Source organism: Microcoleus sp. MON2_D5 (assembly GCF_036701905.1).
Lineage (GTDB): Bacteria > Cyanobacteriota > Cyanobacteriia > Cyanobacteriales > Microcoleaceae > Microcoleus.
In genome coordinates this window covers 103,422-158,126 of record NZ_JAUBRM010000004.1, presented here as the reverse complement: position 1 = coordinate 158,126, position 54,705 = coordinate 103,422, and the positions used below count along the sequence as shown (strand labels likewise).

The following is a 54,705-nucleotide window of genomic DNA, read 5'->3' as shown; positions in this document are numbered from 1 at the left end:
GCCGCTTTTATCAACAAGGTATGCGGGCTGCAACCCTTATCCAGTCTATTTCATAGACCTCTTTGTCACCCTCCCAGTGTAGATAGATGTCCAAGATCTTTTCTGAGACCAGAGAGGTTCAAACCCTTGTCCTACAAGCCATACAGCCGAAAGATTTGACCCCCTCAAAAAAACACCTACCCATTCACGGAAATTTTAGGAACCAGAAAGCGATTAAACACTCGCGACTGCTTCGAGTTCCGCCGCCTCTTTCTCGTTCATCTCGTCGAGTTTTTGCCACACTTGCTGCATCAATTCATCCAATCCAACTCTACTAACGGCGGAAATCAACAAAACAGGAGCGCCGCTAATTTCTTTAAGTCGGCTGATTAAATTACCGATTTCTTCGCTTTCAAGGTCGATCGCATCTACTTTATTAAAAGCCAAAATCTGCGGTTTCTCAGCTAAACCACGCCTGTAAGCCTTCAATTCTTCCTGAATTGTGACGTAATTGGCGATCGGATCTTCATCCGTAACATCGATCAAATGCAGCAACAACCGAGTCCGCTCAATGTGCCGCAAAAACTCGTAACCCAAACCAGCACCTTCGTGCGCTCCTTCAATCAATCCCGGAATGTCTGCAAACACCGTACCGTCGCCAGTCGGTTTTTTGACTACGCCCAAATTCGGGACTAAAGTTGTAAACGGATAATCTGCTATCTTGGGGCGAGCCGCAGACAAAGCAGAAATTAAAGTGGATTTGCCAGCATTCGGCAGCCCGAGAATTCCCACCTCAGCTAATAGCTTCAATTCCAAACGCAAAAATTTGTGTTCACCTTCTTTTCCCGGCATCGCATAATCTGGAGCGCGGTTAGAATTGGTCAGAAAACACTTATTCCCCAAACCGCCTTTGCCGCCTTGGGCAACGCAAAAAGTCTGTCCGGGCGTTACTAAATCTGCTAAGATTGCCTGAGTTTCCGCGTCGTAAACAACTGTACCGCAGGGAACTTCGATCGTGCGATCTTCCCCGGAAGCCCCCGTCATATTCTTCGGCGCGCCGCGCTTCCCGTCTTCGGCTTTAAAAATCCGGTTGTACTGAAAATCTAGCAGCGTTTGCAGACTTTCCACCGCTACCATAAACACAGAACCGCCCCGCCCGCCGGTGCCGCCACTCGGCCCGCCCGCGGGTACATACTTTTCTCTGCGAAAAGCTACCATACCGTCGCCGCCTTTGCCTGCTGCGACTTGAATATCTGCTCGATCGATAAATTGCATAATTTAGTCAGTAGTCAATAGTCAGTGTCAATAGTCATTACTTATTATTATACCAGATGCAAGTACCATATCCCCCTTTTCCTTTAGTCCGCGTCGGCGGACGACAGCCAAGTTTAGTCGCGATTTACAATTGCCGGAAAAATATAATTATACCAATTCTGAAAAGTAGTGCAGAGTGAGAGATGGTACGCGAGCATCTGTAGGGAAACGGCACTGCCGTGTCCGGCTCCGAAATCTTTTAATAATCTGTATAAAAAGTTGAGGATAATACCAAGACTTTTGTTGAATTAGTATTATCAAAGCAGATTTGATATTAGCAGGAATCACGCACGAAAACAGAATAAACTGGGTTTTTATAGCAATTATTGCAGGAGTCGTAAATTGTTTACCCCATCTCAACCCTCGCCGAACCCGCTCGATCGGGAGTAAGAAATTCACAAAAGATGCGAGGATTGCTCTATCATAGACGAATACCTGTAAAAATATTTTTTGTGCCAAAAATAGGTTTCTAAATCATCGAAAATACTCTACTGAAAATTAGTAATTGCTAATTACACGAGTTCTGCCAATACTGATTTAACGTGCTAATTATAGCGGTAAGGTGCTTATGGGCGCATCCTGCAGATAGAGGTTTTGCGCCCCGGAATGAATTACCAATTAGCAATTACCCATTCCTATTAACAATAGGACGATACATCTTCCTTACATTCATCTGCCAAATAGCAGAGAGCTCGAAAGCGCATCCCCACCAACTGTTCGTAAAGCGGGTTAATCTTGCACATCGCCGGAATGTGCACGATTTTGCGTCCGAATAAGACGACATCTCGCTCAAACGGACACTGCGGCGGAATCATTTTGCAGACAAAGTGTGCCAGCTTGGGGTCGTGAATTTCCCAGCCGTCAAGCCAGTCTTTGACGGGTTGCAGGACATTTTTGTGGTGAGGTTTAGGTAGCCGAGATGAAAGGGGTGTTCCGGCGACGGGGGCGACATTCGCATCAAAGACGATTTGGCTGCTGGGCCCCTGCGGATCATCGCACTTGCTGTCTTCGATGGTGTGTCGCAGAGCTTCGAGCGCTTCTACATTGTGTCCCAAAGCTGTGCAAAACTTATAGATTACCTCGTCTTCGCTGAGCGAGTAGGTACCGTCTGCCAAGGCTACCATGACTGCTGTCCTCAAAAAATCCTCGCCTTTGGCGGTGTCTTCCCCTAACACAGCAGCTAATTCCTCTGGGGCAATCGGTTCAAAACCCGCCTCAAAAGATACCGGGTGGAGTTCATCCTCAGTTAGATTTGCAATCATTTTTTGCTCGTCTTCGTCAAAGTTGCCGTCTGCCCAAGCAATTGTCAGCAATCCCCGCAGCCAAGCAGTAATCTCTTCATTGGTGCAGGAAGATTTAGCGTTACTCATTAGCATTTCCACTTGGATGTACCAGTCAATTTGTTCGTTTACAGCGGGCTCAATATTCCCCTCCCAATAATTTTTACTGGTTTTTTGGTCGATGGATGATCTATTTGTGGAAGGTTGGTGCCCGAAGATTGCTCCAAACGCTTGTAGTGGATGTGTTAAAAGCATATTTGTTTCTCAGCAGCATCGCTGACTAGCGAGCTAATCTATTGGGTAATCCTATTCCCTAAAAAGTCATCTATCGCGAGGAATAGGTTTGTTGAATTCATCTTAACTCTAGTTGCACCCATCGAGATGGCGATCGAATTTTATTCAAACCCGATTGCCATTAGCCACCCAATTTTTCGCAACAAATAAAAGGTTGGCAAGGGTTCGATCTAATCAGACACTGGGTTTGTCGCCCAGGGGCGATCGAACTTCGCTCTGTTTACATTTTAATATATATTTTTGTAACTTTTTATGTGCAGGCTGCACAATATTAACAGCGAGTTGGCTTTAAGCTGTTGAAATAAAAATATCTGAGGAAACTGTTACTGCCGGTTAACAGTTGTGATTGCTGTGTCCGCCTACAAATGACAAGTTTTTTTAACTTCGGCGGCACAAAATCCAGCGCAATTCCATGGGCGGGCGTGCGTTTGCCATTGGGAAGACATCTCGACCGGTGGCCCAACTGGGAAACCAGGGCGTCGGTGGCCAGGCTCCTTCCGGCAGGTGGTGGCGTTCGTACTCAAACACCAATTCATCGGATATTTGGACTAAGGGCAACCCTTCCATTGCGGTGGCGAGTTCTTGGGGCGTAAATAAAGTAGACCAGGAGAGTTGGGCAACTTGTCGCACGAGGGCATCTGGCTGGTAGTCGCCGACGGTTAAAAACGTGCTGAACAGCAACAGGCCTCCGGGACACAGGGAATCGCACATTTTAGCTAGGAAAAGCCGTACTTGATCGCTGTCTCGAAAATGTGAGATGACTTCGGCGGCAACTGCCAACTGGTAGCGGGCTGGTTTCATCCGCATTAAGGGATCGAGCACATCGCCTTCAGTCACTGTCACGGGAAGGTTTTCGGCTGTTACGGCAGCTTTCAATTGTTCTGCAAAAGCTGGAGTTAGTTCGATCGCATCCACAGAATAGCCCAATCTCGCCAGGGGCAACGTATTGCGGCCGGTACCAGCCCCCACGTCTAAAATCCGCACTCGATCGGGTGTGCCCAATTTAGCAGCCGTTGCCATCAATTTTGCATCTGGATGAGAGCCGAAAAGCGGAGGTTCTCTGGTGTCTACCCAGCTTTTGTACTGTTCTCCAACTGTTGAGGTAGTAACAATGACTTTGCAAGCTAAACCGGTTTGTGGCGGCTGCACTGACTCGTATTGCAGAATCAGCATCGATGCTGTGGAGGTGCGGTAGCCTTGTTCTAACTTGGTGGCTAAAAGCTTGCTGAGTTCGTCTCTGCGGTCTTCGGGCAGGGGTCTGTCGAGAGTGCTAAATAGCTTTTCTATCGACTTGAGATAGTGGCTTAGCATTCCCGGTACGCAGGGGAAAATTAATTCTCCGCGAGCGTTTATGCGAGTATTAATTTTGTAGAGGATAGCTTGCTGGAGAATGTCGGGATTTACTACCAGCGGTAGCTGTTCGGTCTGGTCGATCGTACTTTCGGCGCCCATAAATTCCGCGAAGAAGTCATTAGTTATCAGTCATTAGTCATTAGTCAGAGGGAAGGCTGTTGAGAGCTGACTGTACAATTCAAGAGTATAAAAAAGCCGATTTTAGATTTATTTGGTTTGGTTGCTTAGTCTTTTTAGACTCTATAAAATTAGATTTGAGAGCTTTATTTTGGATAAATCTCAAATCTCAAATCTCAAATCGACCAAGCCCAAAACCCGAGTAGGTTCCAAAATCGGAGTTAGTATCAATATAAGCTGTAGCGCATTTAAATTGTATGTTTCACGGCGAGGTGGAAAAAGCGTCAAATCCTCTCGCCTTCTCCCCTCTCTCCTTCCCCTCGTCAGCCATAACAGGCAATGTATATGGGTAGCAAATTAAAGCTGGGCTTAGTTGCTGCCGGTAAAAGTCACTTGGGGGAATCTTGACTGAGCTTCAGTCATCGGGCGCCGTCTGCCTTCCTCTTGCCAGTAGTTGATTACTTCTGTCGCTTGGTTGAGGATTTCGACGCGATCGTTATCAGCAATCCAGTGTTTGGCTTCGAGTTCGTTTTTGAGGTCTTCCCACGCATCTTTGCGAGGCCAGAAAAAGTAGGATGTCAGCGGGCTAGTTCCTTTGCCGACAACTTGGTCAACGGCGAGGGCAACATTCTCTTCTAGCCAGAGAACTTTTAAGATGAACTTGGACAAGCAAACCTCCAGGGTTCCGATCGAACTTGTTAAAAATTTCTACAATCGCTAAGCGTAGCACACTCTGTTCGATAATTAATCATCGGCCATGAAAAGTTTTGTGGCGCGGCTGGTTTTAGCGCCACTCAGGGGCTGGGAACAGATAAAATTTGGGTTCTCACCCGCCCTAGGTACAAGGATGGTTAAGTTGTGAACAGAGTTATTGTAGTCTTCGACATTGACGGTGTGGTGCGGGATGTGTCCGGTTCTTATCGGCGGGCGATCGCCGATGCGGTGGAGCATTTCACGGCGGGTGCTTTTCGCCCGAATTCTCTCGATATCGACTCTCTGAAGTCTGAGGGAGTGTGGAATAATGACTGGCAGGCGTCTTTCGAGTTAGTTTGCCGTTATTTTGAGGGGATTGGGCGATCGAGAAACGAACTCGCTCTCAACTATGACGAATTAGTGGCTTTTTTCCAAAGTCGCTATCGCGGGCCTGATGAGAAAAATTGGACTGGTTACATTTGTACCGAACCGCTGTTGTTAAGTCCGGCTTACCTGGAAAATTTAACAGTTGGGGGCATTTTTTGGGGCTTTTTTAGCGGGGCGATGCGGGATGAAGCTGCTTATGTTTTGTCAGGGAAACTGAGTTTAAATTCCCCCGTGTTGGTGGCGATGGAAGATGCACCGGGAAAACCAGATCCGGCTGGACTTTTCGCGGCAATTGAACAGTTGGAAAACCTGCACGGTTTAGAAAAAAATTTGCCCGTAATTTACGCGGGAGATACTGTTGCCGATATTTACACGGTTGTGAATGCGCGGGAAGTGCAACCAAATCGGGTTTGGCTGGGGACTGGAATTTTGCCACCTCATGTTTTGGATGATTCGGTGCGCTGCGAGGCTTATGCTGCAGCGCTGAAAACTGCTGGTGCAGCAGCGGTTTTCAGGAATGTCGAAGAGTTGACGGCTGCGCGGATTCGAGAATTAGTCAATTGTTAGTTGTTAGTTGTTAGTTGTCAATTGTCAGTAGTTAGTTGTCGAAATAACAAATAACCAATGATATCGTTTCCGGTTGTATCGGAATAATAAAATCGAGTCAACAGTTAACACTCAAACATTCAGTTTTTCGACCCCGAGTCAACAGTCAACAGTCAACTTTCCCTTTGAGATTATTGCAAGTGCAAGAATTTGTCTAATGCACTGACTGCAACTGGCGGCCAGCGCCGCGTATGGGCAACCCAATCGATGTCTTTGTAGCGGGAATCGAGGCCGACTGCTGCTACCCAATTGCTCTCAGCTTCGCCGCGCTTCCCGGCTTCCCAAAGACAGGCGGTGAGGGCGGCTCTCATGTCGGCAAATTGGGGGTATCTGCGGACGATGTTTTTCATGTTGCGAATTGCTTCTTTAGTTTGCCCGTTTTGATAAAGTGCGAGGGCGTGGTTGGCGCGGGCAAAGGCGTATTCGGGGGCTAATTCAAAGGCTTTGCGGTAGTCGGCAATTGCTTGTTCCCATTTTCCTAAACCTGCTTCGGCGTTGCCTCGGTTGTTGTAGGCTGCTGGATCTTTGGGGTCTAATTCTAGCACGTGATTGTAGTCGGCGATCGCTTCTTCCCAGCGTCCTAAACCTTCTAAGGCTGTGCCGCGGTTTAGGTATGGATCGGGGGCATCGGGAGCTAGTTCGATCGCTCTTTCGTAGTCGGAAATTGCTGCTTGCAGCTTGTTTTGGCTGACTCTAGAATTGCCTCGGTTGCTCCAAGCGGGGGCTTGTGAGGGAAATTTGTCAATGATTTGAGTCCAAAAAGTTTCAGCGGCGGGAAATTTGCCTTCATTTGTAGCTTCAAAAGCTTTTTGAACGAGTTCTCCCAGTTCCTGTTCGGGAGTGGCGATATCTGTTGGTTGTACTTGTGCGGTAGCGGGCGCGATATTTCCCAACCAAACTAACCCGGTTACAATTAATACTGTAAAAAATGTCAAAAGTGAGCGAATCATCGTTGTTGGCAGTTTAAACTTTACTAAACATATTATTAACCGAAATTGCGGGCGTTGCTTGGATAGTACCAGTTTCAAAAAAGGATGTGACTGTAGGCAACCTCCGAACCCTTATTTCATCAGTCATTTACAAATCTAAAATCTAAAATCTAAAATCTCAATAAGTTAGGGAGAATTTGGTGAAAAAACGGTTGCTAATTTTAGGCGGAACGGGGGATGCTGCGGAACTGGCGGTAAGAGCGTCTCAAATTGCTGAAATTGAGGTCGTATCTTCGCTAGCAGGACGCACTCAACAGCCTTTTACCCCCAAAACGGGTACGGTGCGAATTGGGGGGTTTGGTGGGGCGGCTGGACTGGCAGCGTTTTTGCTCGATCGCCCGATCGACTTGTTAATTGATGCTACTCATCCGTTTGCGGCTCAGATTTCTGCCAATGCTGCTATTGCTGCTGCTGAATGTAATGTGCCCTATTTAATGCTGGTGCGTCCAGCTTGGGAGAGGGTGGAGGGCGATCGCTGGATTGAAGTTGCCAGCCACTCGGAGGCTGCAAAAGCTTTATTAGGGCAGTCTCAGCGGGTGTTTCTCACCATTGGTAGGCAGGAATTGGCGGAGTTTGCGGGTTTGGATGCTATTTGGTTTTTGATGCGGGCGATCGATCCTCCTGCACTAAATACTCCTGTTCCTAACGGTAAATTGTTATTAGCAAGGGGGCCTTTTTCATTGGAAGACGAGCGGAAATTACTATTAGAATATCAGATTGATACAATTGTTAGCAAAAACAGCGGGGGCGGTGCTACTTATGCCAAAATTGTCGCGGCTAGGGAACTGGGCCTTCCCGTGGTGATGGTGCAGCGGCCGCAGATTCCCGATGTTGAGCAGGTTGCTGATGTTGAAGGGGGGATCGCTTGGCTGAGGGAGCAATTAAATTAATTTAATCTTACTAACATCTTGCATCAATTTTAGTAACAGGCAAGATGCCTGTTTCACAAGACATAATTTTTTTTGTGGGGTGGGCATCTTGCCCGCCCCCAAAGGTTACTAACACGCAAGATGCCTGTTTCACAAAACATAAACTTCCTTCCAGCCTCTGCCTGGGAATACAAATTGATCGGCTGTGCCTCGAATACCCAATTACTTAGATTTTTTTGGACTCTCCAAAGAGTTAAGATGATTGTTCATATCCTGCAAATATTTTGATAAAACCGGATACTGTGAAGTTGCTAGTAGTGCATCTTTTTTCTGGCTGACAGTTGTTTCTAAGGGCAAAACGCGATAGTTCGTTTTATTGTTCTGAGTATAGCGGTGTACCCAAGTTGGAAAGGTTTTGATGCTGGTAATTTCTGTAGTTTTTTCGGGAAATGTTTTGCGAATATTTACTTGCAAAATTACGCCTAAGTCTGTATATTTTTTATTCTGACCGGAAATGAAGTTTCCCATTGAATAAATTGCTACAGCTTTGCGAGTTTTGCCATTTTTTCCGGGAAAGTTAAAAATTTTGTAAGGTTGGACGACGTGGGGATGGCTGCCGAGAATGATGTCTGCACCAGCTTTTAATAGGTTTTCAACTAATTGTTTTTGTTGGGTGTTTGGCTGCCGCTGATATTCGTCGCCAAAATGCAGGGAAATTGCGATAATATCTGCTCCTTGTTGGCGGGCTTTGGCAATGTCTTTGACTATCTTTTTTTGGTCTATTAGCGAAACTAAGTAGTCTTTGCCTTTGGGTATGGGAATGCCGTTTGTGCCGTAGGTGTAGGCTAGCAGGGCTAGTGAAATGTTGTTTTTGGTGCTGATTAAAGTGCGTGAAGCCTCGGCGGCTGATGTGGCTGTTCCTGTGAACGCAATTTGCCGATCGCTCAGATTGGCGATCGTCCTAATTACCCCTTTTTCTCCACGGTCTAAAGCATGATTGTTGGCGGTTGTCAATATATTAAATCCGGCTTTTTTAGTCGCATCCGCTAATTGAGCCGGTGCGTTAAATAGCGGATATCCCGTATATCCGCCCGCATCTTCGCCCGCTAAAGGTGTTTCGAGATTTCCGATGACCCAATCGCCTGTTGACAGGATACTTTTAACTGGTGCGAAGAAATTGTCAAAATTGTATGTTTTCTTTTTTGCGTCGTAGCCCGATCGCGTTTGGGTACTGTGCATCATGATGTCGCCGACAGCAATTAGTTTCGCTTCTTTGATCTCAGACTGTGGTTTGGGGGGAACAGGAGTTGCTATTGGCGATCGACTTTCTGTAGGCTGTGTGTTGGTTTGTGGCGTTTGGATATTGCAGCCTGCGATCGAAAGCATGGCAATTACCGAGAGCAACCGACGAAAATTCATGATTTTTGATAGTGATTTGTCGGCTTATATGGTATCATAAATAATTTACCTACTGCTAAAAAAATGAAAAAAAACTATCTAATTCTTGCCTTAATTGTTTTTGTAGCAATTACGGGTTTTGGGGTTTTAACTTACGCTCAAACTTCGGGTGATAGACCTTTTGAATTTGCCTTAATTGGCGATTTGCCCTACAGTGCCGAACAAGAAGCAAAATTTCCGAGTTTAATTGCAGATATCAATCGATCGCCCGCAGCGTTTGTCGTCCACGACGGCGACATTAAAAACGGTTCTAGTGTCTGCGATGATGCAACTTTTGTGAGTCGCAAGCAGTTATTTGATAATTTTAAAATTCCATTTATTCTAGTTTATGGTGACAACGAATGGACGGATTGCCACCGTTCAAATAACGGCAGTTACGATCCAGTAGAAAGACTCGCTAAACTGCGGGAGATTTTCAACCAAGGTAATCAAAGTTTGGGAAAGCGCACCTTAACTCTCACCCGTCAAAGCGAAAACCCGCAGTTTGCTAAATTCCGCGAAAATGTTCGCTGGATTTATCATGGAGTTGTGTTTGTGGCGATTAATATGCCGGGAAGCAACAACAATTTTGGTCGCACTCCCAAAGCAGATGCAGAATATGCCGATCGCAATTCAGCTAACTTAGCGTGGATCAAAGAATGTTTTGCTTTAGCCAAACGCAGCAACAGCAAAGGAATTATGTTAGTTGCACAGGCAAATCCGGGATTTGAACTCGATCCGACGGACAAAAGAAGAAGTGGCTACAACGATTTTATCTCAACTCTGGAAACAGAAACAGGCAATTTCCCAGGACAAGTTGTATTCGTCCACGGCGATACTCACTATTTCCGCATCGATAAACCTTTACCCTATTTTACCGATGAGACTCAACTACCGAGAATGAAAAATTTTACTAGAGTTGAAACTTTTGGTTCTCCCAACGTGCATTGGTTGCGGGCTTTTTATGACCCTACCAATCCTAATTTGTTTGAATTTAAACAGCAGATTGTTCCGGAAAATTAGGCGATATTACACCAGTTTCATGCAAGATAACTATTTTTTGGTTTACACTGAAGATAGGTAGCATTGAGGAATTTATTTATGACGATCGCAACTGAGCGCCTTACTCTTGAACAATTTCTGAAACTGCCAGAAACTAAACCTGCCAGCGAATACATTGAGGGGGAGGTTCTCCAAAAACCTATGCCGAAAACAAAGCACAGTCTATTGCAATTAATAACCTGCAACGAAATTAATCAGGTGACGCAAACTCCCAAGATAGCTTATGCTTTTCCAGAGTTGCGGTGCACCTTTGGCGGTCGATCGATTGTTCCAGATATTGCGGTACTATTGTGGGAACAAATTCAATTTGATGAGAGCGGTGAACCATTGGATGATGTGCTAATTGCACCGTATTGGGCGATCGAAATTCTCTCGCCACAACAAAGCTCAAATCGCGTAACTAAAAAAATCATTCACTGTCTGCAACATAATTGTCAGTTGGGGTGGCTAATCGATCCAGACGATCGATCGATTTTAGCCTTTTTGCCCAACCAACAACCGCAATTCTGCGAAGGTAGCGATGTCCTTCCTGTTCCCGAAATGATTCCCCTGAATATCACCGCCGAACAGGTGTTTAGCTGGTTGAGAATGCAACAATGAATCAGGGCGATCGTCTTTTTTGTACCACTTTAAAAAATCTTCCGGTGTGGTTTGTAGTGAAAACTTTAGCTTTCATCTCAACTAAGGACTGAAATCCTTACTACAAACCAAATCCCCTATTGCCGCCACCTGTCAAATTGGTCTTCGGAACAGCCATTAATAAATTGATTGTTCACCCAACCGTCAAGGATTGTCAAAGTTTCATTAGGAGGATTACCCGAAAATCTGGCCGCAATTTTCACCCACTTACCTTGTCTGCTGACAGCCCTAACTCCGTCTCCCCTTTTCAATTTAGCAACAACCGGGTACTGATTGCCGGGGCCTTTGCGAATGTTAACAGCGCCACCTTCACCTGTAATAAACGAGCATTGAGTTTGCTTTTTTAAAGCTTCTGCTTTTGCGGGTGAAAGACTTTGCTGCTTGCCGAAAACAGGAAAGCTGTAAAGTGAGAAGCTAAGACTTGCAACTACCGCTGCAATAAAAAAGGCTTTTGATTGAGTAAAAATTAGCATTATTTCATTTCCTTGGATTGACCGAACTGAAGTCCTGACTATGATTTTTGGTAGAAGGACTTCAGTCCTTACTACTAACTGTTATTTGACAGAGGAAAACCATTCGGTAACACCTTGGGCGATCGCCTCGGCTAACTTCTTCTGTTCTGTTGGATTCACAATCCATTCAAACTCTTCAGGATTTATGAGAAATCCCAATTCCATTAAAACAGATGGAGCAACGGCAGGACGAGTCATGGCTAAGTTGTTCCAGAATACACCATAGCTCGGACGGTTCAACTTGGCAACTAAATAATTGTGCAAAAACATTGCCAAACTGTGGGATTGCGGGTGAAACCAGAAAGCGCCGACGCCTTTAGTCTTAATCGCGTCGCCGTTATCCGGCAAAGCATTGTAGTGTATCGAAAGTGCGATCGCAGGTTCTTCTTTTTGAATCATTTCCACCCTTGGTGGCAAATCCAAATCGACATCTTCTACCCGCGTCATTAGCACATTCGCGCCCCGATTTACCAATTCTTCTCGCACCAATTTCGACACAGTTAAAGCTACTGTTTTTTCTCTAATCCCCACTGGACTCACAGCACCTCCATCCTCCGGCCCGCCGTGTCCCGGATCGATCAGAATCTTAATTCCCGACAGCGGCTTTGCTTGCGAATTGGGCACCGCGCTTGTATTCGCAGGCGGGTGTTTTAAAGACAACACTAAAGTTGTGCCGTCGTATCTCAACTTGTAACCCCACTGTTGGGCGGATTTGAGATTAAAAGTGTATTGTACTTGCAGCGGCGATATTTGTTGCCATTCCAAACGCGAAATTACGGGGTCATCCTGGATGCGAATAATGTCAGTTTGAGCGGTAGTATTGTACAGAGTTAAAGTGAAAGTGCGTTCTCCTTCTTGCACAGTGACTGGGACGGGTATTTCTAAGGGAAATAAGACCTCTGTCCAGCCGGAAACTTGACGCGAACTGGCGCTGCGAATAATCGATCGCGGAGGCACTGCATCCTTGACAATTTGCACTTCTGATGCTTTAATCCAAGCACCGTAATCGAGTCTGAGCCATTCTCCCTCGCGCCCGATAACTGTTGCTCGCGTTCCCTTCGGCAGCGGTGTCATCCGAGAAAAATCTGTACTCGCGCCGGTTCGGGCAACGCCAGGATCTGCTGTTACTTCGGCTATTTCTAAGTCAGCCGGAGAAAGAATAGAAATCTTGCCAGTACCCTGCTGGCTGATAGTTTGATTATTCATTGTTAGCTCAAATACAGGCACTCCTAAATCCACTTTTTCCGTTTTTGGTAGCGAGGAGTTAGACTCATTTTCCGCCCTGACCAAGGAAGCATTAGACTCATTGCCTCCCCTTAGCAAGGGGGGGTTGGGGGGGGTTTGAGCGCAGCCTTGATACTGTTCGCTGCCGCTTTTTTTGATCGGGGAGTTTTCACCTAACAGTACAGATTTGTTGTCGGGTAGTTCGACTTGCGATCGCGCTTTTAAAGGAATAGTAACGCCCGCCAATTTTACTGAAACTTGAGCATTCGCAGGTGCGATCGCCCCAAAGCAAATATATTCCCCCGGCAAACTCGCCACATCGACTTTCGGCGTCAGGGAATCTTTAGCAAAAGCCAATCCTACAGGGACTTCCGGCTGATTAGACTCGCGCGTCACCTTAATTTTGACTTCCTGATTTTCGTAACGCAAGGTAAAGAGATTTTCGCCGAGTTGCAGCGGAAAAGTTGGGGCGAAATGCCCGGATGCGGTGCGCGAAATTTGGTTGCCATTTACTAACACTTGTCCCGGTGCGGGCGCTGTGCCGATTAAAAAGATGCGATCGGCTGTAGTTTTGTGGTTAGCGGGGGGATAAGCGACGAACAAAGGTTGAACCGCCACAGCGACAGAGGCGATCGCCATGATCATCCCAAACACAAATAATCCTAAAAATTTTCTCATTCTAAATCGCAACTAATTGACACTCTGTGGGTTATTTATACTAGAACTTGCCCTCATAAACCGGATTTCTGAGGATTAGCCGTAAGTCTTATTTACTAGACACGGCTCATTTTATCAGGTTTGTAGTTGCAATTGAGCGATCGCCAACATAAATTCCCGCGTCAAACCATTAAGTTTTAATTAATTCCGAGGTCGTTCTCCACAGTTGATCCAACCGATTCCCCGGCATCGTCAAATACAAAACATCCCCCGTACTCAAACAACAATTCAGTAAATCCCAGCCGTGGAGAGTTTGACACTTAGTTTCCACATAAAGAGGCACAAAATCCGCAGACTTAGCAGCATCTTGAATGCGCTGGCCGCAGAAAGGATGGTTTGGCGTAATCAATGTGGCCAAGCAAACCCATAGACTGTCAGCAGTCATTCCGTTGCCCAAAATTCTGCCTCCAATCGCCGCCGCCGCGAAAGCAGGAGCCGCCAATTCCGTCGGGTTCAAAACTCCTTCAAACTCAAAAACTTGCTGCACCATTAAAGCAAAATGTGGGTCTTGATTGCGGACAATAACTGATATTTTTGGTGCCAATCCTTTAGCGCTTAAGGCAATTTCGACATTAGACATATCGCTGCTAGTTACCGCCAAAAGTGCTGCAGCTTGCTTAACATTAGCAGCTTCCAGAGTTGCGGGCAAACTAGCACTTCCCTGAATGACCGGAATTTTCATTGAGCGAGCCGTGCTCAGAAATCGGCTGTTCGGATCTTGCTCGATCGCCACAATATCGTAACCGTTAGTGTGCAGTTCTTTAGCAATTTGGATGCCAATTCCTCCGAGTCCGCAAATAATGTAATGATTGCGCTGCGGCACTCGCGCCACATCCCAATATTCGGTAAAGCGAGTTCCCAATACATAATCGTTGAGCAGTGCGTAGCAGATGCCGATGATGCCCGCTCCAACTAACATCATCACAACTGTAAATAGCTTAATGCTTTCGGGAGCTTGTTCGGCTACTTTTTCATGGCCTCCGGCTCCGGTAATCATCCCTACTGAAAAATAGAGAGAATCGACAATTGAGATATTATCGTCAACACAAATATAGGTAGCAGTAGCAACGGCAATCATTGACAGCAGCGTCAATACAACAATTACTGCTGCTTGGCTGTGCTGCTGAAATCTGTGCAGCCTAGTTAATGTTTTGAGCAGTTTTTGAGTTAAAGTTTTTTGGGAGCTGCGGATAGTCGGCTGAGTGGCAACAATTAGCCGATCGCCCTGCTGACACTGCCGATCGGCAAGCACCGCCGATACTAAATCAGTTTTGTTAGCAGCCGGCAGATAATAAATCAACATTCGCGATCGATCGTCCCACAAATCGCTCAGTTTGCGATTTTTCCAAGGATGTGTTTCATCGATATATTCTTCGTGAATCGGCCAAGTGCGATCGAACAAACGCAACTGTCCGATCGCCTGACTTCCGAGAGCCGCAAAGGCAAAAACCGGAGCCGCCAACGATGAAACGCTCATGGAAGTGTGATCGGGCAAAGTGTGGTCAATCCTGTCGCCCAAGCTAGTATTGAACAATCTGTTGATGATGCGAATCTGAGGATTGAGAATCCTCGCCTGCATCAAAATTGCCAAATTCACAGCATCATCGTCTGCTGCAATTACTAAAGTGTGAGCGTTTTGAATGCCAGCCGCCAACAAGGTAGAAGCTGCTTGCAAATTCCCGACAACCACATCAGAAGTTTCGCCGCGAATTGGGCGATCGCTAATACCAACCACAATCGCTCCTTGCTGTCTCAACAAACAAAAAATCTTGTGTCCCGTGTGGCCCAACCCGCAAACAATGATTCGAGGTTTCATAAAAATTTATTGGCCAGCCAATTTCGGAGCTGTCCTTGTAGTTTTACTTACCATTGTTGACTGCCCAGGCTTTGCAGAATGTAGCTAAAAAGACTATCTAGGAAACTTGTGCCGCCGTAACCTGGAAGTGTTGAAACAAGGACACGAGACTGCCGTCTCCCTAAAGCCGCGTTCCCAAGTTTTGAAACAAGGACACAGCAGTGCCCTGTACCTACAGATATGAGGTGCAACTAACCTAATTTAAGATTTGAAAAATATCCGGGTGCGACACCCAACCAGCAGAAATTGAATAGGTAGGGACATGACACTGCCCTGTCCCTACAACTATGACTTCCTACATAAATTTAGCTGCCTTAGCGGCAGGAGTTATTATGAAATTGACTGCACCCTTATTAGCATCCGCTTTAGTGTTCGCCGGTACTGTCGCCTTTGCAAGCCAAGTGCAAGCAGCTAGCAGCAACTCTTGGAATAGCACGAGAACAACATTTCAGTGCGTTACTTCCGGCCGAAATTTTGTCACAATTGCACGGCGGGGAAATGTCACGACCGATCCAATGATTCTTTGGAAATCTACCGAGTTCGGCCGCGAATATACACCTTGGCAGCGCTGCCAAATTGTTTCCAATAGATTGACCAAAGCTGTTGCCCAGAATGGCGGAAGATTGAGCAACTTGCAGTTAACAACAGGAATTGTTAATAACTTGCCCGTAGTTTGTTACGTGAACGGACGGGGGCGCTGCAACTCTCAAAATCTGCTGTTCACCCTTGACAAGCGAAATGCTAAAAATCCCGGTGATGCCTTAACGAGATTGATTAATTTTGCCCAAGACGGCAGCGGGCCCGTGACAGTGTTTAGAACCGGAGCTCCATCGTCTGCACCGCAGTTTGTTCCCTTTGGAGATATGGTCGATCGAGCTTTTAATTCTCCAAACAATAAACCGTCAGTTCCCGTAGCAAAACCGCAGGGCGATCGAGGTATTTAATCTCCAATTCTACTCGTTATCTACTCGTTACCAGGCTCTGCCTGGTAACACCGATCCGGAGGCTCTGCCTCCAATTTTCATGGAAGCTGGCGAGGCAGAGCCTCTGAATATCGGTTCCCAGGCAGAGCCTAGGAACCAGTTAACTAAAAAAACTACACTGTCACCCCTTCTATTTTCTCATCAGTCAACTCGTACAACTCGCGCAACTGCTGCAACTTATCCGCATCCGGCAGCCAAAAACCCCGCCCGTTAGCCTCCAACATTCGCCCTACAATATTGCGAAAAGCTTCAGGATTTGCCTCCCGCAACTTCTTCGCCATCTCTTCATCCAAAGCATAAGTATCAGCCGCCTGATCGTAAACCCAACTATCAGTAAAATCAGCCGTTCCGCCCCAACCAATTAACGCCGTCATCCGCTGCGAAATTTCATAAGCGCCGCCAGAACCTTGATTTGCCATCGCGTTAGCCCACTTAGGATTTAGCAACTTAGTTCGATATTCCAAGCGCAGCAAATCTTCTAAATTGCGAGGCGTGGTATCCTTGGAAAAACTTTCGACAAAACTCGTGTTAACCTTTTTACCGCGCTGCTTTTCTGCGGCTTTCTTCAAACCGCCAGTATTCGCATAATACTCTTGAATATCAGTCAAACCGTATTCAACCGAATCAATTTCTTGAATTATGCGATCGCACCCTTGCAACAACTGAGTCAAAACCTCCGGTCTCGCTTCCCCCTTATCCTTTCTCCCGTAACTAAAAACATTGCGACTTTCCCAAGTTTTCCCCAACTCATCCCCCGATTCCCAACTACCATCAACAACCCGATCGTTAACCAAAGAACCAAAATCCCCAGCCGGATTAGAAAACAACCTTGCCGAATAATTCTGCACACCTTGTCCCTGCAAAATTAAAGCGTGTTTGCGAATAAAATTCTCCGATTCCGGTTCATCAGCATCCGCCGCCCGCACGAACAAATCATCCAACAATTCAATAATATTCACAAAGCTATCTCGGAAAATACCCGAAAGATTTCCCAACACATCAATCCGGGGATGACCGACATCAGCTAACGGTTTTAATTCATAGCGAACAATGCGGCCAGTACCTTCTTTAAGAGGTTCAGCCCCCACCAATTCTAGCAGAATTCCAATAGATTCGCCCCGAGTCTTAATCGCATCCAAACCCCACAACATCACCGCCACAGTCTCAGGATATTTATCATGTTCCTCAAGGTGCTTCTCAAGAATTTTCCGAGCAATTTCGCGCCCCCTTTCATAAGCCGCCGGAGAAGGCATCCGATAAGGGTCTAAAGCGTGAATATTCCGACCAGTTGGCAACACCCCAGCCCCATCCCGCAACAAATCCCCACCCGGTGCAGGCAGAATATATTCCCCATTCAAACCCCGCATAAGATTAGTCAACTCATCCGTCGTTTGCAGCAACAAATCCCGCACCAACAAACCCTCCTCAAAAACCCCATCTAACCCCTCTTTCTCTTCTTCTATGCGCCCTCTGCGCCTCTGCGGTTCATTTTCTTCAAAAACCAGTTTTTGCACCTGTTCCCGTGATAACTTCTCCCCAAAATAAGCCTCAAGATAAGAGGTCATTTCCTCAGAATTAGGCGGTTCCCCGAGAACGTGCAAACCCGAAGAAAACAAGCGACATTCCACCACCTGCAAATACTCGTAAAGCTTCACCAAATAGCGGTGAAAAGCATCAGCACTGAACATTGCCACAGTCTCAAAACTAAAAGCAATACCCAACTCGCGAGCCTCCTCAAACGGACAATCAGCCTCCAAACCGCTATCTAAAATTTTCTTGCAAATAGCCTCTTTCAGCACATAATTCTTTGCCGTATCTTCCCGATATTCGGCAATCAAATCCCGCAAAGCCATCAATTCCTTGTACAAGCCCGCGCGGCCGTAGGGCGGCACGTTGTGAGAAATCAAAACACCGTAACCGCGCCGTTTTGCTAACATCGATTCCGAGGGATTGTTGGCGGCATAGATATAAAGATTCGGCAAACTTCCCAACAAAATATCCGACCAAGAATAGCCAGTATTTCCCAGAGGAGATCCCGGCAACCATTCAACAGTTCCGTGCATTCCGAAGTGAACCACAGCATCAGCTTGCAAATCATTTTGCAGCCACTTGTAAAAAGCAGCGTATTGAGGGTGAGGTGTCAAATCGCGATCGAACATTAAGCGCATCGGATCGCCCGAAATTCCCAGCGGCGGCTGCAAACCTATCCAAACATTCCCCAGTTGAATGCCACCGATTAGGAACTCGTCGCCGTCTGTCTTAATGCCAGTACCAGTCAGAGATTCCCACTGTTTTTCGATACGACTTGTTAACAGATAGCCCAGCCATTTTTCTAAAGTTTTGACATTAACAGTCTCTTTTGTGGTACGGGCATCTTGCCCGTCACAAGTAGGTTCATCCGCCTCTTTCACCCTGCGAATTAACTCCTCACCGTCAGCCGGAATTTCTCCAACTGTATAACCTGCTGCTTGAAGTTTGTGCAGGAAATTCAACAGCGATTTTGGTACATTTAATAAAGCAGCCGTACCAGCCGCACCGTAACCGGGAGGAAACCCGTAGAGAATAATCGCAATTTTCCTTTCAGATGGCGGAGTGTGGCGCAATTTCACCCAATTGTTAATTCTACTTGTCAGGCGTTTCGCGCGATCGGGCACCAGATAAATATCCTCACCCACCAAACCGCCCAGGGGAACAGGATCGATCGCGCCATCCAACTCAGGCAAAGCATACAATACCACACTTTGCAAACCTCCAATCCCCTGACGAGTCCAAGAATGGATATCCTGAATCAGCAGAGGTGCAGACACAAAATAAGGTACATTTTTAGCAGTTAAAATGCGCTTAGCAACTTCCACCTGCCTCCCACCCTCCATCGAACCAGCAGGCCCGCCAACCAAAGGAAAGCCAATAGTAGAAACAATCGCATCAACTTCCACAGCATCTTTAGAAAGCGAAAGAGTTTCAATATTGCCTTGTTTTCGCCGCGCAGTTTCATCAGCAGTCGTCATCCAATCCCGCACCGCCACATGGCCTTCAACGCCATTGATAAAAATCGGCAAAGGCACAATTCCCGCATCTTCAAAATAGCGAATTAATTGAGGAATATAAGGCTGCTTGGTTATAACGTGTTTGCGGTAAAGCAAGATGCCCACAACTGGGGATTTTACTTGCTTGAAATTAGGGAACCAATGGGTTCCAAATTTTGTGGAACGGGCATCTTGCCCGTTAGAAACCTGGTCATAATTTTCCGACAAATTAGTCTCAAATTTTGTGGAACGGGCATCTTGGCCGTTATAATCCTTTCTATCAAGATGTCTAGCCTCTTTTGTGGAACGGGCATCTTGCCCGCCCCTAGCACTTTGATTACCGAGATACCAATCCAAATATTGCCGAGGCGATTCAAAATAACCATTATAATCGGGATGCAATAAACCCATATTGGGAGTTTCCACAGGCGGGGGAATTTCTGCAACCTTCAGCCCCAAATACTTTTCAGCAATAATCCAAAACATCGAGACAACATTATCCGCCCCGCCCGCATTCCAGTAACCATAAATAATCAGCCAGTTTCGCAAATCCTGCACTTTTTGCACCGGCACATACTTTAATAACTTCGGCCCAACCTTCAAAAAGCTGATGTAACCAGCCAGCTTATCTTCTTCTCGCCCATTGCTGAACTTATCCAGAATAAACTTAACCGGCTTCGGCATTCCCTTCGGCTTGTCGCCAATTTTAAAAGCACCGATTTGAGTAAGACTCATCAATTCCAAAGCAGACTCAAAAACCAGGCGAATCGGGATATGTTGCACCCTTTCTCGCAGCCACATTACCGCATCGTAATCAAACAACAAACTCCCGAAAAACACATCAGCATTCGAGAGGGCAGCCGCTACAGCGTCCGGTTCATCTACGAGGGCGCGATCGCTAAAAACGCGCACTTCCAATCCCTGACAGCCGCCAACAGCCAACTCGGCAGCTTTCCGGTACAAATCAGCATTAAAAGATTCAAACCCTGCAATTAAGACAATACGTTTCACAGCCCTACCTCGAAATATTTGCTTCTTTTAATGATAGACTAATTGCAGAAAAGCACAGGCAAGATGCCTGTGCCACTTCCAGACAGAACAACACAAAAGATAAACTTCTTCCTTCTCTTTCTTCGCGCCCTTCGCGCCTTCGCGGTTCGTCAAATCTAAGAAAATATTAAAATAATCAGACCAATCCAAACACAAGCATAATTAAAACAGTGAATCGAATTCCTCCCGCAATAGTTATATTAGGTCAAAACAGCCAGCCGATCGCCAAAAAAATCTCCGCACATTTCCCCGGTTCCCAGATTTACGGTTTAATCGATCGCACTTCCGACACAGACATCAACTTTAGCAACTTCGGCGAAACATTGCGGGAATTATTTGCAACAGAAACCCCAATTATCGCCATCTGCGCCGCCGGAATAATCATCCGCACCCTCGCCCCGCTGCTGTCAGACAAACGCGCCGAACCGCCAGTTTTAGCCGTCGCAGAAGACGGAAGCGCCGTCGTACCGCTGCTGGGGGGTTTGCACGGCGTTAATGATTTGGCCAGAGAGATTGCAGCCGCCCTAGGCGTACAGCCTGCAATTACCACCACCGGAGATATCCGGTTTCGCACCGCGCTGCTGAGTCCTCCCCAAGGCTATTCTTTGGCGAATCCAGAGGACGCGAAGACTTTTATTTCAAATTTGCTCGCCGGGGCCAAAGTACGCCTAGAAGGGGCTGCAAGCTGGCTTTCCGAGAGCAATTTGCCGATCGCCCCCGACGCCCAATTAACTATCCGCGTCACCGAAAAAGCAATTGCGCCCGCGCCAGATTGCTTGATTTACCATCCGCAAATTGCAGCAGTTGCACTCGCGAACCTATCGAATATTCAGCCAGAAATAGCCCTGTATTGCGTGCAGGAATTACTGGCCCAAACAAATTTAGCAGCAGCTTCTGTTGCTGGATTTTTTGCATTAAAACATGAGATGGGAAATCCGGCACTTGAAGCACTTTCACAATATTTTAAAGTCCCCGTCCGCTTTTTCAATCTCTCCGAACTTGTGGAATTAGACTCAATTGAATTCATCGAAAATAAGGCTGCACAAATTGCCCTGACAGCAGCAGGTGCAAACAGTCAGTTAATCGAATGCGATCGCACTTTATCCGTGAATTGCGCGCTCGCCCTGGCCGCCGAACCCATAAATGCTAGCGCGATCGGAATTAGCCGCGGCAAACTCGCGATCGTCGGTACCGGCCCCGGAGGCGCGCCCTGGATGTCCCCGGAGGTTAAGGAAATTCTGCGCGAAGCCACGGATTGGGTGGGTTACAAATTCTATCTCGACTTAGCCGGAACCCTGCGGGAAGGACAAAAGCGGCACGATTCCGACAACCGCGAAGAGATCGATCGCGCCCGTTTTGCCCTAGATTTAGCAGCATCAGGTCAATCTGTAGCTGTGGTTTCGTCGGGAGATCCGGGTATTTTTGCCATGGCGGCGGCGGTGTTTGAGGCGATCGACTTTGACGCCAAACCCGAATGGCAAGGCATCGATATTCGGGTGGCACCGGGCATTTCAGCCATGCAGGCGGCCGCTGCTGCGATCGGAGCACCCCTCGGACACGATTTTTGCGTGATTTCGCTTTCGGATATTCTCAAGCCTTGGGAGGTCATTGAACAGCGGATTGCGGCCGCTGCGATCGCAGATTTCGCGATCGCATTTTACAATCCGATCTCGAAACAGCGGATTTGGCAACTCTCAAGGGCGATCGAGATTTTGTTGCAAAGTCGCGATCCTAAAACCCCCGTCATATTGGGGCGAAACCTCGGCCGGCCGGGTCAATCTGTGCGTGTTTGCACCCTCGGCGAATTCCAGCCGCAAGACGCCGACATGAGAACTTTAGTGATTGTCGGTTCGAGTCAGACTCGGATTATTCCCCGCAAATATGGAGATGTTTGGGTTTACACGCCGCGCAGGTACGAAAAATAAGTCTAAGTGATTTGTCAAAAACAACATTTCTCTCTTATCTCTTTCTCTGCGCCCTCTGCGCCCTCTGCGGTTAATAAAAAAAATCTTCTTCACACAACCCGCCACCAATGAACACTAAATTACCAGAAACAATAGAAACAGCTACTTTTGGACTTGGTTGTTTTTGGTCTCCCGACGCGCAGTTTGGAATTATCGAAGGAGTCGTGCGAACTCGCGTCGGTTATGCGGGCGGGACTACAGCCAACCCGACTTATCATAACATAGGGAATCATATTGAAGCGGTCGAAATAGATTTCGATCGATCGCAAATTTCCTATGCAGAACTGCTAGAGATTTTCTGGAGAAGTCACAATCCCCGGCAATCTCCTAGTTGGTCTCGCCAGTACATGGATGCGGTTTTCTATCGCACTGAATCCCAAAAGCAATGTGTGGAACTAAAACTCGATCGCGAAAAAGCTAATGGCGGCGAAATTTATACATTAATTCAGCCTTTGACCCAGTTTTATTGGGCTGAGGATTACCATCAAAAATATTATTTGCGTCAGGAACCGGAACTGATGCAAGAATTCGATCGCACTCAGTTTGTTAACTCCACTGTAGCAGCAAGAGTCAACGGTTATATCGCTGGTTTCGGCAGTTTTTCAAATCTCGAAGGGGAAATTAGAGATTTTGGTTTGTCTGCCGCCGGATGCGAGAAGTTAGAGAAAATAGTCTCCAGAATCCGACATTAAATTTTACCAAACTCTTGTGGGCTGGGCGTCCCGCCCGTCCGCAGCAATACGCACCTTACGACTAATTAGACGTGGAACAGCTTAGAGATGACATTCTCACCTTAATCAATAGTTCATTGAGTGGAACTTTTGCATCCGAATTTGACGGCAAATGACTTGTACTGCTTGCATCTACCAATATATTAACCAGTCGAACGCGCTCTTGTCGATAAAACTCGATCTCAGCATCTTCCAGCACCGATTTTTCCTCCCCGCCGAGCTTTCTCGCAATCAAATCGGGAATGTACGACAACTGAAATTTTTCATTTAGTTTTACCAAATTTGCCTCTACCTCCCCCGTTTGCATCAAATGAATCCCAGTCAGCAACACCCGGTAAACATACAGCAGCGGTTTCACCCGGCGCGGCTGTTCTTTCTCAAACAATTTCCACTGATTGTGAGCAAAACCGAGATAGTGGTGGCTGTGATGCTTGGTGATGCAGTTCGAGGCGAGCTCTTTTAATTCCTCGTGTTCCTTTGTACTGTAAACTATCAGCGGCGAATACAGTTGTTCTAGCACGTAGCCGTTGCGTTTCAACAGCAACTCAAAAAATTTCTTGATGTCGTGAGTTACTAAATCGAGTTGCATTCCATCCCGAACTTCAGAAACTTCGATTGTTTCTTCTCCAGAAATTAGTCCAATTACTTTCGGTAGTGGCAAAATGTGTACTCCCCGCAAGTCGAAGTCAGAATCTGCGGAAGGAAAGCCGTATAAGTGCGAACCGCTGACAGTCGCAAACAGCAGCCGGTAAGGTTGAACGGAGACAATTTGGGCGAGATTCGAGATGTATTCTGTCATTTATTCCAGTCCATGCAGGCGGGCTTTGTTTCACCAGAAGGGATTTCAAGATCCGATTTCGATCGCACCTCTACGAGATTTAATCAAAAATAGGTTCGCTTTCTCGTAATTAGGACGTTCTGGCAACTTAGTTGCAGCAAAAGCGCGATCGAACTCACCGTGCAAGCTCAACCGCCAGCGATTCACCTCATCCCACGATATTTCTTGGTTGCGGATAGATAAAAGTTGCGATCGATAATCCTGCACCCGAACAGGCACAAACCCCTCCTTGAGCACCGTAATTCCTGACAGCAGCAAGCGAATTAAGTGCATGGCGTGCTTCCAACGAATTTCTCCGGTATTGCGGAGGTCTTGCTCCATTTTTTTAAATTGAGACAAAACGTAGCTATTGTAAGTTTGGTAAACCAATTGAGAAAGAAAGATTTCCCGAATTTCCAGCAATTCTTGTGCGACAGGAGAAAGAGTTTCTACTAAAGGGGTGTACAAACATTCTAGCACATTTGGATTAGCTTTTAGTGCCAAAATCAAAAACTTTTGCAGTTCCCAATAGCATTCCTGATTTTCCTTATTTTCCAATTGTTCTGGAATGCCGTAAAGCGACCAATGAAGTATTGCGGGCGGCAGGTAAATCCCGCGTCTGTCTGTATCGGATTGCTCGTTATCAAGACCATAAGCTCTCGAACCAAGAATGCAGCGGTAAATTACAGAATCATAGAGGTTGTATTCTGCAAGAAAATCTCCTCCTGACTGCAATCCTTCGCTCTGAAACTGCTTGCGGATGCTGAGTTCGTGCCGCTGCAGACTAACTTCTGTTCCGTCTGGGAGTTTGACTAAATATGCGTGGGAATTGTCCGTAGGCGATTGAACGATGACGCCTACTAATCCCGGTTTCCAAGATTGGTCACTGGCGGGGTTTTTGACCTCGATTCTGGTGACAATTTGGGTTCCTGTGGGTAGGATTAAGTTGAAATTTTGAGGAATATTGGCATTTGCCATGAGGAAACCTCCTGCGGGGGCACGAGCTACGATATTAGTGTAGCATAGATGTAGTATAGAAGTGAAGTTTTGGGCGATCGGCTGTTTTGACCTTGTTGAAGAGTGTCTAATTCACGATCGATTCTGCAAACATAGAAACAGAAATAATTAACGTATTCTCTAAACTCTGAACTTCAGTAAAATCGCGATCGCCTGTAATTAAAAAATCAGCATTAGCAGAGAGTGCACAAGCAATAAACTTAGCATCTTTTTGATCTCTCGGGAAATCAATTTCTATAGAGACATCAATGAGTTTGGTTGAACATTGAATCAAATCCAACCATCTTTCTTTCTGAACATCTGTTAATTTTAGTTTTCGTCTACTTAATACCTCCAGATACTCTGCTAAAATTTCTTCTGACACTACCCATTCATAATCAGGTTGATTGATAACCCAGGTAATAACAGAAGCTGGTTTTCTTCCAGCAATCGCCGCAGATACTAAAATATTAGTATCTATAACAACTCTCATTCTCCTCTCCGATAAGCTGCAATTTCTTCGGCAATTTCTTCATCAGTTAAAGGATGATCCGCGTGTAAAGCCTGGGTTTCTTCACATAAGTTGCTAAAATCTTCAGCTAAAGCTTGTTTGTGCAGATCGGGCTGATAACTCTTCTTAAGTTCTCGGCTGATTTTGATTTTTTCTGCTAGTAAATCTTGTGCAGTTTTTCCTGAAAGAATCGTTACTACTTGCCGAGGTTGATTAAGATGCTGTTTTTCTGACAAAGCTTTTAAAGCATCAGTAATTACCTGATCGGGGGTTGTATATTTCCCTGTCTCTAAGTGTTGTTGCAGTAAATTTTCTTGTTCTGAGTTCAGAATTATTTGGATCATAACTTTGCCTCTATGCCTCTATAGGGATTGGTATAAAAATGGTAAAAACAAAGAGAGTATCAGGCATTAAACAAGAATAAAATTGGTGGCAGTTTCAAGAAGCAGGAGATGCCTCGCATTGCCATTTCTGTCGATTTGGTGGATACAGGGAAGGTGATAATATAATCTCACTATTCGACAAATTTAAATTCACTCATAAAACTAAAAAGTGATGCTATTTCTGTTACATTCTGCACATTTTCGGTTCGGCCACCACTAACATCAATATATAATTTTTTAGAATTTGAATTTTCGATACCAAGTGGCTTAAACTTCTTTAGTTCTCTATTTGATTTATCACTCAACTCCATATGAGTTCCAACAAAGCTTAAAGAAGCTAATCGACTGATTGAGTATTCATCTTCTTTAATTCTATCCACTATAAAATCTATAATGATCTCAATAGCCTCTAATATATTATCAGATTCATAGAGCGAACCACTCAGATAAAATTTTGTAGGCGAATTCACTGTAGTTCTTTTTCTTGGCTGTATTTCTTTCTGGGTAAGGGATGGAGAAGAACATCTATGGTAAAGCATCCCATCTACAAAATCTGCTTCATCAATTGTTTCAATTCTTTTATCTGAAAAACTACATATTGGATTAGAGTTAAACAGTTGTCGCTTCAGCTTTAGCTTTTCATAATATGAGTGCGAATTTTCGATAACTTGACTCAGCTTATTTTTCCAAATTCCTATACGTTCATTTAGTGTTGAATCAGTCCTCTGTGAAACTGCATCTATAAAATTACGATCATAAGAACATATATCAAGAAATGCTTCATAGATAATGTCAGTTTTGTTCTGTATATCGGTTATTCTATAATCAACAAAACCTTGCATTTGAACATCGAAAATAGCTTGATTAAGAAGTGGAGAAAACTGAGCTTTATCGGTTTTAACGCTAAAATTTCTAAACTGTTTCTCGTTGAAGGTGATTTTAACCATTCGTAACACTTTCTCAAATAAAGATTGAAGCTCCTCGTTGGCTCTTAAATTTACTTGTGGCAACAAGTTTTTATCCGCATTAGGTTTTCTTCGCCTCATATAATTATTAAGCGTTTCACCTCTCGCTTCAGGATATTGCTTTGATTCTGGCTTGTAAAGTTCATAAAAAGCAAAAAATCTTAGAATTAGTTCAACATCAAGCATCCTGTTTGGATCTGGCTTGCCTTCTCTTACTGGCTTGAACTTAGGAAAAGGTGATAATAATTCTCTGTATAAGATAGAATGACTACAATGATTTAAAAAATCATTGAATTCACCATGAAACATACAATTTCTTAATTCTTGTGAATTAAGAGAAACTGAGCCTTGATTAAGTCGTCCAAAAACTTCAAATTGTATTTCAGGCTGTGTCCCAGTTTCAATAACAATTGTATTGATTTGACGCTCTAAAAAAAGGCTGCTGATTTTCGGTGGTAGAGACGTATAAGTAAATTGGTTTAGGTCGGGTAACGTTATAAGATTTGTTAACTTCAAAGTTCCGTTACTAAAATGCGCCAAAGTGGTTAGTCGTTGAACTCCATCAATTACTTCACACAATCTTTCATCTTTTTCTTCATCAAACTTTTCAAGTAAAAATATAGATGGAATTGGCACATCCATAAAAACCGATTCAATAAAACGACATTGCTTAGGGATATCCCAAACAAAAGTTCGTTGGTAGGATGGTACAACAATTTTTCCGCTCTGAAAGTCCTTAATCAAGTCTTTGACTGAGCGAGTTATAGATTTTTGCAAAACTCTGGCTTTTTGTAAGCTTTCAACAAAGTCATTTCCAATAGCCATTATTATTTCTTGGGGTAATGGATGCTGTAAAAACTATATAAAAGCGGCGCAACCTTAAATCTGAGCTGTGAAAAATGTTGGTTAGTTTTAGTGAAAAATATGGGCAATACAGGATTTGAACCTGTGACCCCTTCCGTGTGAAGGAAGTGCGCTACCACTGTGCTAATTGCCCGCAGATAATTAATATACCATACCAAGTCAAAATTCGCAACTAAAATTTTCCTAAAAATTCAGCAGCTTGTTTCCCAGTTAAACTCGACACAATGCCAAGAATACAGGCATTTGTCGAGTCTGGCATCAGTTAACCTGCCACCAACCCGCCGCTGGGCCGACAAATCGCACTAACACCCACCAAGCCACCAAAATGCTAATCCCGATCCAGCTTCCGCGACTTGTCCACTTGACAAAATCTTCGCTTTGGGTTTTCGTGATTGGCAGCCAGGAAACGATGCGTTCTTCTTTACCGTATTCGTCGCCGATCGCCTCTTTGCGACGCTTAGATTCACCCATAATCTTTGTCTACTAAATTAGATTTCAACTGGATACCTAACCAAATTATACGCCAACAGGTCATCTCAAGCCTGCGTCAGCCAAGTTGTATCCAAATAATCAATCCTCGCAAAAGGACTCAAAGCCGCTAAAACCTGCTGTCCGTAACTGCGGTGAATTACCCTGCTGTCAAAAATCGCCACAACCCCTTGACGTTCTCGCACCGGCGCGATCGCCCGCTGCAACTCATTGAGCGCCGCCGGCAGCAAATACAACCGAAACCAATCCTTGCGCCGTTCCTTATAATAAGCCACACGCGCCGTCACCAAAGGATTCTCCAAAGAAGGTAGCGGCAAAGTTGCGATCGCCAGCAAGTGAGGCGCCCTCAATTCCCCCTGATGTTCCCGCCAAAACTCCCACCCAGTCACCAAAATCGCATTCTCGCCCACATCTGTTTTTTCTACCTGCACCCGAGAACCGAACTCAGAAGCCAAAATCGCCGCCAGCCGAGCCCTCAGCGGTACATCACCAACTATCAGCACAGTTAAACCCGCCACCGACGCGCTCATCAACAGCAAAGTCCGAATTTCTTCAATTAAAACACCCTGAAATTCCGGCGTATTCGGCAGCGGCAGCCAGTTGGGAATGTACAGTTGAATTAATTCACTTTGTCGATCGGGCGAAAACTTAACGCTCGTCAATTCTGGAAGCCCCAGCATTTCCCGGAAAATCGGAGCCTTCGGTTCCACATCCACCGCCCCACCAATCAACACCACCGGCTGATCGTCCCAAATTTTGCTCAAAACCTCCCCCACCTGCACCGGCGCGCAGTAAAGAGAAAATGACCCAGCCTCCCGATGAATTTGCGCCCACCGCAGTTTTCCGTTTGCTTCCCACCGCTGCCAAAAATTGCTCCAAGCAGCCGGAATTAGGGGGTTTGGCTCGATTTTTTCAAACAGCCCCTGCAAAATATTTTGCTCTGCCGTTTCCAGCAAATAGCACTCCTCTGGTTTCGCCGGATGCCGAAAGAAAGCCCGCGTTAGCATTACCCGCCCTTGGAGGATTGCATCGGCTTCCAAAGGCTGAGATTGCATTAAATCATTCCAATCAGCCGGTTGCAAACCCGCCGTCAATTGCTGGCGCGTCCAAACTTCCAAGTCATCCACACCGTCGATAATTGTCGGAATATTCCTGTGAAGTTGCGAATTCCCCGCCAAGCGAGCCGCCAGCCAAGACTCTGGATCGGCTAGCATCAATCCTCGCCCCGTGGCACGATCCGAATAAGTCTCGATCGACCCCTCTGTTTGCAGCCACTCTTGCAAACGCGGAATTTCCACAGCTCTCAAATGCTCGATCAGCGGTGTCGGCGCCACTAAAATCACAGGCTCCGGCCACATCAAAACCGGCATCAAATAGCTGACTCGATACCGCTGTCGGTAAGCTCCAGCGGGAAGCCCTGTTTGGATCAGAGCGCTGCGCCCCAAGCGCAAAGCCCGCGCCACGAGCCGCGCCATCGTTAAATGGTGTGGCCAGTGCGGCTCGGAGTGCGATCGCAGGAAGCGGAGCAATGAGTTGTGGACTTCTACCTCAATCAATCGGTTTTAAAATTGACATTTCTCACTCAACTTGACACTCCCCTGGCTGAAGCCGAGAGGATTCTTAATTCAGCGACTGACCTTAAAATGTTCTGTCCTCACGGCAATACTTAAACTTTTCAACCGTGGAGTACCACCAATTGACGAGTCCAATTCAGAAACACCCCAGCGGATCTATCTCCAAAAGCGTACTAGAATATTTATCTAGAGTTTGGGTATGCCCTACCCTACTTAACAATTCCCAGTAGACAAGTTTATGTTTGCTGGATTGAAACCTACATTTTCGGTTTCGGCTGTTTAGAGTGTTTTCGCCGCACTTTGTCCCCCAGTTCATGTCTAAAAGTGTGTCTCATGTCCTGTTTCACTATGACAAAGGAGTTTAACCTTGACTGTCTTAGTCTACCATATTGTCCCGTCTTGTCCAACTTTTTAAGAAAGTTTTTTGAATTAAACAGATTGGATTTTAGATTCAGGATTGAGGTAAAGAGAACAGGCAGGATAAATCCTGCAACGCCCTTTCATCCCCGGACTGAATTCACGGGGTTTTCAGGGTATTCCTTATAATCAAAACTGGCAAGAAAATCAACTACTTTTTGACCGAGAGGCAAACTGAATTTACTCGGCTGATGACTTGCACCTCCCTTCCCAAAATTCCCGTGAGAATTCACCATCAAACTTTCCTGTCCCGAACTAATTAAAATTGTTTGGGTAGGTGACTCAAAAAACTTTGTTGGCTGACTAACCCGTGATATATTAGAGAGCAAATCCATCAACTCATTTAACTTATTTGTAGCTGTACTCAATGCTTTACGCAACTGCACTATGCGTTTCTCCTCCAAATTTTGACTTTCGATATTTTTGCCGATAACCATAATATTTCTCTGAGTTTGTACAGCATCCTTAAAAGGAATAATCGCTAAAAAAGCTGCTGGCAATAAATGCTCATCGCTCTCAAATCTAAAAGTTAGAGTTGTGCGGCGGTAGCCGACTTCAATATTAGGAGGAAAATTCATTGCCCGGTAATGCCGAGCTATTTCGCTGTAAACTGTGGCTAAAGTGCTGTTTGCTGAGTAGTCTAAAAGTGCGTCAACCACAATTTGCACTAACCCCGGCGTGTGGTTTAAAAATTTTCTCGATTCTGACGGCGAATTAAATTGTTGAATCTGAGTGCGATCGCCTGCGGGGCTGAGGTCAACCCACTGGCAAGTAATATCCTCTGCAATGATACCACACCGAGGAACCAAATACAGTTTTGCTCCTGTTAAAGTTGCTCCCCTCAAATCAGCGCCCACCCAATCTGCATTAATCAAATTTGTTTCTGTCAAATCAGCGTGAACGAAACTAGCATTTCCTAAATTAGTATTTCTTAAATCTGCTCCGTTAAGGTTAGCTCCGCTCAATTTAGCACAGCTCAGATCGGCGCCGTTGAGGTTAGCTCCCGTCAAATCAGCCCATTTGAGGTTAGCTCCACTCAAATTGGCACTGCTGAGATTCACCTGTTGCAACGAAGCTTGTCTCATATCGGCATTGCTCAAATTGACGCCGCTAAGTTCTGCTTTCGTCAAATCTGCGCCGTGTAAGTTAGCTTCTTGAAAGTTAGCTGAAGCAGCCGAAGCACCTCTGAGATTTGCACCGGAAAGATTAGCACCGCACAGGTTAGCTTCCGTCAGTTTTACCTCTCTTAAATCTGCTTCAGTCAGGTTTGCGCCGCTGAAGTTAGTTTTGCTGAGTTCGCAGCGGACTAATTCGCTTCTAATCAGGGATGCTCGGATTAATTGAGCTGCACTTAAATCGGCTCTCACTAAGTTTGCTACGTTGATAGTAGCCCCGTTTAAGATTGCCCGCGAAAGATTAGTGCTACTGAGTCTCGCCACATTCAGGTTAGCTTCGCTCAAGTTAGCGTCGCTCAAGTTAGCGCCGCTGAGGTTGGTTACAAATAAGCTAGCCCGCCTTAAAATTGATTGGCTGAGGTTGATGCGGCTGAGATTAGCTTCATTCAGGTTGATTCCTGTGAAATCTCTGTCACCTTCTGTGTATCTCTTGACGAGTGCAAATCGTTTGAGCAGTTCTTCAGCTTCCATTTTTTTCTTTAATGAAATGGCAATTGGCTAACTTTTATATGGCATGAATAGAAATGATATCAAATTAATTTATAGTATTTACTCACCGAGCTGATAAAAGCTTTTGACAAACTCAATGACCGTATTTAGCGGCGGGGTGGTAAATCTTTGGGCTTTAATTCCAGGACTGATAGACGTTTTGTTGACTCCGGGCAAATTTGTCAAGTTTCTGCCAAAATCTGGGTGATAGTGAATCATCAAAGTTTCGGCGCTGGAGTTAGCCAGTACAGTTTGGGTAGGCGATTGGAAAAAACTTGACATCGGTTCGCGATCGAGGCGAATCGGCTGAATTTTCATTTCCCCTATTTTTCTCATTGCTTTGGTCAGAGCTACGTTTAATTGCACTACCATATTAGAGACTCTGACGCCCAGGTTATTACCACTTTGGGGTTGAATCATCTTGATCAGAGTAATCAAATTTTTCTGAGTAAATGCTGCATCACTAAAGGGAAGAATCGCAACGAAAGCTGTGGGAAATAGTTGCTCGTCCTGCTCTATTTTAAATGATATGATTGTGCGTCTGGAATTAACTTCGATACTGGGAGGATGGCTCAAAGCAGGGTATTGACGGGCAATTTGGCGGTAGGTAGCTGCAAGGACAAAGTTAGCATCGGGGTCGAGGGGTCGATCGACAATAATTTGAACTGTCGGTGGTGTAGCATTGAAAAACCTTTGAGATTCTTCTGGGGTAAAGCGCTGAATGTGGCTGCGATCGCCGTTAGGACTGAGGTCAACCCAATCGCAGGTAATGTCATCTGCTTTCACATCAAACCTAGACACCGCGTAAATTTTTGCCCCCGTCAAGGCCGCCCCCGTCAAATCGGCGCCCACCCAATCAGCGTGAATCAAATTCGCTTGAGTCAAATCCGCGTGTACCAGAGTAGCGTTCAACAGGTTGACATTGCTCAAATTTGCCCCGTACAAGTTGGCCCCGCTCAATCTCGCTTCATCGAGGTCAGCACCGCTCAGGTTCGCTCCGCTGAGGTCAGCCCACCGGAGATTAGCGCCTCGCAAGTCAGCGCCACTGAGGTTTGCCTGAGACAGATTAGCTTGTCTGAGTTCGGCATTGCAGAGGTTGACTCCTCGCAAGTCTGCCCTGCTGAGGTCGGCTCTGTGCAAGTTTGCCCGTTCCAAGTTGGCCGCTATTAGGGAAGCGCCTCTCAGGTGAGCCCCGCTGAGGTCGGCTTGCTCTAGATTGGCTTCTCTGAGGGTTGCTTCTCTCAAATCTGCTTCGCTGAGATTTGCACCGGTCAAGTTGGCACTGCTGAGGTCTGCTCGGATCAGTTCGGATCTGATCATTGTAGCTTCGACGAGTTGGGCTTCTCTGAGGTCGGCTCGAATCAAGTTTGCCACGTTGAGGATAGCGCCGCTGAGGTTGGCTTTGTAGAGATTGGCACCGCTGAGTCTGGCAACATTGAGTTTGGCTTTTCTCATGTTGGCGTTTGACAAATTGGTGCCGCTCATGTTAGTCAGGCTCAAGATTGCCTCACTGAAATTAGCCCCGCTGAGATCGATCCTGCTGAGATTTGCCTCGCAAAGGAGGATAGCAGTAAAGTCTCTTTCTCCTGCGGCATATTTGGTGATGAGTTCTTGGGCATCCATGCTTTTCAATTTCCCTGATGTGTTAGCTAGAACAAAGCTTTGTTGTGCCAACCTTTAAACTAGAATAAGCATTTTTTGTAACTTGATGCAATATGCCTAGACATCTATATTATGGAACCCTTTTATAAAATCCAAAATGCTAGTGATATTAGCTTGACCTAATTTTGTGCTTTCGGCTAACTTACCCGAGGTTGAGTTGCTCGGCTCGTATTTTTTAATCAGGCGCTTGCCGAAGCCTGGGTGGTGATATACGCTGAGTCTTTGGTCGCGCGAATTAATTAAGATCATCTGTGTAGGAATCTGAAAAAAATTGATGCTTTCGCCGATTTTTGGAAAAGAACTGGAAATTTTGATTTGGTCTACTTTGCTAATAGCTTGGTTGAGAGCTTTGCTGCATAACTGGACGTGTTTAGATTCTTTGACGTTAAGCTTGCCTGCATCGTGAGATTGAATCATTTTCATCAAAGCGATCAGGTTTTTTTGAGTGATGGCGGCGTCGTTAAAAGGAATGATGGCAACGTAAGCGGTGGCAAATAATTTATCGTCGCTGTCCATTTTAAATGCGAGTACGGTGCGCCTGGAGCTGACTTCGATCGTGGGAGGCTGACTTAAACTCGGGTATTGTTGGGCAATTTGGTAATAAGTTGCAGCTAGAGCAAAATGAGCGCCTTGGTCTAAGGGCGAGTCAATCACAATCCGAACTGTGGGCAAGGTTTCGTGAAAAAATTCGTGGGTTCCTCCGGAGTTCAACCAGTAAATTTGGCTGTGGTCGCCGTTGGGGCTCAGATCGACCCACTTGCAGGTCATGCCTTCGGTTTTGATGCCGAGCCGCGAAACTGCGTGGAGTTTGGCTCCGGTTAAGGTGGCTCCGGTTAAGTCGGCTCCAATCCAGTCGGCGCGGATCAGATAGGCATTTGTCAGGTCGGCGTGAACTAAACTGGCATTTGACAGGTCGGCGTGACAGAGGTCGGCTCGGCTGAGGTCGGCACCGCTCAATTTGGCTTCGCTCAGGTCGGCCCAGCGGAGATTGCAGCCGCTGAGGATTGCCCAGCGCAAATTGACGCCGCTGAGGTCGGCGCCGCTGAGTACGGCTTGAGTGAGGTTGGCTTGTCTCAGTTCTGTGCCTCGCAAGTCTGCGCCGCTGAGGTCGGCTCGGCTGAGGTCGGCGCCTTGCAGGTTGGCTTGTTCGAGGTTGGCTTCTGTCAAGCACGCGCCACTGAGATGAGCGCCTCGAAGGTTGGCTTGAGCGAGGTTGGCTCCTCGAAGGGTGGCTTCGGTGAGGGTGGCGCCGCTGAGGTTTGCGCCGCTGAGGTTTGCGCCGCTGAGTTCGGCTCGAATGAGTTCGGCTCTGATCAGTTTCGCTCCTATCAGTATGGCTTTTTTGAGGTCAACTCGCACTAGGTAAGCGACGTTTAGGTCGGCGTCGGTGAGGTCGGCGCCGCCTAGATGGGCGCCACTGAGTCTGGCAATGTTGAGTTTGGCACCGATGAGGTTGGTTTTGCTGAGGTTGGCTCCGCTCAGGTTTGCTACACTCAGATTCGCACCCTTGAGGTTGGCTCCGCTCAAGTTGACGCCGCTGAGGTTGGCCTCAGTCAGGTTGATTCCGGCAAAGTTTCTTTCTCCGGCGGCATATTTTTTCAGGAGTTCCTCGACTGTCATGGGGGCGGCACCGTATCAAATATCCCCATTTTATTGCTATGAATATCGGTATTGTAGGACTGGGTTTAATTGGCGGCTCGATCGGGCTGGATTTGCGATCGCGCGGGTTTAATGTTTTTGGGGTTTCGAGCCGGCAGCAGACTTGCTCTCGGGCGCAAGCTCGCGGTGTTGTCAATGAAGCCAGCATACACCTGTCTCTAATGGCAGCAGCCGATGTAGTTTTTATTTGCACGCCGCTGGGGTCGATCGAGCCGATCGTCCGAGAGTTGGTGCCCTATCTTTCCCGGGATACTATTGTAACGGATGTCGGTTCCGTAAAAACACCCATAGTGCAGGCTGTGTCTTCTCTGTGGCCGAACTTTGTGGGGGGACACCCGATGGCGGGGACTGCTGAAAGCGGAATCGAGGCGGCGGTGCCGGATTTGTTTGTCGGGCGGCCTTACGTGGTGACGCCGACTCCCCAGACGCCGGCGCTTGCGGTGGATAAGGTGGAGGAAATTGCGCGGTTACTGGGTGCTAAAGTTTACCGATGTGAGCCGGAAGAACACGATCGAGCTGTGGCTTGGATTTCTCATTTGCCGCTCATGGCGAGCGCGACGCTGGTTGCTGCGTGCGATCGAGAGGGCGATCGGGATATTGTTAATTTAGCCCAACATTTGGCGAGTTCTGGTTTTCGGGATACGAGCCGCGTTGGCGGCGGCAATCCCGAGCTGGGAGTGATGGTGGCAAAGTACAATCGAGAGGAATTGCTGCGATCGCTCTCTATTTACCGCGACAGTCTCGACGAGTTCATCAGCGATATCGAAGCCGAAAATTGGCACGCTCTCGAACACAAGCTGAAGCTGACTCAACAAGCGAGAGAGAATTACAACTTGTGAGCTCAAAATTACTTCTAACTGTCCCCATTTCGATTATGATTTGTGGACGCCTATATATTGAGTTTTAATGTCCACTTATTCTCGACTCAAGCGATTTTTACTGGGTGAATCTCTCCCCACTAGCGCATCGGTTCATGAACGCCTAAGCAACGCTGCAGGACTAGCTGTTCTGGCTTCCGATGCACTTTCGTCTGTTGCCTACGCTACTCAAGAAACTCTGCTCGTGCTATTACTAGCGGGGAGTAGCAGTTTGAGTTTATCGCTGCCTATTTCTGGAATTATTATTTTACTGTTGGCGATCGTGGCGCTGTCTTACCGACAGACAATTAAAGCGTACCCCAACGGTGGCGGTGCTTACATTGTGGCGCGAGAAAACTTAGGTATTTATCCCGGTTTGGTCGCAGCAGCTTCACTGATGATTGACTACATTTTAACTGTAACAGTCAGTATTTCGGCTGGGGTGGCGGCCTTAACTTCAGCATTTCCCGGATTGGAACCGTATAGAGTGGAACTGTGTTTATTTTTTATTGTCTTAGTCATGTTTGCCAATCTCAGGGGCGTGCGGGAATCGGGCAATATATTTATGGTTCCTACCTATGCGTTTATCGTGGTAATTTTTATCTTGATTGGCACGGGTTTATATCAACAGGCAACAGGTCACGTTTTGCCGACATTAGAAAATATTCCGGCTAAGGAACCTTTGGGATTATTTCTGCTGGCGCGCGCGTTTGCAGCGGGCTGTACGGCCTTGACAGGAGTTGAAGCCATATCAGACGGGGTATTGGCTTTTAAGCCTCCTGAATGGAAAAATGCGAGCCTGACTTTGACCTATATGGGGGTAATTCTAGGAGTGATGTTTGTGGGAATTAGTTACTTGGGTAATATTTATCAGGTGATTCCTACAGAACATGAAACGCTCCTTTCTGTATTGGGAAAACAGATTTTTGGTGTCGGTATATTTTATTACTATTTGCAGGCAGCAACTCTGTTGATTTTGCTGTTGGCGGCGAATACGAGTTATGCTGATTTTCCGCGACTTTGTTATTTTTTGTCGCGGGACGGGTTCTTGCCCAGGCAGTTGTCGCTGTTGGGCGATCGACTGGTTTATTCTAATGGCATTAATCTGCTCAGTTTCTGCGCTGCTCTTTTAATTATCATCTTTCGAGGCAATACGAGCGCGGTGCTTCCCCTGTATGCGGTTGGAGTTTTCACTTCTTTTACTCTCTCCCAATCGGGAATGGTAATTCACTGGTTTAAGGAACGAGGCAAAGGTTGGCAAGTTAGTGCTGTGATGAACGGTATTGGTGCAGTGGCAACAACGGGAGTTTTGGCTGTAATTCTCGCTACAAAATTCCTTTTGGGAGCTTGGGTTGTCGTAGTAACTATTCCGATCGTAGTCAGTCTATTTTTAGCTATTCACCGGCACTATCGGTATGTAGCAGCTCGCTTGAGCATTCAGGGAATAGAACCGAGGTCTTATCTTCGCAGACCTAAAGTTAAGACGGTGACACATCCGGCAGTGGTGTTAGTCGGGCAGTTGCACCGAGGAACTTTCGAGGCCCTCGATTACGCTCGTTTAATTGCTGATGAAGTTGTGGCAGTTCACGTAGATATTGGTTTGACAGATCGAGAAAAATTACAATTAGCTTGGAAAGATTTGCAGTCAGACATTCCTTTGGAAATTCTCGAATCGCCTTACCGTTCTGTTGGTGAGGCTTTGACTCACTTTTTGACTTTGTTTGAAGAGCAGCGACCGGGAGTGTATTTAACGCTGATCATTCCGGCTTTTGTGACGCGAAATTGGTGGGAGGGACTGCTGCACAATCAAACTGCTTTCTTTTTGAAAGCGGCTTTGCGGGCTAAAAAAAGCCGGGTTGTAACAACGGTTAGATATTATCTTTAAGCGAACTCTAGTTGAAAGTTGGCCCTTTTTCGACTGTCAAACAAACTTATTTAGGAATTACGCAGCAAGTCGGTTTCTTCTGACGGGGTGACAAGCAAGTTGAAAGACATATTAGACAAGGGTTTGAGTTGCTCTGCCTCAAAAAAGATATGTGCGTGCGATCGCGACTTTTTCGGGGGTAGATAACGGAGAATAAGGAGCGGCGGTGATCGCTACTATCATAATTGTCAATGAGCCCAGGAATAATCGCTGATATCTTTTTGGAGGTTCAGGAGCCTTAACGCTTTGCCCATAAAGGTTTCATCTGCATTGTCACCCCGTCAGCGGTTTCTTTCTGGAGGCTTTGTTGCTCAACCTAAGATTTATCGGAGAAACCGGGTTTATTGGACCCCACAATCCTCCGTGTAGCGCGAGAGATATCGGTTAAAAAACGCGGTTTCTTAAGTTTCTGTGCGTAAGTGATGTATTAACTTTACAAGTCCACCGACTAGCTGATCGGCGCGGAAGAAACCGGGTTTTTTGCGTCCAGGACTAGGTTAAAAAACCCCGTTTATTAGCGCAGGAGTCCGATCGCGAACTGTTGCTGTTACAAATTTTATCAAACACACAGTAAAAGTCTCAGTATTTTTACGGTAATGATATTATTTAAAATTGACAATCCTCTAAAATTTTAGTAAGTTTTAAGGAACCAGCAAAAGCTATATTCCTTGAGGAAATAAATTATGATCCAGCAATTAAGCAAACTCAGCGAAGTGTCGATGGTTTCAGCCAATTTTGGCAATGGGCTAGCCTATAGAGAGATTCTCCTAGATTGGTTTAAGTTTTTAGGCGGCAAACCAGGGGAAGTTATTGTTGTGGACGGTGGCAGCGATAGCGACACTCAAAAAGTTTATTGGGAACTGTATCAAGAGGGTTTAATTGATAAGCTGCAAATCATTGCACCGCACCATCAAGACAATGACAAGGAGAGATGTTTTATTCAGGAGTATACAGCGGGAGCAATCGCTAGCAAGCCGTATGTATTGTGGTTCAAAATTGACACGTTACCTTACAGAGAAGGTCACGACGGTTGGTTAGAGGAAGCGATCGATTATCTCGATCGAGATGAAATTTTTGCAGTCGGCGGAGCTTTTAATAGAACCTTTAAACATTTCGACGCTTGGCCAGGGTGGTACTTCATTCAAGCCTGCACGATCAATTTTTGTTTGATGAAACGCAGTACCTTCGTTGCAGTCATGGAAGAATGTGCGGGTGAATATATTGCTTCAGGATTTCAGGGAGAACACAAGTTTGGCAGGTATTTGCTGGAAGAAGCATTTATCGCATATATGGAGGCCCACAACCAATATACTTTGTGTAAGGTGGAAGATCCGAGCTGGACGGTATTTCACACAAATGCTCAAGACGAATATTTGCAGGAGGTTCGGGAGAAATATTTGGCTCGCGAAGATGTTAAAACTTTCATGAATCCGTGCCTTACTAAAGACATCAGTCAATTTCTTTACTACGGAAAGCCACCTGTAAGAAGCAGCATGATTCAGACAATGCGCATGGCTTTCGGAGAAACAAAACTTGGGGGTTATTGGCGGGACTTGAAAAAAAGTCTGGTTTCTTGGAAAAGTGAGCCCAACGCTTAGTTAGCTAATTTCAATTTAATAAAAAAAGATAGGAAACGAGCTTTGAGATGTGCTGACATCGCTGAAAAACAGCAGAACAGGGAAGAGGTTCGCAAATAGTGGAGCCCTGGCGGTGGCAGATCGTTAAGTTGACAGGGCAGCAATGATATGTCATAAACTTAGTCATGAGACAAGTTGCCTTTCAACTTATCTTGAAAAAGATTGCGGCTGCTGAACCCAAGTCTTTTGTTCCCTCAAACATCTCTTCAACTCTTGGGGGTTGCTATGCAACCCCCAAGAGACTATTTATGCAGCAGCCAAAAAACTTGAACAGGCTTTTGCGAGCTTTGTCTCGGCAAGGTCTTGATGTTAGTTACGACAATAAAGTCTACTCGATTTGTCTCAATAGTTCTCTGAAAGAATACTGGCAAGATGCCACTGCTACAACAGCAGAAGTTTTGCTCCCAGAGGATTTTCCTGTGGAAGCAAAGGCGCTCAAACAGTTAGCAAATTTGGCGAATGTTCGACACCCTCAAGGCGGCTGCGTTTGCCGCGCTTGCGCTACTCCAGATTTCCATCCGGGGGATGCGGGAGTGGCGATCGGCTCGATCGTCCAAACAGCAGGAATGGTGATTCCGGCGGCTGTCGGTTCCGATATTAACTGCGGGATGCGGTTACACGTTGCGGATTTGTCGATCGAACAATTCCTCAGTCAGCGCGATCGATTTGTAGAATTGCTCAAAGGGGATTATTTCTTCGGTACTCGCGATGTCAGCATGACTGCAAAAACTGCTCGCGCTATGTTCCAACACGGGATTCCCGGATGGCTGGATGGTATGCTGGACGAGGCAACCGGTAGCGCGGCTAATTCGGATTTCCAGCAGTTGGCCACAGAGTGCGATCGCACTTTCCTCGGCGGTTCCATGAATGGCGATGTCAAATGGGCTCCCGAAGAATTAGTCCCAAATGACGGCCTAGTCAGGGATGGCGGGTTAGCTACCATCGGTGGCGGCAATCACTTTGTCGAAATTCAAGTGGTTGAGGAAGTTATCGATCGAGCTACGGCTTATACTTGGGGAGTTCGATCGGGACAAATCGCTTTCATGATTCATTCCGGTTCGCGGAATGTCGGCAAATATATCGGCGGAATGTGGCGCGATCGAGCTTGGCACGCCTGGCCGAAAACTCTGAAACATCCTGAATCCAGGCTTTTTCCGCTGTCTGTCGCAGCAAATCCCGAACTTGTGAACAGCTACCTGCAAGCGGAAGCCACAGCCGCTAACTACGGTTTTATCAACCGTTTGCTGCTAGCAGAACTTCTGCGCTGGCGTTTGCGACAAGTTTTCGGCGATGTGGAAGCTCCTTTAGTATACGATGTGCCTCACAATATCACCTTAGCTGAAGGTGCCGGCTGGGTAACGCGCAAAGGCGCTTGTCCCGCACATTCCCGTCAGCCTGTAATTGTACCGGGTTCGATGGGCGCGCCGTCTTATTTGCTAGTTGGTAAGGGGAACGATCGATTTTTGCGATCGGCTTCTCACGGTGCCGGCAGAGCGCGATCGCGCTTCGATATGAGTCGCAAAGGTGTTGACAAAACTGACTCCGCTTTGGGATTAAAGGGCGTAGATTGCATTACCTGGCGCGAAGAACGCAGAATCGAAGAAGCACCGGCAGCTTACAAGCCAATTCAACCAGTAATTGACGTTCAGGTTGAGGCGCAAATAGTTGGTGTAGTCGCTAAAATGAAGCCAGTGTTAACGTTTAAAGCCTAGGAACGGGGCATTTGAGAATTAAAAATTAAACAACGGTAAGGTGCGCGCGGAGCACCCTACTAATTTTTAATTCTCGGCCCTATTTCCGATGCCCCATGCCCTATGAATGATTCTCAAGCATCACCAAATCCATCAAAACCTGTCCATCCCCTAAAGCGGCTGCTGAAGTACGGGCGGCGCTACCGCCTGAAAGCTTGGCTGGCAAGTATCTGTTCGCTGCTGAATAAATTCTTTGATTTAGCGCCGCCAGCATTAATCGGTATTGCCGTTGATGTGGTGGTGAAACAGCAAGATTCTATCCTCGCTCAGTGGGGCATAAAAGATGTCTTTTGGCAACTGGCAATTATCACTCTTTTGAGCGCGGTTGTTTGGACGTTGGAATCTCTTTTTGAATATGCCTATGATTATTTGTGGCGCAATTTGGCTCAGGATATTGAACACGATTTGCGTCTGGAAGCTTACAGCCATTTGCAGGAATTAGAATTAGCTTATTTTGAAGAACGCAGCACTGGGGGTTTGATTTCTATTCTCAATGATGATATCAATCAACTCGAACGTTTTTTGGACGACGGCGCTAATGAGGTGATTCAGGTAATTACCACTGTTGTTGTGATTGGCGCGGCTTTTTTTGCTGCCTCTCCTGGTGTTGCTGGGCTGTCAATGCTGCCGATACCTTTTATTATTTGGGGCTCGATCGCCTTTCAAAACCGCCTCGCTCCTCTCTATGCTGATGTGCGGGAAAAGGTGAGTTTTCTGAATGGGCAATTGTCGAATAATTTGATGGGAATTACTACTATTAAAAGTTTTACTTCCGAAGATTATGAAATTCGGCGCATCGAAACACAAAGCCAAGCTTACCGCCAAAGCAACCGACGGGCGATCGTACTTTCGGCAGCTTTTATTCCGCTGATTCGGGTTGTGATTTTCTTGGGGTTTATTGCAACACTATTTCTGGGCGGTTTGGAGGTGGTGGCAGGCCGATTGTCTGTGGGAACTTACAGCGTTTTGGTTTTTTTGACCCAGCGGTTGCTGTGGCCGCTGACTCGCCTGGGAGATACTCTGGATCAATACCAGCGCGCAATGGCTTCTACTAATCGGGTGATGAATTTGTTGGATACTCCGATCGCAATTCGCACGGGTGATATTCGGCGGCCTGTTAGTTCGATTAAGGGTGAGTTGGAATTTAAAAATGTTACCTTTTCTTACAATCAAAGAAAACCGATTTTGCAGTATTTTTCCTTGACTCTGCCGGCGGGAAAAACTACTGCGATTGTTGGGGCTACTGGTTCGGGAAAAAGTACCCTGGTGAAGCTAATCTTGAGGCTGTACGAGGTACAGCACGGCAATATTTATCTCGACGGTATAGAATTAAATAACCTGAATTTAAAAGATTTGCGGAGAGCGATCGGATTGGTGAGTCAAGATGTGTTTTTGTTTCACGGTACGGTGGCAGAAAATATTGCTTACGGCAGTTTTGAGGCAACTAATCGAGAGATAGTAAATGCTGCGAAAATTGCGGAGGCTCACGAGTTTATCGTACAATTGCCGGACGGTTACAACACTATTGTAGGGGAACGCGGTCAAAAATTGTCGGGGGGACAGCGGCAGCGAATTGCAATTGCACGGGCTGTTTTGAAGAATCCGCCGATTTTGATTCTTGACGAAGCTACTTCAGCGGTGGATAACGAGACTGAGGCGGCAATTCAGCGATCGCTCGAACGAATTACCAAAAATCGCACTACAATTGCGATCGCCCACCGTCTTTCTACTGTCCGCAATGCCGATTGCATTTGTGTCATGGAAGAGGGGCTGGTGGTAGAATCGGGGCAGCACGAACAACTGATCGAACAGGACGGAATTTATGCGGCGCTCTGGCGCGTGCAATCTGGTATAAGATAGAAACGCAGCGGTTTTGGGTAATTGGGAATTGCTAATTTGTAATTGGGTATGGGGCATGGGGCATGGGTAACTAATGACAACAGTCAACTGCCAACTGCCAACTGCCAACTGACTACAGACTGCTGACTGTAAAATATTAGTTTATACAAACAAGAAGAGAAAATGTTTCTATTTGATAGCCCTGAGTCCAAACCCAACGAAAATAGCTGGAGCCGCAAATTAGATAAATTCGTGAAAGCTAATCAAAATGAATTGGCTGCTTTGGCTTGGGGGCTATTTCTGGAAAGGGGAGAGGAAAGCGAGGAGATTTTGGCAATTGATGTTGCAGAAACTGCGCGTTTTGTGTATTGTAAGAAAGAGGCGGTTGAGGAGTTGAACCGTCAAGTGAGAAGTCATATTCAGGAAGTTGTAGGTGTGTTAAACGCTCACAAGCCTGAGACAGAAGTGGCGATTTTGGCGATCGGGGAAGGCCAAATTAAGTTAATTTTTTTTGAACCTAAGCCTGAACCTCCTGTTTGTTTTGAGGAAGCTGCAACCGATGTGGATACATTGTTGGCTAAGCTGGAACAGCAGATGGGTGAATATATGAAATAGGAGTTATATCAAATCCGGTGGCATCGGAATTGATATTACCTACAATCAGGAGACGACGCCGTGGCGTTTCCCTACAATTAATCTGGCGATTGTTACATCTCTTATCGATGAAAATTGACTATTTTGGGGTAGGCAAACGGCATTACCGTGCCCTCAGTTGCCGTATTGTCGATGGCTATCTCCGATCGCACTCTGAGGGCAATTTCCTCCAACAGTCTGTTTCAATCCCTGGGTGAGCTCAACTTCGTATCAGCAACAGGCTTTCAGGCCTGTTCCACAAAGAGTAAACCCGGACTTATTATAGATATCAGAATAACCAGCAATCAAAATAACCAACAGGCGGCGCATCGTCATGAAAAATTTGAGCTTTGTCTAAAGTAGGTACAGCCTCCGCCAATTCTCTACCTACTTTTACCTCAAGCGCCCTGTCTGTTAATGGAAAGGAAAATTGATAGCCATCTTGCAAATATTTGGCCCTAGCTACAATCTCATCTTTCTCCAAAATCTGGCTGTTGCTACCAATCAAAATGCTATTACTTTCCTGGCAAACACACAGGCACACCTGAGAAAACACACTTTGAAAAGTTGTGATTTTTTCGGCATAAAACTCATCTCTGTGCAGCAGATTTGCTAGTACAACTCCCTCGCTTGACAAGTGTTTTTCGCAGATTTGATAAAATTCTTTGGTGGATAGGCGGTGCGGAAAGTAGCCGTTGCCAAAAGCTACGTCGATCATGATGATATCGTACTGAGTATCTGATTTTTGCTGCTCTAAATACTCTCGGCCGTCTTGAATTGTTACAGTTAGCCGATCGTCAAACTGCACTCCAAAACACTTTTTAGCTGCTTCGATCGCGATCGGATCGACCTCTGCACATTCTATAACAGTGTCCGGCAAATAGTGGTGCAAAACTAAGGGAACTCTGCCGCCGCCAAATCCAGCCATGTAGATTCTTTGAGGTTGGCTTTGCCACACTAAACCCAACATCATCGCCTGAGTATATTCAGACACTAGATGTAAAGGATTGTTGAAATCGAAAACAGATTGCAGTAAATCTGTTTGCTGATTTACTTTTTCTACTAAAGATAGCTTAATATGCGATCGCTCTTTTGTGACTGCAACATAGTGAACACCAGACTCTTTGCAAAAAATAAGTTTATCTGGCTGTTGCTGTAGCCAAGCCAGCCGCTGTCCAATAGCGGATAAATTAATAGATTGCCAAGTTTTGTGTTCCTCAATCATCTGATTTTAAATTTTATTTAAACTCGATATTATCTAAGAATATAGCCTCATAAACCCGGTTTCTACCCAAATCGCGGAGTCGCCGGATCTGTGCGAAGAAACCGGGTTTCTAGTCGAGGCTGGGGCAAGTCATGTTCTCATTTTCCAGCATGGCGAAGAACGAGAAGACAATAGAAATTCACCCGATTACAGCCGCTTGTACGCCACCAATTCCAAACCTGAAACCGAAAGTTCCACTTTTTCCCAATTTTGCTTGTCACCTTCTAACTTTTCAAAGGCTGCTGAGGTGAGCAAAATCTCTCCGCGTTCCGCCAAATCTTCTCCCAGCTTAGATGCCAGATTAAATTCCCCTCCGTACATATCCTCTCCTTCCAGCATCAAAACATCGCCACAGCCAATACCAATGCAGAGGTAAATATCCATCTCCGGCGGCAGTGTCGTGTTGACAGCCGCTGTTTGTTTCACAGAGTCGATCGCAGCTTCCACCGCTGATTTTACATCAGTAAAAACTGCAAAAATATTGTCTGCTTCCTCCTTAACTAGAGTGCCGCCGTATTCTGAAATTATCGGTTTGACAATTCCGTGCATCCGGTGAATCATTGCCAAAAAATGAATAATTCCGTAGCGGACTGTCGTGCGCGAAAATCCCGACATATCCATTACTAAAATTGCGTAATTTTTGCGGAAAGTGGCATTAATTTTTTCATCAATTTCCGCCATTCTTTCGGGATGTTCGTTTCTTTCTTGCAGCAACTTTTCCAAGTTAGCGCGGTTATTTGTTTTCATTTTAGTTTAATTAAGTTCCCAATCGCGACACTGTTCTTGAGGGCGGCCAACCGGATGCACCGCACAATTGATGCCATCCTTACCGTAATAATAATCGCACACTTTGCAAGGTTTAGTTTGCTCTAATTTTTTCATCAAGATTGCCCGGATTGTCTGGACTCGGTTGCGATACTTGTTTGCATTCGAGTGACTCGGTTCAATTGCCAAAGCTTGCTCGAAAGCTGCTAAGCTGGAATCGTACAATTTAATAATTTGGGAGCTGTATTTGGTCCAAGCATCGGCATGGCTTTGATACAGTTCGACTGTACTTAAGTTTAAAATTCCGTATTCTGTCCAAGCGTCGGCAGAAGCTCGATCGAACTTAATATTGGCATTGAGCAAAACTTTTTTGATAGTTGCCAAAAGTTCCCTCGGCTGCCAAGGTTTGCTAACATAAGCCTCGGCGCGATCGCCCTGGAACCTCGAAAATAAAGCTAACTGCTGTCCCTTGCCTGTTAAAAATACCACCGGTATGTTCCGAGTTTCGGGATTAGCTTTAATTAAACGACAAACCCCGTAGCCGTCCAGACGGGGCATTATAACATCTAATAATACTAAATCAGGGCAATTTTTCTCAATTTTATCCAGCGCTTCCACACCGTCAGATGCCTGAATTACATTCAATCCGCTGCATCTCAACTGATGTGAAATGCACTCCCGCTGGCTGCGAGAATCTTCCACCACTAAAACTGTGCTCATCACTCCCCACCTGGTTTTTGAGGTAAACTTGTTCGCTGCTTCGAGTCACCCTTGCTGACATCAGTTTACCCGCCTTGGATGAATTTTTTATCACTGGCGAGCTAAACTTACTCAAATTGCAACAAATCTTAAACTGGCGAGCGAAGGTGATACTTATCAAAAAATGCTGGTTGCTAATACCCTGATAATTGTTGAAGGTTTGGCCGGCAAATATTGGGCTTTTAAGCCTTAATAACGGCAAATCGTACTGATATCGGACGAAAACCTTGTTGAATTGCAACAGATAATCGGCTACTGTATACGTTAAAGTTCTTAAGGACGACAAATGAATAGATTGCTCCTCACTTTATTGGTAAGTCCAACGCTGTTTGGATCTGTGATGTCTTTAAGCGCGATCGCAAATCCCGCTCCAATTACCGAAACACTAGGCCAATCGGCTGATTCGCCCAAGTGTGTGCGATCGCCCCACACTCAGCGCATGACTTGCGTGCGCCTCCCAGCCAAAGCTGCTGCTGCTAATTCTAAAGTAAGAATCAGTTGGCAGCGGCCGGGTGACGAACAGGTGGCAATGCTGGATTTTACGGAAGAAGAAAGTGATGCGGCGGCGGCGCTGTTTGGCTGCGACTGTCAGATGTGTATCAACTCGCTGCGGCAGTTGCGCGGTTTGCCGCCTCTGGATCTAGCTTCTTGAGGGCGATCCGACAGCATAGGAAGTCAGGCTTAAAAACCAGGTTTCCGATCGCTGCGCGCTTTTGAGTGCCTTTAGCTTTCTCACTTTTAGAGAAATTGTAGCCAATTTGTTCCATGATTTCTAGAGATTTTTTATGTCTCAAAATCGGGCCTCTACTTTTTAGCTAGAACTTGTTTAAGTTGAGAAGTTGCTTGCTCAATTTTTTCGATACTACCTGGGTTGACCAATCCGTAGTAGTCAAAAACGTAAACTCGATTATTTTTTGTGGCTGTTAGTTTATTCCAAAATGAATCAGATTTAAATTGGTCTAAAATTCCTTCTCCCCGATCGACTACAATGATAACTTCGGGATTAGCCTCTAAAACCTTTTCCGCTGAAAGCGTCACGTAGCCTCGAACGGGGCTATCTCCTTGCAATTGTGCTGCGACATTTTTCACGTTAAACTTACCCAGCAAATCTCCAGCCCAACTGCTTTGATTGGGTGATAAAATCGGTTGTCTGCTTACCAAAACTAAAGTGCCGGGGCTTTGATTAGGGATGTCTGCTAAAAACGTTTGGTAGCGTTTTAAAAGAGGTTCGGGATTGGCATTGAGGGATTTAGCTAAAGTGGTTGTTAACTCTTCTAGGGATTTCCAGCTATCAACTTGAGTCAGTAAAGTTTTAATTCCAAGCTGCTGCAATTTTTGCATTGTTTGGTCGTGAAATCCCGACGCACCTACTACCAAATCCGGTTTCAGTGCGATGATTTTTTCCAAATTGGGAGGGGTGCGTTCGGCAGTAACTGCGGTAATCCCTGTAAATTTGGGGTTGCTGCTGACTAATGCGCTGCCGGGAATTCCTACAAGTTTGGTTGGGTCGAGTTGATGGATAATATCGGCGCTTAAAGGTGTTAAAGCTACAACTTTTTGTGCTGATTCGCTGTTAGTTGTTTGTGGTTGATTAACTGGCGAACCAGCAGGAGTTGATTGCTGAATTTGGGGTGAAGTGGCGGCGGAGCAAGCGGTAAATGCTAAACTCAGCAACAGGATAGCGGTACGATAAAAAAAAGTTTTGTACATAGTTTAGGCGGGAGTTACAGCGAATTTAGACTAGGTTGAGACAGAATTGACGGGAAGTTCGATCGCACTCAGAAATGATTGTTGACAGTTGACTGTTGACGGTTGACTGTTTGGATATTTGAACAATACCGATGCAACCGAAAACGATATGACGGGAAGTTCGATCGCACTTTAGCGCTTAATGATTTAAATATCAATAGTTTACGGTAGATTTTGTATAAAAATGCGCTTTTATTACCTGAATGCGGATTTTTTAAGTATCTCTTAAGTTTTATTCGGCCCTTTGGAATCAAGATTAGGCAATAGCTTAAAGCCTTTGGCACTCAGATAGAACAGCGGATGGTAGCAATAAGTTAGTAGTATAAATATATTAAGTGTGGAGAGTAGGAGCGATCGCACAAATCTGCAAGCCTACGGAAGTTTCTAAAATGATAGCTTCTACACCAAAAGTCTTAGCTAAATTATCAGGAGTTAAAACTTGTGCCGGAGTTCCTACACAAAACAGTTCCCCTTTATTTAACATAGCAATTCGCGAACTGTACCTGGCAGCTAAATTAATTTCATGCAGCACCGTAATAATCGTCAATTTGTGTTCTATATTTAGTTTATTAAGCAAATCTAACAATTGCAACTGATAGCAAATATCTAAATAAGTCGTAGGTTCATCTAACAGCAAAACTTGCGGGTTTTGAGCCAACGCTAAGGCGAGGAAAGCGCGCTGGCGTTCGCCTCCTGAGAGTTGTTCGACGGGGCGATCGCGAAATTCCTCAATCCCAGTTTGACTGATAGCAACTTCCACCTTCTCTGCATCTTCCTTGCTCAATTCCCACTGCCACCAACCCTGATGAGGAGAACGCCCCAAACTAACTAATTGCCTTACCGTCAAACCTTCCGGTACTGTTTGCTGCTGCGGCAAAATCGCTAATTTTTGAGCAACAATTGCAGCAGGTTCAGTATGAATGGCTTTGCCATCAAGCAACACACTTCCTTGCTGCGGAGTTAGGATGCGGCTAACTAACTTCAAGAAAGTAGACTTACCAGAACCGTTGGCACCGATGAGACTCAACCACTCACCTGGTTGCAAAGATAAAGTGATGTTGTGGGCGATCGCAACTTCGCCGTAACCACCAGTTAAATTTTGAATTTCTAAAGACATTATATTTTGTTATTGGTTATTGATTATTGGTAATCGGTAATCGGTAATTAATTTTGCGTCTTCCTTCTTCCCTCTTCCCTCTTCCTTCTTCCTTCTTCCTTCTTCCCTCTTCCTTCTTCCTTCCTACTGACTAGAACGCCGATAAAGCAGCCAGACAAACAGCGGAGAACCCAACAAAGCCGTAACCGTACCCACAGGCAATTCTACGGCACCCAAACGAGCCAAAAAATCAGCAAAAGTCAACACCCAAGCACCGCCGATCGCACTCAGCGGCAACACAAACCGATAATCATTACCAACTAACAAACGCACCCCGTGAGGCACAACCAATCCCACAAAACCAATCAATCCGCCGATGCTGACAGCACTCGCAGCTAGCAAAGTAGCAACACCCCCAATCAACAAGCGCGATCGCACTAGCGACACCCCCAAACCAACAGCTAAATCGTCGCCCAAAGCCAGCAAATTTATCGATCGACCCAAAAAACATCCTAACAGCAAAGCAGCCAAAATATAAGGGGCAGCAACCTGCAAATCCGACCAACCGCGACCGTTTAAACTGCCGATCAACCAATTCAAAGCAGCTTGCAAACGGCTGTCTTCAGCTAACAGCAACAGTGTAGTTTGTATTGCCCCAAACAGAGAACTCACAGCCACACCAGCTAAAACCAAACGTTCAACAGAAATCCCCGTTTTAGTTTTTCCCAAAAAGTAGACCAGCATCGAAGTTAAAATAGCACCTATCCAAGCTGCCAAAGGTACCCAAGTTTGAAATATTCCCAAAGTCAGCATGGTAATCGCAACCAACCCCGCACCCGCCGAAATTCCTAATACAAAAGGATCGGCTAAACCGTTGCGGAGTAACCCTTGCAGCAAAGCTCCCGACATTCCTAAAGCTGCACCAACCGTCAGCGCTGCGGCAACTCTGGGCAAACGCAATTCCCAGAAAATAGTCTGATTGACAGCATCACCTTGGTGCAGAAATGCTTGCCACAATTGATCGGCACTCATCGGCACCGCGCCAAAAGAAAGCGAAAGAGCGATGGTTAACAGCAAACCCAATCCTAAGAACACAACTGCCTGAACAACTCGATATTTTAGCCAGATTTTTTGCAGAGTCACTACATTACACCACAATCTTCCTTAACAGCACTAAATCCCATATTTCCTCTGTTTTGAATGCTCGAACTCGTTAACTACAATAACAATAACCCATTCCCCTGAAGAGGGCTTCAGTGGGAGCAGATGAGCAGGCGATCGCACCCGTCGGCAAAATTAAATGTATAATATTAACGAAGTAAACCGCGATGAGTGAATCATGTCCGCAAATACCGCGCTACCTGCAGCCCTAGCTAAAATCGTTCAGCGCTTTCAGCGACATTCCGATCCCAAACAGCGCTACGAACAACTGCTGTGGTATGCCAAAAGACTCCCAGCATTTCCCGAAAGCGACAAACTGCCGGAAAACAAAGTTTCTGGCTGCGCGTCGCAAGTTTATGTTACTGCAAATTTGGCAGACGGAAAAGTTTTGTATCAAGGCGATTCAGACGCTCAGTTAGTCAAAGGATTAGTTGGCTTGCTGGTGGAAGGTTTGAGCGGATTAACGCCTGCTGAAATTGTCACCATTACCCCAGATTTTATTCAAGACACGGGATTGAATGTGAGTCTGACACCTTCCCGCGCTAACGGATTTTACAACATCTTTCAAATGATGAAAAATAAGGCACTTGCTTGTGAATTGAGCAAGCAAGCCGAAGCAAATTAAAAGAATAAAGAGCCATGACTCAAACTACAGATTTAACAAAATCAGGTTCTGGCAACTATCCCGCCGCAGTTCAAGAATATCTCTGGAATTGGAAAGACACGCAAATCAAAGTTATTTACGAAACCCGAGGACAGGGAAACCCTGTATTGTTGCTGCCGGCATTCAGTACGGTTTCCACGCGAGAAGAAATGCGTCCTTTAGCAGAATTGTTAGCTTCTAAATTTCAAGTTGTGAGTTTAGATTGGCCGGGTTTTGGCGAATCTGATCGCCCGCGAACCGACTATCAACCGCAATTCTACCATCAATTTCTTAAGGATTTTGTTGAGGCAATTTTTAATAGTCCGGTTGCTGTAGTTGCTGCCGGTCACGCTGCGGGTTATGCGATGCAATTAGCGCAATCACAGCCCAATGTCTGGTCAAAAATTGTGTTAGCTGCACCGACTTGGCGCGGGCCTTTGCCGACGATGAGCAAACAGCAAAGCGGGTGGCACAGAATCGTGAGAGAATTAGTACGATCGCCCTTACTGGGACAATTCCTATACAAACTCAACACTGCACCGTCATTCCTCAGTCTCATGTACCGCCGCCACGTCTATGTGGATGCTGCAAAAGTCACGCCCGATTTCATCCAAAATAAGTGGAAAATTACGCAAAAACCCGGTGCTCGCTACGGTCCCGCTGCCTTTGTGACTGGTGGTTTAGATACGGCAAAAGTGCGATCGGAATTTACTGATAAATTTCAACAATTAGCAGTGCCGGTGATGGTTGTAATTGCTGAGAGTGCGCCGCCCAAATCAAAGGCTGAAATGGAAGCATTAACGGAATTACCGGGTGTTGAATCGCGAGTTATTCCTGGTTCTTTGGGTATGCACGAAGAGAATGCAGAAGCTTTAGCAAATGCGGTTAAATCTTTTATTTGAGAGAATTTAAGAGAGAATGAACCGCAGAGGGCGCAGAGAACGCAGAGGGGAGAAGGGAAGAGGGGAGGAATGCAAGCTGTTTTTTTAACGTTAGTTTGGATTGTTTGCTATTGGTTTTGTCTGCCAGTTTATGCTGTCGGAGATTCGCCGATGGTCAATTTGCCAAAGAGTACGATCGAAGGTGCGATCGACTTTCACATTCATTCTTCTCCTGATGTGATTCCTCGCAGGTTGGATGATTTTGAAGTAGCGAAATTAGCTGCTAGGGCGAAGATGAAAGCTGTTGTATTGAAAAATCATTATGCCAGCACAGCAGCGCGGGCAGTTTTGGTTAATAAAATAGTACCAGAAATCGAAGTTTTCGGGGGAGTTGTTCTCAATCATTCGGTAGGGGGAATTAATCCCGAGGCTGTAGGCGCAATGCACCGCATAGGTGGCAAATACGGTAAAGTAGTGTGGCTGCCAACGGTTGATGCTGAGCATCACTTGCAGGTTTTTCACAAGTCGGGAATTGGGATTAAAGTTGCGGAAAATGGCAAGGTTTTACCGGAAACAGCAGCGGTGTTGAAGATGGTAGCCAAAGAGAATTTGATATTGGAAACCGGTCATATTTCCTCAGAAGAGGTGATGGCAGTTGTCGGTGAAGCCAACCTGCTCAACATTAAAAACATCCTGATTACCCACGCAATGGCGGATGTACCCGGCTTGTCTCTAGAAAATATGCAAACAGCCGCCGCAGCCGGAGCTTTCTTAGAACTCGCATTTGTGAACGATTTGATGGGAGAAAATGCCGCTGATGAGGCACACAAAAACTGGCATCAAGTTTCTATTACTAAGATGGCAGCAGCGATTAAACTAATCGGAGCCGAGCATTTTGTTATGAGTACAGATTTGGGAAGAAAACCCGATCCTTTGCCGGCCGAAGGTTACAAATTATTTGTCGAAAAATTGATAAATGAAGGCATTTCTCCGCACGAAATTGATTTAATGACGAAACACAATCCAGCTCTATTGTTAGGCATTTAAAATTGGTAATTGGGGATTAGGAATCGGGGATTGGGAATCGCTAATTGGGAATTCTCTTCCCTCTTCCCTCTTCCCTCTTCCCTCTTCCCTCTTCCCTCTTCCTTCTTCCCTCTTCCCTCTTCCTTCTTCCTTCTTCTATTCTTGATTGCCTTTGCCGCGCACGTATCCGTTATCTGCAATGCGCCAAGCACCCCCAGCATTGCCCGTTAAATCGTTATCTTCCACGGTAGCAATGCTATCTCTGTAAACGCCGATCGCCGCACCTTCATTACCATTAATCCGACACCGGCGCACGATCAATTTTCCTCCCAATCCGACACCTATTCCCAAACTGCCGTTGTCAAAAATACTGCAATCTTCCACCGTTGCTTTCCCATTATCCGATATAAAAATTCCGTTCCATACCCCATCATGAATTTGAGTGCGGCGGAGGGTAGAATTTGCATGGGGGCCGCAAATTCCCACAACAGAATAGTCCGCAGAAGTGATATCGCTGTCTTCTATGATTAACTCGCCTTGGCGAATATCTACAGCGTAATATTTCCCAGTTGCGCTCAGCGTTAAACCCCGCACTAAAGCAGTATCAGTTACCATTTTAATGCAGTTTGAGCTGATACTTTCAACAACAATGCGATCGACCTCTCCGCTGCCGATAATTTCTACCGCTTTGTCGAGAATTAGACTTTCGCGATAAACGCCTGGATGCACGTCAATGCGCGTGCCCGGTGCTGCATTTTTCAGCGCTTCGCTAATAGTAGTATAATCGCCTTGACCCTGCTGAGAAACAACAAATTTTTGACTCTTCAAAACTTTGGGATCAGAAGTAGATACTTCAATTTGCCCTGACTTCGAGTCAAAATGCTCAGATTGTCGTGAGCCAGCTTCGGAAAGTTGCGATGTTAGCAGCAAGCGTTCTTGATAAACTGTCTCTAGTTGGTGTTCTAAGTCGGATACTTGAGATTGAAGTTGAGCTTGATTCTGGTTTGTTGTCTCGATTTGACTTTGGAATTCCGACAGTTGAGAATAAAGGTGCGATCGTTCTCTGTTAGCAGTTTCTAGCTGACATTCTAATTCAGAGCGAGTTTGACGCACAGTTTCTAACTGATTTTCTAACTCGGATACTTGAGATTGAAGTTGAGTTTGATTCTGATTGGCTGTTTCGATTTGACTTTGCAATTGCGAGAGTTGAGAAGTGAGCTGAGATTCCAATTCAGAGCGAGTTTGACGCACACTCTCTAACTGATGTTCTAACTCGGAGATTTGAGCTTGAAGTTGAGTTTGATTCTGATTGGCTGTCTCGATTTGAGCTGGAAATTCCGAGAGTTGAGAATAAAGGTGCGAACGTTCTGTGTTAGCAGTTTCTAGCTGAGATTCTAATTCAGAGCGAGTTTGACGCAGGCTATTTAGCTGATTTTCTAAGTCCAATACTTGAGATTGAAGTTGATTTTGATTCTGATTGGCCGTCTCGATTTGACTTTGCAATTGCGAGATTTGAGAAGTGAGCTGAGATTCCAATTCCGAGCGACTTTGACCCACACTTTCTAACTGTTGTTCTAACTCGGAGATTTGAGATTGAAGTTGATTTTGATTCTGGTTTGCTGTCTCGGTTTGAGTTTG

At 45.8% G+C, this 54,705-nt stretch carries 44 protein-coding genes and 1 tRNA gene; 17 read left to right on the top strand and 28 right to left on the bottom strand.

Annotated elements, in window-relative coordinates; genetic code table 11:
• Nucleotides 1-213: 213 nt before the first annotated feature.
• The 4 genes from obgE to QUA47_RS02840 all read right to left on the bottom strand — a co-directional run bounded on the left by obgE (nucleotide 214) and on the right by QUA47_RS02840 (nucleotide 5,018).
• Entirely contained in the window at nucleotides 214-1,254 is a 1,041-nt protein-coding gene (obgE, locus tag QUA47_RS02855; RefSeq protein ID WP_190662360.1) for a GTPase ObgE, read from the bottom strand.
• Nucleotides 1,255-1,931: 677 nt separating this feature from the next.
• A complete protein-coding gene (locus tag QUA47_RS02850; protein ID WP_333429634.1) occupies nucleotides 1,932-2,828 on the bottom strand; it encodes a Mo-dependent nitrogenase C-terminal domain-containing protein in 897 nt (298 codons plus the stop codon).
• A gap of 417 nt (nucleotides 2,829-3,245) precedes the next feature.
• Nucleotides 3,246-4,319: a class I SAM-dependent methyltransferase gene (locus QUA47_RS02845; protein WP_333285383.1), complete on the bottom strand. Its 1,074-nt coding sequence runs from the start codon at nucleotides 4,317-4,319 to the stop codon at nucleotides 3,246-3,248.
• 387 nt (nucleotides 4,320-4,706) lie between these two features.
• Entirely contained in the window at nucleotides 4,707-5,018 is a 312-nt protein-coding gene (locus QUA47_RS02840; protein ID WP_278187374.1) for a 30S ribosomal protein PSRP-3, read from the bottom strand.
• Nucleotides 5,019-5,195: 177 nt separating this feature from the next.
• Here QUA47_RS02840 and QUA47_RS02835 point away from each other — a divergent pair, with 177 nt between their 5' ends.
• On the top strand, nucleotides 5,196-5,984 hold the full coding sequence (locus QUA47_RS02835; RefSeq protein ID WP_333429633.1) for a TIGR01548 family HAD-type hydrolase: 789 nt from the start codon (nucleotides 5,196-5,198) through the stop codon (nucleotides 5,982-5,984).
• A gap of 170 nt (nucleotides 5,985-6,154) precedes the next feature.
• Here the strand turns inward: QUA47_RS02835 and QUA47_RS02830 are convergent, their stop codons facing one another.
• Nucleotides 6,155-6,973: a tetratricopeptide repeat protein gene (locus QUA47_RS02830; protein WP_333285387.1), complete on the bottom strand. Its 819-nt coding sequence runs from the start codon at nucleotides 6,971-6,973 to the stop codon at nucleotides 6,155-6,157.
• A 179-nt stretch (nucleotides 6,974-7,152) separates the two neighbouring features.
• On the opposite strand from QUA47_RS02830, the gene QUA47_RS02825 reads away from it, so the two are divergent.
• Nucleotides 7,153-7,902, top strand: a complete 750-nt coding sequence (locus tag QUA47_RS02825) for a cobalt-precorrin-6A reductase (protein WP_333429632.1) — start codon at nucleotides 7,153-7,155, stop codon at nucleotides 7,900-7,902.
• Nucleotides 7,903-8,103: 201 nt separating this feature from the next.
• On the opposite strand, the gene QUA47_RS02820 is transcribed toward QUA47_RS02825, so the two are convergent.
• The gene (locus tag QUA47_RS02820) at nucleotides 8,104-9,300 is read right to left on the bottom strand and encodes a CapA family protein (RefSeq protein WP_333429631.1); all 1,197 of its coding nucleotides are present in this window, start codon (nucleotides 9,298-9,300) and stop codon (nucleotides 8,104-8,106) included.
• Between the two features lie 63 nt (nucleotides 9,301-9,363).
• Here QUA47_RS02820 and QUA47_RS02815 point away from each other — a divergent pair, with 63 nt between their 5' ends.
• Both QUA47_RS02815 and QUA47_RS02810 read left to right on the top strand, forming a co-directional pair.
• Nucleotides 9,364-10,341, top strand: a complete 978-nt coding sequence (locus tag QUA47_RS02815; RefSeq protein ID WP_333285393.1) for a hypothetical protein — start codon at nucleotides 9,364-9,366, stop codon at nucleotides 10,339-10,341.
• Between the two features lie 78 nt (nucleotides 10,342-10,419).
• A complete protein-coding gene (locus QUA47_RS02810) occupies nucleotides 10,420-10,980 on the top strand; it encodes a Uma2 family endonuclease (protein WP_333285395.1) in 561 nt (186 codons plus the stop codon).
• Between the two features lie 116 nt (nucleotides 10,981-11,096).
• Here QUA47_RS02810 and QUA47_RS02805 read toward each other — a convergent pair whose 3' ends face one another.
• From QUA47_RS02805 to QUA47_RS02795, 3 genes are all read right to left on the bottom strand, one after another.
• Nucleotides 11,097-11,492: an SH3 domain-containing protein gene (locus QUA47_RS02805; protein WP_333285397.1), complete on the bottom strand. Its 396-nt coding sequence runs from the start codon at nucleotides 11,490-11,492 to the stop codon at nucleotides 11,097-11,099.
• A gap of 81 nt (nucleotides 11,493-11,573) precedes the next feature.
• Nucleotides 11,574-13,433 carry an N-acetylmuramoyl-L-alanine amidase gene (locus QUA47_RS02800; RefSeq protein ID WP_333429630.1) on the bottom strand — a complete coding sequence of 620 codons (1,860 nt, stop codon included), beginning with the start codon at nucleotides 13,431-13,433 and terminating at the stop codon, nucleotides 11,574-11,576.
• Between the two features lie 169 nt (nucleotides 13,434-13,602).
• Complete coding sequence (locus QUA47_RS02795; RefSeq protein WP_333429629.1) at nucleotides 13,603-15,288, bottom strand: NAD-binding protein; 1,686 nt, start codon at nucleotides 15,286-15,288, stop codon at nucleotides 13,603-13,605.
• A gap of 371 nt (nucleotides 15,289-15,659) precedes the next feature.
• Between QUA47_RS02795 and QUA47_RS02790 the strand changes: the two genes are divergently transcribed.
• Nucleotides 15,660-16,271, top strand: coding sequence for a COP23 domain-containing protein (locus tag QUA47_RS02790; RefSeq protein ID WP_333429628.1), 612 nt, complete (start codon nucleotides 15,660-15,662; stop codon nucleotides 16,269-16,271).
• Nucleotides 16,272-16,423: 152 nt separating this feature from the next.
• Here the strand turns inward: QUA47_RS02790 and QUA47_RS02785 are convergent, their stop codons facing one another.
• Nucleotides 16,424-20,347: a cobaltochelatase subunit CobN gene (locus QUA47_RS02785; RefSeq protein WP_333429627.1), complete on the bottom strand. Its 3,924-nt coding sequence runs from the start codon at nucleotides 20,345-20,347 to the stop codon at nucleotides 16,424-16,426.
• Between the two features lie 209 nt (nucleotides 20,348-20,556).
• On the opposite strand from QUA47_RS02785, the gene cobJ reads away from it, so the two are divergent.
• Together cobJ and msrA are read left to right on the top strand one after the other, a co-directional pair.
• Entirely contained in the window at nucleotides 20,557-22,311 is a 1,755-nt protein-coding gene (cobJ, locus tag QUA47_RS02780; protein ID WP_333429626.1) for a precorrin-3B C(17)-methyltransferase, read from the top strand.
• Between the two features lie 107 nt (nucleotides 22,312-22,418).
• Complete coding sequence (msrA, locus tag QUA47_RS02775; protein ID WP_333429625.1) at nucleotides 22,419-23,042, top strand: peptide-methionine (S)-S-oxide reductase MsrA; 624 nt, start codon at nucleotides 22,419-22,421, stop codon at nucleotides 23,040-23,042.
• Between the two features lie 61 nt (nucleotides 23,043-23,103).
• Here the strand turns inward: msrA and QUA47_RS02770 are convergent, their stop codons facing one another.
• From QUA47_RS02770 to QUA47_RS02720, 11 genes are all read right to left on the bottom strand, one after another.
• The gene (locus QUA47_RS02770; RefSeq protein WP_333429624.1) at nucleotides 23,104-23,880 is read right to left on the bottom strand and encodes a DNA polymerase beta superfamily protein; all 777 of its coding nucleotides are present in this window, start codon (nucleotides 23,878-23,880) and stop codon (nucleotides 23,104-23,106) included.
• Nucleotides 23,881-23,925: 45 nt separating this feature from the next.
• Nucleotides 23,926-24,876, bottom strand: a complete 951-nt coding sequence (locus tag QUA47_RS02765; protein ID WP_333429623.1) for a DNA polymerase beta superfamily protein — start codon at nucleotides 24,874-24,876, stop codon at nucleotides 23,926-23,928.
• Nucleotides 24,877-24,982: 106 nt separating this feature from the next.
• Nucleotides 24,983-25,387, bottom strand: a complete 405-nt coding sequence (locus QUA47_RS02760) for a putative toxin-antitoxin system toxin component, PIN family (RefSeq protein ID WP_333429622.1) — start codon at nucleotides 25,385-25,387, stop codon at nucleotides 24,983-24,985.
• Complete coding sequence (locus QUA47_RS02755; RefSeq protein WP_333429621.1) at nucleotides 25,384-25,749, bottom strand: hypothetical protein; 366 nt, start codon at nucleotides 25,747-25,749, stop codon at nucleotides 25,384-25,386. The genes QUA47_RS02760 and QUA47_RS02755 overlap by 4 nt, the downstream gene beginning before the upstream one ends.
• 170 nt (nucleotides 25,750-25,919) lie before the next feature.
• Nucleotides 25,920-27,578, bottom strand: a complete 1,659-nt coding sequence (locus QUA47_RS02750; RefSeq protein WP_333429620.1) for a DUF262 domain-containing protein — start codon at nucleotides 27,576-27,578, stop codon at nucleotides 25,920-25,922.
• A 100-nt stretch (nucleotides 27,579-27,678) separates the two neighbouring features.
• A tRNA-Val gene (locus tag QUA47_RS02745) sits at nucleotides 27,679-27,750 on the bottom strand.
• Nucleotides 27,751-27,875: 125 nt separating this feature from the next.
• Entirely contained in the window at nucleotides 27,876-28,088 is a 213-nt protein-coding gene (locus tag QUA47_RS02740) for a DUF2839 domain-containing protein (RefSeq protein ID WP_333429619.1), read from the bottom strand.
• A 65-nt stretch (nucleotides 28,089-28,153) separates the two neighbouring features.
• Nucleotides 28,154-29,662: a helicase C-terminal domain-containing protein gene (locus QUA47_RS02735; RefSeq protein ID WP_333429618.1), complete on the bottom strand. Its 1,509-nt coding sequence runs from the start codon at nucleotides 29,660-29,662 to the stop codon at nucleotides 28,154-28,156.
• Between the two features lie 518 nt (nucleotides 29,663-30,180).
• A complete protein-coding gene (locus QUA47_RS02730; RefSeq protein ID WP_333429617.1) occupies nucleotides 30,181-31,743 on the bottom strand; it encodes a pentapeptide repeat-containing protein in 1,563 nt (520 codons plus the stop codon).
• Nucleotides 31,744-31,821: 78 nt separating this feature from the next.
• The gene (locus QUA47_RS02725; protein WP_333218530.1) at nucleotides 31,822-33,384 is read right to left on the bottom strand and encodes a pentapeptide repeat-containing protein; all 1,563 of its coding nucleotides are present in this window, start codon (nucleotides 33,382-33,384) and stop codon (nucleotides 31,822-31,824) included.
• A 96-nt stretch (nucleotides 33,385-33,480) separates the two neighbouring features.
• Nucleotides 33,481-35,043 (bottom strand): pentapeptide repeat-containing protein, encoded by a 1,563-nt coding sequence (locus QUA47_RS02720; RefSeq protein ID WP_190662306.1) that lies wholly within the window; start codon nucleotides 35,041-35,043, stop codon nucleotides 33,481-33,483.
• 38 nt (nucleotides 35,044-35,081) lie between these two features.
• Between QUA47_RS02720 and QUA47_RS02715 the strand changes: the two genes are divergently transcribed.
• The 6 genes from QUA47_RS02715 to ccmS all read left to right on the top strand — a co-directional run bounded on the left by QUA47_RS02715 (nucleotide 35,082) and on the right by ccmS (nucleotide 43,705).
• Complete coding sequence (locus tag QUA47_RS02715; RefSeq protein ID WP_333429616.1) at nucleotides 35,082-35,921, top strand: prephenate/arogenate dehydrogenase; 840 nt, start codon at nucleotides 35,082-35,084, stop codon at nucleotides 35,919-35,921.
• A gap of 67 nt (nucleotides 35,922-35,988) precedes the next feature.
• Complete coding sequence (locus QUA47_RS02710) at nucleotides 35,989-37,824, top strand: APC family permease (RefSeq protein WP_333429615.1); 1,836 nt, start codon at nucleotides 35,989-35,991, stop codon at nucleotides 37,822-37,824.
• A 722-nt stretch (nucleotides 37,825-38,546) separates the two neighbouring features.
• Entirely contained in the window at nucleotides 38,547-39,461 is a 915-nt protein-coding gene (locus tag QUA47_RS02705; protein WP_333405211.1) for a glycosyltransferase family A protein, read from the top strand.
• A gap of 287 nt (nucleotides 39,462-39,748) precedes the next feature.
• The gene (locus tag QUA47_RS02700; RefSeq protein ID WP_333429614.1) at nucleotides 39,749-41,212 is read left to right on the top strand and encodes an RtcB family protein; all 1,464 of its coding nucleotides are present in this window, start codon (nucleotides 39,749-39,751) and stop codon (nucleotides 41,210-41,212) included.
• 102 nt (nucleotides 41,213-41,314) lie between these two features.
• Nucleotides 41,315-43,111, top strand: a complete 1,797-nt coding sequence (locus QUA47_RS02695) for an ABC transporter ATP-binding protein (RefSeq protein WP_333429613.1) — start codon at nucleotides 41,315-41,317, stop codon at nucleotides 43,109-43,111.
• A 162-nt stretch (nucleotides 43,112-43,273) separates the two neighbouring features.
• Entirely contained in the window at nucleotides 43,274-43,705 is a 432-nt protein-coding gene (gene ccmS, locus QUA47_RS02690; RefSeq protein ID WP_333171677.1) for a beta-carboxysome assembly chaperone CcmS, read from the top strand.
• A 307-nt stretch (nucleotides 43,706-44,012) separates the two neighbouring features.
• Here the strand turns inward: ccmS and QUA47_RS02685 are convergent, their stop codons facing one another.
• The 3 genes from QUA47_RS02685 to QUA47_RS02675 form a co-directional block, all read right to left on the bottom strand.
• Entirely contained in the window at nucleotides 44,013-44,948 is a 936-nt protein-coding gene (locus QUA47_RS02685; RefSeq protein ID WP_333429612.1) for a fused MFS/spermidine synthase, read from the bottom strand.
• A 186-nt stretch (nucleotides 44,949-45,134) separates the two neighbouring features.
• Nucleotides 45,135-45,734, bottom strand: a complete 600-nt coding sequence (locus QUA47_RS02680; RefSeq protein WP_333290045.1) for an adenylate/guanylate cyclase domain-containing protein — start codon at nucleotides 45,732-45,734, stop codon at nucleotides 45,135-45,137.
• A 6-nt stretch (nucleotides 45,735-45,740) separates the two neighbouring features.
• Nucleotides 45,741-46,472, bottom strand: coding sequence for a response regulator (locus QUA47_RS02675; protein ID WP_333429611.1), 732 nt, complete (start codon nucleotides 46,470-46,472; stop codon nucleotides 45,741-45,743).
• 325 nt (nucleotides 46,473-46,797) lie between these two features.
• Here QUA47_RS02675 and QUA47_RS02670 point away from each other — a divergent pair, with 325 nt between their 5' ends.
• On the top strand, nucleotides 46,798-47,163 hold the full coding sequence (locus tag QUA47_RS02670) for a hypothetical protein (RefSeq protein ID WP_333429610.1): 366 nt from the start codon (nucleotides 46,798-46,800) through the stop codon (nucleotides 47,161-47,163).
• A gap of 152 nt (nucleotides 47,164-47,315) precedes the next feature.
• On the opposite strand, the gene QUA47_RS02665 is transcribed toward QUA47_RS02670, so the two are convergent.
• The 3 genes from QUA47_RS02665 to QUA47_RS02655 form a co-directional block, all read right to left on the bottom strand.
• The gene (locus QUA47_RS02665) at nucleotides 47,316-48,221 is read right to left on the bottom strand and encodes an ABC transporter substrate-binding protein (protein ID WP_333429609.1); all 906 of its coding nucleotides are present in this window, start codon (nucleotides 48,219-48,221) and stop codon (nucleotides 47,316-47,318) included.
• 370 nt (nucleotides 48,222-48,591) lie between these two features.
• On the bottom strand, nucleotides 48,592-49,377 hold the full coding sequence (locus QUA47_RS02660; RefSeq protein ID WP_333429608.1) for an ABC transporter ATP-binding protein: 786 nt from the start codon (nucleotides 49,375-49,377) through the stop codon (nucleotides 48,592-48,594).
• Between the two features lie 123 nt (nucleotides 49,378-49,500).
• Nucleotides 49,501-50,499 carry an iron ABC transporter permease gene (locus QUA47_RS02655; protein ID WP_333429607.1) on the bottom strand — a complete coding sequence of 333 codons (999 nt, stop codon included), beginning with the start codon at nucleotides 50,497-50,499 and terminating at the stop codon, nucleotides 49,501-49,503.
• A 196-nt stretch (nucleotides 50,500-50,695) separates the two neighbouring features.
• On the opposite strand from QUA47_RS02655, the gene QUA47_RS02650 reads away from it, so the two are divergent.
• From QUA47_RS02650 to QUA47_RS02640, 3 genes are all read left to right on the top strand, one after another.
• Complete coding sequence (locus tag QUA47_RS02650; protein WP_333290033.1) at nucleotides 50,696-51,142, top strand: SufE family protein; 447 nt, start codon at nucleotides 50,696-50,698, stop codon at nucleotides 51,140-51,142.
• A gap of 14 nt (nucleotides 51,143-51,156) precedes the next feature.
• A complete protein-coding gene (locus tag QUA47_RS02645; RefSeq protein ID WP_333429606.1) occupies nucleotides 51,157-52,062 on the top strand; it encodes an alpha/beta hydrolase in 906 nt (301 codons plus the stop codon).
• Between the two features lie 69 nt (nucleotides 52,063-52,131).
• The gene (locus tag QUA47_RS02640; protein WP_333429605.1) at nucleotides 52,132-53,088 is read left to right on the top strand and encodes a DUF6282 family protein; all 957 of its coding nucleotides are present in this window, start codon (nucleotides 52,132-52,134) and stop codon (nucleotides 53,086-53,088) included.
• A 135-nt stretch (nucleotides 53,089-53,223) separates the two neighbouring features.
• Here QUA47_RS02640 and QUA47_RS02635 read toward each other — a convergent pair.
• Nucleotides 53,224-54,705, bottom strand: a 1,482-nt coding sequence (locus tag QUA47_RS02635) for a right-handed parallel beta-helix repeat-containing protein (protein WP_333429604.1), incomplete at its 5' end; no start/stop codon positions are given.

Excerpts from the sequence above, each read along its gene's own strand:
- obgE (WP_190662360.1), bottom strand. The coding sequence starts at position 1,254 with ATGCAATTTATCGATCGAGCAGATATTCAAGTCGCAGCAGGCAAAGGC.
- QUA47_RS02850 (WP_333429634.1), bottom strand. The coding sequence starts at position 2,828 with ATGCTTTTAACACATCCACTACAAGCGTTTGGAGCAATCTTCGGGCAC.
- QUA47_RS02845 (WP_333285383.1), bottom strand. The coding sequence starts at position 4,319 with ATGGGCGCCGAAAGTACGATCGACCAGACCGAACAGCTACCGCTGGTA.
- QUA47_RS02830 (WP_333285387.1), bottom strand. The coding sequence starts at position 6,973 with ATGATTCGCTCACTTTTGACATTTTTTACAGTATTAATTGTAACCGGG.
- QUA47_RS02820 (WP_333429631.1), bottom strand. The coding sequence starts at position 9,300 with ATGAATTTTCGTCGGTTGCTCTCGGTAATTGCCATGCTTTCGATCGCA.
- QUA47_RS02815 (WP_333285393.1), top strand. The coding sequence starts at position 9,364 with ATGAAAAAAAACTATCTAATTCTTGCCTTAATTGTTTTTGTAGCAATT.
- QUA47_RS02810 (WP_333285395.1), top strand. The coding sequence starts at position 10,420 with ATGACGATCGCAACTGAGCGCCTTACTCTTGAACAATTTCTGAAACTG.
- QUA47_RS02805 (WP_333285397.1), bottom strand. The coding sequence starts at position 11,492 with ATGCTAATTTTTACTCAATCAAAAGCCTTTTTTATTGCAGCGGTAGTT.
- QUA47_RS02800 (WP_333429630.1), bottom strand. The coding sequence starts at position 13,433 with ATGAGAAAATTTTTAGGATTATTTGTGTTTGGGATGATCATGGCGATC.
- QUA47_RS02795 (WP_333429629.1), bottom strand. The coding sequence starts at position 15,288 with ATGAAACCTCGAATCATTGTTTGCGGGTTGGGCCACACGGGACACAAG.
- QUA47_RS02790 (WP_333429628.1), top strand. The coding sequence starts at position 15,660 with ATGAAATTGACTGCACCCTTATTAGCATCCGCTTTAGTGTTCGCCGGT.
- msrA (WP_333429625.1), top strand. The coding sequence starts at position 22,419 with ATGAACACTAAATTACCAGAAACAATAGAAACAGCTACTTTTGGACTT.
- QUA47_RS02770 (WP_333429624.1), bottom strand. The coding sequence starts at position 23,880 with ATGACAGAATACATCTCGAATCTCGCCCAAATTGTCTCCGTTCAACCT.
- QUA47_RS02765 (WP_333429623.1), bottom strand. The coding sequence starts at position 24,876 with ATGGCAAATGCCAATATTCCTCAAAATTTCAACTTAATCCTACCCACA.
- QUA47_RS02760 (WP_333429622.1), bottom strand. The coding sequence starts at position 25,387 with ATGAGAGTTGTTATAGATACTAATATTTTAGTATCTGCGGCGATTGCT.
- QUA47_RS02755 (WP_333429621.1), bottom strand. The coding sequence starts at position 25,749 with ATGATCCAAATAATTCTGAACTCAGAACAAGAAAATTTACTGCAACAA.
- QUA47_RS02750 (WP_333429620.1), bottom strand. The coding sequence starts at position 27,578 with ATGGCTATTGGAAATGACTTTGTTGAAAGCTTACAAAAAGCCAGAGTT.
- QUA47_RS02740 (WP_333429619.1), bottom strand. The coding sequence starts at position 28,088 with ATGGGTGAATCTAAGCGTCGCAAAGAGGCGATCGGCGACGAATACGGT.
- QUA47_RS02730 (WP_333429617.1), bottom strand. The coding sequence starts at position 31,743 with ATGGAAGCTGAAGAACTGCTCAAACGATTTGCACTCGTCAAGAGATAC.
- QUA47_RS02725 (WP_333218530.1), bottom strand. The coding sequence starts at position 33,384 with ATGGATGCCCAAGAACTCATCACCAAATATGCCGCAGGAGAAAGAGAC.
- QUA47_RS02720 (WP_190662306.1), bottom strand. The coding sequence starts at position 35,043 with ATGACAGTCGAGGAACTCCTGAAAAAATATGCCGCCGGAGAAAGAAAC.
- QUA47_RS02715 (WP_333429616.1), top strand. The coding sequence starts at position 35,082 with ATGAATATCGGTATTGTAGGACTGGGTTTAATTGGCGGCTCGATCGGG.
- QUA47_RS02710 (WP_333429615.1), top strand. The coding sequence starts at position 35,989 with ATGTCCACTTATTCTCGACTCAAGCGATTTTTACTGGGTGAATCTCTC.
- QUA47_RS02705 (WP_333405211.1), top strand. The coding sequence starts at position 38,547 with ATGATCCAGCAATTAAGCAAACTCAGCGAAGTGTCGATGGTTTCAGCC.
- QUA47_RS02700 (WP_333429614.1), top strand. The coding sequence starts at position 39,749 with ATGCAGCAGCCAAAAAACTTGAACAGGCTTTTGCGAGCTTTGTCTCGG.
- QUA47_RS02695 (WP_333429613.1), top strand. The coding sequence starts at position 41,315 with ATGAATGATTCTCAAGCATCACCAAATCCATCAAAACCTGTCCATCCC.
- ccmS (WP_333171677.1), top strand. The coding sequence starts at position 43,274 with ATGTTTCTATTTGATAGCCCTGAGTCCAAACCCAACGAAAATAGCTGG.
- QUA47_RS02685 (WP_333429612.1), bottom strand. The coding sequence starts at position 44,948 with ATGATTGAGGAACACAAAACTTGGCAATCTATTAATTTATCCGCTATT.
- QUA47_RS02680 (WP_333290045.1), bottom strand. The coding sequence starts at position 45,734 with ATGAAAACAAATAACCGCGCTAACTTGGAAAAGTTGCTGCAAGAAAGA.
- QUA47_RS02675 (WP_333429611.1), bottom strand. The coding sequence starts at position 46,472 with ATGAGCACAGTTTTAGTGGTGGAAGATTCTCGCAGCCAGCGGGAGTGC.
- QUA47_RS02670 (WP_333429610.1), top strand. The coding sequence starts at position 46,798 with ATGAATAGATTGCTCCTCACTTTATTGGTAAGTCCAACGCTGTTTGGA.
- QUA47_RS02665 (WP_333429609.1), bottom strand. The coding sequence starts at position 48,221 with ATGTACAAAACTTTTTTTTATCGTACCGCTATCCTGTTGCTGAGTTTA.
- QUA47_RS02660 (WP_333429608.1), bottom strand. The coding sequence starts at position 49,377 with ATGTCTTTAGAAATTCAAAATTTAACTGGTGGTTACGGCGAAGTTGCG.
- QUA47_RS02650 (WP_333290033.1), top strand. The coding sequence starts at position 50,696 with ATGTCCGCAAATACCGCGCTACCTGCAGCCCTAGCTAAAATCGTTCAG.
- QUA47_RS02645 (WP_333429606.1), top strand. The coding sequence starts at position 51,157 with ATGACTCAAACTACAGATTTAACAAAATCAGGTTCTGGCAACTATCCC.
- QUA47_RS02640 (WP_333429605.1), top strand. The coding sequence starts at position 52,132 with ATGCAAGCTGTTTTTTTAACGTTAGTTTGGATTGTTTGCTATTGGTTT.